This is a genomic window from Methanoculleus thermophilus (assembly GCF_001571405.1).
Lineage (GTDB): Archaea > Halobacteriota > Methanomicrobia > Methanomicrobiales > Methanoculleaceae > Methanoculleus > Methanoculleus thermophilus.
Window position 1 is genome coordinate 1 of sequence record NZ_BCNX01000012.1, and the last position, 56,115, is coordinate 56,115.

Below are 56,115 nucleotides of genomic sequence, written 5' to 3' on the forward strand. Positions count from 1 at the left end.
CGGTTTTCAAGGGGATATCGCCATGTGGGGGAGGGGCTGACGGGGAGTGCGACTGACCGGAGGTCAGGAGCTTGAGAAACTCGAAGAGTTTCGAGGAACGAAGGGCGAAACGCCCTGAGTTCGAGCACCGTTAGGTGCGAAGGGGCGATCCCCCCTCCCCTGAAACCCCTCCCCCAGACGCGATAACCACTGGAAAGCCGTGGGCAAGCAGATGTGCCGGTGAAGTCCACGAATCCTCGGGTACAAGAAAACAAAATGTGATCACTCATCTATCCCTCGCTCACGGTGCTCGCCCAGACTTGCACTTCCGCCGCCCCTCAGAACCAGATGGCCTCTCAAATACTCTTCAGCCACACCCTGGGGCGCTGTCGCTCTCACTTCCTCACCAGCGGGTAGATCATGTGGATGATATCGTAGGTGCCGCTCGGGTAAGCCCACGGGATCGCGTCCAGCGCGAGATCGTCCACCGTCAGGTTATGCTTGATAGCGAGGGCGAATATGTTGATCACCTCCTCGACGTGAGGACCGATGAGGTGCGCCCCGATGACCCGGCGGGTCTCGCGCTCGACCAGGAGTTTGTAGCCGACGTGTCTTTCGCCGATGCTCCGGTTCGTGAAGCGGCCCGAGAGGTCGCCGGCGTTGACGGTGTATGAAATCCCCTTCTCCTTCGCCCGCTTCTCCGTGAGCCCGACGGACGCGATGGGCGGGGTTGTGAAGGCGACGCTCGGGACGACCGAGTAGTCCGCGGTCCGCACGTTCCCGCCAAGGATGTTGTCGACGACGAGGTGGGCGTCCATCACAGCCACCGGCGTCAGCTGCGGGCTTAGCGGGTTTGCGTCCCCGGCGACGTAGACGGCGGGGTTTGAGACGCTCTGGAGGTAATCGTTGACCACGATGCCCCGGCGGTCGGTTGCGACGTTTCCGGCCGCCAGATCGAGGCCCTCAATCATCGGGACCCGGCCGGCCCCGTGAACGACCATATCGGCTTCGAAGGTTTTCTCCTCGCCCTCTCTTCCGGCCCGCACCCGCAGGCCCGCTCCATTCTTCTCGATCGAGCGAAGCGGCATATTCGCCTGCACGTCGATCCCGATCTCCTTTGAGGCCAGCACCAGCCGCTCGACCACATCGGGGTCGAACCCCTTCAAGAGCCGCCCGCTCCGCTGGAGGATGGTCACCTTCGAGTTGGCCCTTGCTGCAACATGCGCAAACTCAAACGAGATATAGCCCCCGCCGATGAAGACGATCCGCTCGGGAAGCGTATCGAGGTAGAGGAACTCATCGCTCGTTGTGACCAGGTCCTCTCCCGGGACGTTCAAAGGATGGGGGCGGGCACCGGTGGCGATCACGATGTAGCGGGCCGTGACCGTATCGTTGCCGACCGTTACCCGGTTCGGCCCGATAAACCGTGCGAACCCGTGGTAGGTATGGATCCCCGCCTCCCGAAAGCCCTCCTCCTTCCGTCTCGGAATGGGGCCGGGGAACGTGCGTTCGAAAGCGACGAGCTCTGGCCAGTCGATCGAGACCTCGCCCGAGACCCCCCTCCCCTGCATATTGTGAACACGGGCCACTGTCGCGGCGGCACCGGCAAGCACCCTCTTTGGGACGCACCCCCGAAGGGCGCACGTCCCGCCGTAATCCTGATGATCCGTGATCGCTACCCGCATCCCGGCATCCCTGCAGTGCCAGGCGATGTCGGAACCGGCGACCCCGGTCCCTATGACAAGAAGATCGTACTCCCGCTCCATAGCGAGCACCCGGTCGACACAGAGTGGCATAAAGGTTTACCCGGGGCTACGAGGCCCCGAATGAGGCCTGCTGGACCCGGAGAAGAGAGTCAGAAGTAGAGGAGGGATACGAGGCCGACGGCGATTGCAATGAAGATGACCGTCTGAGCACCCCCGGCAAAGAGGTAATCGCGGGTTCGGTAATTCCCGGGGCCCATCAGGAGGGCGTTGACAGGATGCGTCGGAAGGAGGAACGAGTTTGAGGTGCATATCCCGACGAGGAGCGCAAGGCCACGCGGGTCGAGCCCGAGCGGATCTGCCATCACAACCGCGAGCGGAACAAGCAGAACGGTGGCGGCGATATTCGACATAACCAGTGAGAATGCAGTCGCAAGCAGTGCAATCGCGATGAGAATGAGAAACGTCGGGTACCCGGCGACCAGGTCGACAATCCGGTCGGCGATGAACCGGGCCGTCCCGGTCGTATCCATGGCGATACCGAGCGGAAGGAGGCCGGCTATCAGCACGAGCGTCCGCCAATCGATTGCCCGGTAGACCTCATCGATCGAGATGACGCGGAGGAGGACTATCGCGACCACGCCCGAAAGAAGGCTTGTCGCGATCGAGAGGCCCGTGTAGGTGAGTCCAACAGCGGCAAGAAAGCAGAGGACAGCAGTCTTTGCACCGCGTTCGCGAACCCCCGCCCGCCCCTCGATGGGAGTCACCAGAACGAAATCCTTGCTCGTCCCGAGTGCCTGGAGGCGCTCCCAGCGGCCGAGCACGATCATCGTATCCCCCGCCTTCAGGGGCAGGTCTGCAAAGTTCGTTCTTTGCTCTTTCGTCCCCGAGAAAAAAATCAGGACCTCGGCGCCATAGGTCACCCGGAATTCAAGCTCCCGGAGGGTCTTACCGATGATCGGGGCGTAGGGGCGGACGATCACCTCAGCAAACCCCACGTTCGGATCGGTCATGATGTCTGCGGAACTCTCCCCCGGCCGGACCCACTCAAGCCCGAAATCCGCCCTGAACCGTTCAACGTCACTGTCCTGCCCGAGAATGCCGAGCTCCTGCCCGGAGGCAAATCGAGTGTACCGCCACGGCGTATAGAGGACCTCACTCTCCTCGGTAAGAGATATGAGATGGAGGTTGTAGCGCGAGATCATCCGCACATCCTCCCGCGTTTTCCCGACGAGAGGGCTTTTTTCCGGGATTCGCAGATAAAAGATGCGTGAAGGGGGTTGCCAGGTCCGGATCAGCTCCTCCTGCGGGCTCAGGTCGGTCCTCTCGCGCCTGGGGAGGAGGCGATCCCCAAATAAGTAAAAGAGTGCCACCCCGGAGAGAAGGAGCGGCAGACCGATGGGGGTGACCGCAAAGAGCCCGAAAGGCGGATATCCGGCCTGCTGAAGGAGGTCGTTGAGGACGATGAGGGTGCCGGCTCCCACCATGCTGATGGTGCCGCCGAGGGTCGCGGCGTAGCCTACGGGAAGGAGGAGGCGTGATGCCGGGATCCTCGTCAAGGATGAGACTCGCAGGAGCGAGGGAAGAAAGACGGCGGTGGCCCCAACGCTCTGCATGAAGGCCGAGAGCCCGCCGGCGACGAGGGATGCAGCGGCGGTCAGCCGGCGCTCACCGGTCCCGGCGAAACCGACGATTGCACGGGCGATCCGGATGGTCACCCCGGTCCGGTCGAGCCCCCGCCCGAGGACCATCACCGAGAGCATTGCAATGACCGCGCTGCTCGAAAAGCCGGAGAGGGCCTCTTGCGGTGTGATGAGCCCAAGCCATGTGAGCGCAAGAGTCACGAGCAGCGCGGCCACATCGACCCTGACGATACCGGTGACGAAGAGGACGGCAGAACCGATGAACACCAGCAGGGTGAGGAGGATCTCGGTCTCCATCGGGCAGACTCGGGCCTGGAGAACAGAAAAAGGTGTGGGCAGGACCAAAGAAGGCCGCAAGGGGACCTGGAGATTAGAGGGTTATAAGCCGTCGTAAATCGAGCGGGTGACCCGGTGCGGCTCGAAACGTCCCCGGTGGAAGACCCGGACCTCGACCTCGACGCCCTTCTGGAAGTCCCGCATCCCAAGATCGTAGGTCCGCTGGACATGCCGCAGTCCTTCACGGGCAAAGAGATCCCGGAGGGCTTTCCTGAACCGGATCGCCTGGTCGAGAAACGCCGCCTCGTACGCCCGGGTCTCCCGGGCAATCCGGAGGCACTCGGCATCATCGATCGGGTTGTTGTAGCAGCCGTGCTCGTTTAAGCCGCTGATCTGGCGCCAGTCCACGGTACCCGTCTCATCGGCCTCCCGGTGGAGCATGTAGGGGTAGATCCGGCATATGGCGAACCGCCGGTCGTAGATGGTGCACCTCCTCCCATCCGAGAGGAAGATGCAGGAACCGTCGGGCTTCGTCTTGAGGGCGTAGCCCATGACGTAAAAGTGTCCCTGCTGGTCGCAGGCATCGAAATCGGGTGCCGGGATGACGACATCTGGTGCAAACGAGCGGACACTATCGGTGTCCTCCTCGAGCAAAAAGACGTGCCCGTTGAAGTCACGGGTGCAGCAACGGCCGCAACATTCGCAGGAGAACCCGACATCGCGGATGATCTCGATGAACTCGTCCTCCGGAAACGCAAGAAGTCTTTCGTATTCTGCCTCAAGGGCAACGATCTGTTCGTCAAGCGTGAACGTAAACGAGCACCCTCCCATCCATCGTCCCAGACGTTCGTACCGGGACTGTTACCTGAGATCTATGACGGGGAGGGGGATATGCCCTTCGGCCCGCCAACTTAAACCTTCCTCCCCACCGTCGCAGCGTAGATCAGGAATTGCTCTTCACCGTCGAGTCCGAGGAGCCGGTTGATTGCCGCGTCGTCGAAGGCGCCGATCGCACAGACCCCGCACCCGATACCCGATGCCGCGAGGTAGAGGTTCTGGCAGACGTGGCCGGCATCGAGGTGCAGGTAGCGGTAGCCGCGCTCGCTGTAGCGCCACGTCATCCGGCCAGGGACTGCGATCCAGAGAAAGGTGACGGCGCTCTCAAGGATATGCGGCTGGTTCAGGAAGGCTGCAGTCACATGCTTCGGGAGGCCCGGGTCGCGCGACTCTTCGGCAAGGCGATGCTCGAGGGCCAGGTAGCGGTAGAGCCCGGGAGGGACGTCCTCGACTCGGTTGATCAGGAGGTAGGTCTCGAAGGCGTGCCGGGCGCCCGCGGACGGGACCGTCCGGAGGGTGAAGGCCCCGTCGACCACCCTCCGGACCCCCTGGGTGCACCAGAGGAGGAATGAGAGTTCGTGGAGTGCAAGCGGCTCCGGGGCATAATCCCTGACGCTTTCCCGCTGCTCGATCGCGTCACGGAGATCGATTGCAGGAAGAACAATATCCTCCGGTGGAGGGAGCGGGATGAATGCTCTCCCCTTCGTGTACGGGACTTCGAGCGGCGGCGGCGGACGGCCCAGCATCTGGTCCAATGGCGGCAGGTTTTCGTGCTCCGTCATCCGCATAAACTCCTTTCCCGCTTCCGAAAGGGTTCGGAGACTCCGATAGGGCATACGGGCCTTATGGCAAGAGATGACATAATATTTTGCCAATCACACGACCCCGAGTTCTAGACAGTCGTCCGCGATTCGAATCCGGAAACGTATTAGGAGAACTCCGACCAACTATTACCACCGTACCCGAGGCACTCCCATGATAGTGACCGCAATTATGCTCATCGTCGGCCTGGCCCTCCTCGTCAAGGGCGCCGATCTCTTCGTAGGGGGCGGAAGCGGCCTCGCACTCCGATACAGTATCTCTCCGGCCCTGATCGGATCCACGATCATCGCGTTCGGCACATCGCTTCCCGAGCTCGTCGTCAGCACGAACGCCGCGGCTACAGGAAACACCGGGATCGCCCTCGGGAATATCCTTGGGAGCAATATTGCGAACATTGCCCTCGTTCTCGCGCTCTGCACCCTCATCCGGCCCGGAATGATTGCCGCATCTGGAGCATCGCGATCGGAACTTTTCCGGCACACCGTGCTGATGCTCGTGGCCACCGTGGCGTTTGCGCTCCTCGCTGCGAGAGGCACGCTCGACGCCCTTGCCGGGGCAGTGTTCCTCACCCTCTTCGTGATCATCCTGTACTTCCTCATACGGGAGGGGCGTGAGGAGGAAGACATCGAGATCAAGTCTCACGGGTGGGCCGATATCCTCTACATCGGACTCGGCCTCGCCGCGGTCATCATCGGGGCACAGCTCGTCGTCGACGGTGCTGTCGCCCTCGCCGAGGCCCTCGGGGTCCCTGCGTTTGTCATAGGTCTCTCGATCGTCGCCGTCGGGACGTCGCTGCCTGAACTTGCGACATCCCTCATGGCCGCCGTACGGAATGAGGGGGCCATCTCCATCGGCAACATCCTCGGGAGCAACATCTTCAACCTCCTCTTCATCCTCGGGATAAGCCTTCTCCTCGCCCCGGTCACAATCGGGTCCGCGTTCGACATAGTCGCGGTCGTCCTCTTCTCGGTTGCGATCCTCCCCCTGATCTTTGCCCGACCGGGCATTGTCCGGGGCTGGTCGATCGTCCTGCTCATCGGCTACGCCGCCTACATCGCCTGGATCTTTGCGACCGCGCCGGTCGCATGAGGTGGTGCCAAAACTCCGAAAAAATTCGTAGGTTACACAAACCTGATACCTCCCTGCGTCTATCTTCCTTCATTGGAAGGTGGACGGTTATGGAGAACTGGAAACCGGCAATCGTCGTCGCCCTCGGCTGTCTGGTCGTCGCCGCGATCATCGGGACCGCCCTCGCGTCGGAAGAGGACGGGGCGGAGATCAGGGGCGATCTGATCAAATTTGCATCGAAAGAGGAGATCAAGGCGTTCTTAAAAGAGAACGCGCAAGGCAGCTGGCGCGATGGCGGGTACCACCGGGCCACCGGCGGCGTCGCGGACGAGGCCGGGGTGAATCCCCCGGCACCGATGGCGACGGCCGCTCCGACTTCGCAGGCCCGCGACTACTCCACGACGAACGTGCAGGTGGAGGGCGTGGACGAGGCCGACTTCCTGAAGAACGACGGGAAGTATATCTACATCATCTCGGGGGAGACGCTCACGATCGTTGAGGCGTTCCCGCCGGAGAATGCGAAGATCATCTCCGAGAGCAGGATCGACGGGAGCCCGAAAGCGCTCTTTCTTGCCGGAGACCGCCTGGTGGTCTTTGCCACCACAACAGAAGAGAGAATGACCACCGTAGAAGGGAGCGTAACCCCGGTCCCGGTCTGGCGGACGGTGACGCACGCCTATGTCTACGATATAAGCGACCGAGAAGATCCAGAACAGGTCCGGGACGTGACCTTTAGTGGCGACTACTACGATGCGCGGTTGATCGGGGACCACGTCTACGCCCTCACGCGGGAGTCCCCGGTCTGGGTGCGGGACGACATACTCCTTCCCGAGGTGAGGACAGGCACTGCGGAGCCCATCGTGCCCGACGTCTACCGGCCAAAGACCCCCCTGCAGAACTACATCTTCTACACCGCAGGCGCCTTCTCCATCCGGAACGATACCGGCACGCCGGACGCCGAGACCTTCCTGCTTGGCTACGACACCACACTCTATGCGTCGCAGAAGAACCTCTACATCGGCTACCGCAACCAGGGCCCGGTCTCCACCGCCGGCCCGGCAGGGATCGCGGTGCCGCCGGTGGAACCCGGCACCCGCGACCGGACGCTCATCCACCGGCTCTCGATTGAAGGTGGAGAGATCGATTACCGGGCGATGGGCGAGGTCCCCGGGCATCTCCTGAACCAGTTCTCGCTCGACGAGTATGCCGGCAACCTCAGGGTGGCGACGACCGTCGAGGGCTGGACGCGGGAAGGGACAACTCAGTACAACAACGTCTACGTCCTCGATTCCACAATGAAGACCATCGGGGCGCTCGAGTATATCGCGCCGGACGAGCGGATCTACGCCGCCCGGTTTGCCGGCGACCGGCTCTACCTTGTGACGTTCAAGCGGATCGATCCGCTCTTCGTCATCGATCTAACCGACCCGAAGCGCCCGGGCATCCTCGGGGAACTCAAGATCCCCGGCTACTCCGACTACCTCCACCCCTACGGCCCCGACCACATCATCGGCATCGGCAAAGAGACGAGCGAGAACGAGTGGGGCGGGGTCTCGGTCGCCGGCCTCAAGATCGCCCTCTTTGACGTCTCGGACGTGAACAGCCCGACCCAGGTCGATAGCGTCGTGATCGGAGAGGCAGGGACCGACTCCGCGGCCCTCCACGATCACAAGGCCTTCCTCTTTGTGGAGGATAGGCAACTCCTGGTCATACCGGTGAGCGAGATAAAGAAGGTCGAGAACCCCTCGTCGCGCTATCCCGGATCATATGCCCTCGAAACCTGGCAGGGTGCTTACGTCTACAGGGTAAGCCAAAAAGACGGATTCACGCTTCTCGGTAGGGTCGCCCATGCCGAGAGCGGATCCCCGTACTCCTGGTACACACCCGACGCGGTGCAACGGTCGCTCTTCATGGACGACACCCTCTATACGATCTCAATGAGGAGCATCGTCATGACCGACCTTGCCGACGGCAGCCGGATCGGCGAGGTCCTCCTCCCCTACCGCGGGGAGGTCTACCCGACCCCGTACCCGGTCTGGTGAACCGGAGAGCGGTGCTTGCGGACCGACTTGAAGATCTCCATCACGATCACGACCGAGGAGGCGAGGGCAAGCAGTACAAGCCACTCGACCGGGGAGACCGGCTGCACCTGGAGGACGTCCTGGAAGAAGGGGATGTAGAGCGCGAGGATGTGGATCCCCTGCGCCGCAATGACGCCGGCGATCAGGAGGTAGTTGTTGCTGATGGGGACGCGGAACGCCGACCGGTATTCCGACCGGCAGTTGAAGACATGGAAGTTCTCAAAGAGCACCATCAGCAGAACGAGCAGATTTCTGGCTGCAAACTCGTCCCACCCGTTTGAGATGAGCCAGTACCAGACGCCGAGCGCGACGAGCGCGATGACCGTCCCGGAGATGAGCACCTCTTCTATCATCAGGCGGTTGAAGACCCCCTCCTCGGGTCGCCGCGGCGGCTGGCTCATGACGCCGGGCTCGCCTCGCTCGAACGCCAGCGCGACATCCTGGATACCGTTCGTCACTAGGTTCAGCCAGAGGAGCTGGACGGCAAGGAGAGGGAGCGGGAGACCAATCAGGAGGGCGAGCATGAAGAGGAGAACCTCCGCAAACCCGGTCGAGATCAGGAGATAGACGACTTTACGGACGTTGTCATATGCGTAGCGCCCTTCCTCGATCCCGGCGACGATCGAGGCGAAGTCGTCGTCTGTGACAATCAGAGACGCCGTATCCTTGGCGACGTCGGTTCCGGAGCCCATAGCGACCCCTATGTTTGCGCTCCGGAGCGCCGGCGCGTCGTTGACCCCGTCCCCGGTGACCGCGACGAACGCTCCGCTCTCCCGGTAGGCCTCGACGATCTGGAGTTTCTGCAGCGGCGTCACACGGGCAAAGACCCGGGCGCCCCGGACGCGGTCGATGAACTCAGGCAGGGTCGTCACATCGGGGTCGCCGAGTTCCGCGCCGGTGACGACCTCGTCGGGGGAGTCCGCAATCTCGAGTTCCCGCGCGATGGCGAGCGCCGTTGCGGGGTGATCTCCCGTCACCATCACCACGTCGACCCCGGCGCTGCGGCACCGGCGTATGGCATCGGGGACGTCGGGCCGGATCGGGTCGATGAACCCGACGAGACCGAGGAGTTCGAGGGGAGGGATCTCCGGGTTCTCCGCGGAGATCTCTCCCTCCACCCGACCATGAGCCACGGCAAGCACCCGGTATCCCCTGGAGGTGAGGGTGTCGTGCTCCTCCTGCACACGATCCGGATCGAGCGGGATGCTGCCACCCGGTCCGGCGGCCATGGTTCGACAGAAGGGGAGGACCGTCTCGGCGGCCCCCTTGACCGCCACCCGGACCGCCTCACCCTCCCGGTACCAGACGGCGGCATACCGGCGCTCGGACTCGAAGGGGATCTCGGCGACGGCAGGCGCACCCTCCCGGATACCGGCAGGATCGAGTCCCAGTTTGTAGGTGAGCGCAAGAAACGCCACATCGATCGCATCGCCCCGGTAGGTCCAGCCCCCCTCGTCGGTCCGCTCCAGCACAGCCTCGTTGGTGATGGTCGCAGCCCGGGCCAGGCTTTCTACCCGGTCACGGACGGAGCCGGTTACCGGGGCACCGTGGATATCGAGGACCTCTCCCTCACCCGCGTACCCGGCACCCGTAACCGAGATCTCCTCGCCCGTGGGTAGAAGAACTACCCGGGCGGTCTGCTGGTTCACCGTGAGGGTGCCCGTCTTATCGCTCGCGATCAGCGTGCAGCTCCCGAGACTCTCCACAGCGGCAAGATACCGGACGATGACGTTGCGCCCCGCCATCCGTGATGCTGCAATCGAGAGCGCGACGGTCAGGGCGACCGGCAGCCCTTCGGGGATCGCCGAGACCGCGAGCGCGACGGCGAGGAAGAAGACCTCGAACGGGGGCATCCCCTGGCCGAGGACGATGATCGCAAGCAGTCCGGAGGCGACAAGAACGGCAAGGCTGATCTTTTTGGAGAAATCTTCCATACGGATGACGAGGGGGGGTTTTCCCGCCTCCGATGCCGTGACCGTCTCGGCGATCTGCCCAATCTCGGCATACTGGCCGGTCGCGACCACGACGCCCATCCCCCGGCCGGTCGTGACAGTGCTGCCGGCATAAAGCATATTTCGGCGGTCGGCCAGAGGCGCTGATGCGTTTATGGGATCAGGGTTCTTCTCGACCGCGTGGGACTCACCGGTCAGGAGCGACTCATCGACCGTGAGTGAGCGTGCCTGTATGACACGAATATCGGCGGGAACGCGGTCACCCGCTTCCAGGACAACCCGGTCGCCGGGGACCAGGTCTTCCGCCGGGACGGTCACCTCCCGCCCGTCCCGGCGCACCCGGGCATGAATCCTGAGCATCTGCTGGAGCGCCGTTGCGCTCCGTTCCGCCCTCACCTCCTGGAACGTCCCGATGGCGGCGTTGAGCAGGATTACCACGAAGATGAAGCCTGCATCCGTAACATCGGCAAAGAGGATGGAGATGATCCCCGCCGCAAGGAGCACATAGATGAGCGGGCTCATGAACTGGCGAAGGAAGACCTCCAGCACCGTCGGGGGCCGCTTCTGCGGGAGGGCATTCTCCCCAAAGATCCCCCGCCGACGGGCAACCTCTGCATCCGAAAGACCCCCTGTCGGGGATTCGAGCCGTTCGGCTACCTCGAATGCCGCAAGAGCGTGCCATGCCGTCGCGCGGGATTCGTCCGGGGTTAGAGAGGACCGATCCATTGTTGTGGTGCCATCATGTGCGATCACAATGCTGTGCGCCGGTGCTGCGGGATGAGATCGGGCGGGTGCACTGTGGCCTCGCCTGCAACCCCGCTATGCAGCTCTTCCCGGCGGATACCCGCCGGAGCAGGCCCGGGAAGCTGCCGCCCTTTCTACATGAGCGAGGGAGAGGAGACTGTTAACGCGGCCGATGGGGGTGGAGGCCGGGGGAGAGACAGGTCTCCAATCTATAAAAAATTGCAGGCAGCGATCTACGAGGGAATCAAGCGTGAATCATTGTCAGCATCATCTTGAACTGCGTGACGGCGTGGACCGCGTGGGGAATGTTTGCCGGCATGATGATCAGTTGGCCCGCCTTCATCGGGTACTCCTTCCCCGCGATGGTGATGAGGGCCTCCCCGTCGATGACCTGGAGGACAGCGTCGTAGGGAGCGGTGTGCTCCGAGAGGCCCTCGCCGGCGTCGAATGCAAAGACCGTGATGGTGCCAGCCTTGGTGTAGACAAGCATCCTGCTGACGATCGATCCGGGCTGGTAGGCGACGAGGTCGCGGGGGTCGATGACCTGCTCGGTGAGTTTCTCTTTCTTTTCTTTGGACATATGAGTCTCTTCTCCCTGCAGGGTATTCTGTCTTGCGGCCCATGAAGGGGCTGCATCCTCACCTTTTTTCCCGCCCGGCCTCCAAACAGTAAGGGACCACGAGTGTACTACCATCTCATCCTGACCGACAACTGCAACCTCTGCTGCACCTACTGCCGCGGGAAAGCCTTCACTGTCGAACCGCCAGATCTCCCCGAGATCGCCGTCGATGAAGACCTCCCGGTCGACCTCGATATCGATCTTACCGATCTCTACCGGTTCCTCGCAAAAGACCCCGAGGCCGTGCTGACCTTCTACGGCGGGGAGCCCCTGCTCGCCGTCGACCGCGTCCGCGAGATCGCCCGCGACGCCCCGGTATCTGCGCTGATCCTGCACACGAACGGCACACTCTTAGACCGTCTCGATCCCGCGACCGCAAACCGATTCGATACGATCCTGGTCTCGATCGACGGGCCCGAGGAGGTCACTGACGCCCACCGGGGAGAGGGAACGTTCCGCCGGATCATGAGAAACCTCCGCGCTCTTGCGGCGGGAGGATTCTCTGGCGAGGTGATCGCCCGGATGACCGTGACCGAGGATACGGATATCGAGGAGGCTGTCCGCTATCTATCGGCAAACGAGTATTTCTCGTTCCCTGCCGTCCACTGGCAGATGGACGCAAACTTCTGGAACGACTATGAAATGCGTGACTACGCCTCCTGGGTTGAGAAGAGTTACAACCCCGGCATCCGGTCGCTTGTCGGGTTCTGGGTCGAGACGATGCGGACCGAAGGGAAGGTGCTCCGGTGGTATCCCTTCATGGACCCGATGGAGGATATGCTTCGCGGGCGGCCAAGCATGCTCCGGTGCGGATGCGGCCACTCTAACTACAGCATCATGACCGACGGGCATATCGCCCCCTGCCCGATCATGGTCGGGATGAAGGACTACTACGTCGGGCATATCGCCACCGCAGACCCCCTCCACCTCCCGGTGATGGACGTCGGGGGGGCCTGCACGGCATGCGATATCCACGACTTCTGCGGCGGGAGGTGCCTCTACTCGAATATCACCAACCCCTGGCCCGAGGAAGGGCGACGGATCGTCTGCGGGACGGTGAGGAACCTTCACTCGGCGCTCTCGGAAGCGCTCCCGGAGATCCGGGCCCTCATCGATGCAGGAAGAATACGGATGGAAGACTTTACCCACCGCAAATACAACAGCTGCGAGATCATACCGTGAGAGGGGATCACCCAGCCAGAACCCCATCCACCGGGGCAAGATTCATCCAACCAAAAAGACGAGAACGCTAAGAAGATCATGACGACCATCGGCCTCATCCTCTGCAGAATCGGGCTCCACCGGTGGGGCAGAAAACGCGGATACGACGAGTACTCCTCAAACGTCATCGAGTGGGAGCAGCGGTGCGAGCGCTGCGGGAAGAAAAAGCGGTGGGTCGAGGTGAAACGCGACCGGCGGCGATGACGGCTCAGACGCCGGCATCCCGGACCCGCCAGCCGCCCTTTGGGACCAGGATCTCGAACCGTGCACCCTTCCCAAACTCCCCGGTCTCGCGGATGGCGATCCCGGTCGTCTCCAGGATATCTCGCACGAGGAAGAGGCCGAGACCGGTGTTCTTCCCGAAACCTCGCAGGAATATCTTCTCCTTCTCGCCTGGCGGGATCCCCGGGCCGTCATCCTCGATGATGACGGCAAGGCTGCCCTCCCGACGGGAGCAGCGGATCCTGACCGTCGGGGCCGGACCGGCATACCGGGCCGCGTTCTCAAGGAGGTTGTAAAAGACCTTCCCAAACATCGGATCGGCATAGATCTCAACCGCATCCACCTCGGTAAGAAGAGTGAGACCGGGGGTGAGGGCGGCCGCCGCTTGGATCACGCACTCGCGAAGGTCCTGGTACTCCGGGGCACGGGTTCCCAGATCCTGGTAGTCCTGGGTGAATGCAATCTGGCGCCGGATGAACTCAATAGCCTGCTCCTGCCTGTCCATGTAACCAAGGAGGTCCGGATCGGTTATCTGCTCCCTCATGAGCCCCAGGTAGCCATGGAGGATGGTCAGCTGATTGAGGATATCGTGCCGGGTGATCCCGGAGAGCAGGTGCATCTTCCGGTTCGCGGCCATCAGCGCGGCTTCCGTCTGCTTCCGTGCGGTGACGTCCCGGACGATGGCCTGCAGGCAGGGCGGGCCTTTCACGTCCAGCCGGCTCACGCTCATCTCCGTATCGTAAACTCTCCCGCTCGGTGTGGTGATCCGCCACTCGAAAAACTGCGGCTCTCCGGCATACGCCGCATCCATCTTGGCGATAGCGCTTTCCAGTGCCGGAATGCCGTCGGGCTGGGTGGGACTCGAGAGTTCCCAGGGGGTCTTCCCGATCAGGAACTCTCTGGTACAGTGAAATGTTTCAAGGGCTTTTGAGTTGCAGTCGGCGAACCGGTATCTCTCGAAGATGAATATGGGATCGTTCGCACCTTCAAAGAGAGCGCGGTAGCGTTTCTCCGAGTCCCGCAACGCCTGGACGGCCTGCCGGCGCTCTATTGCCTGCACGACCTGATGCTCGAGCTCGGCAAACTGTGATCTCGGGTCCCCCCTTTCTGAATGTAGCCGTCCGCACCGTGATTGAGCGCCTCTATGACGACTTCCTCGCGGCCGCGCCCGGTAAAAAGGATGAACGGGAGATCGTGAAATTGCTGCCGGATCTTCTTCAAGAGTTCGATGCCGTCCATCTCCGGCATCTGGTAATCGGCGATGACGGCATCAAAGGTCCCCTCACCGAGCAAGCCCAGCGCCTCCCGACCGGAGAGCACCGTCTCGACGGCCAGCGCGCCCGAACGTTCGAGGTATATCCTGCCGACATCAAGGAGCGCCGGATCGTCGTCGACATAGAGTATGGAATACCGGACCATCTATAAGGCTTCCAACGTTCAGTAGTTCCCGGGCAACCAGATAATACTTATCGGAATGAATAACGACGCTAAGGTGATATTTCCGGCGTCCATCACAGATAATGCTTCTTCTGATAACCGACGATTTCTGAAACGAACCGAGTACCTGGCATTATACGAAATCGTTCCCGGCGCAGACGGCCTACCGCCCCTACCTGCTCCCGGAAAGCCCTGAAAAGAACATCTCTGCCCTGCAGCATCCAGGCGAGCCGGAGGTATCGCTTGAGGCGAAAAAATAGTTATTTCTTGAGTTCTTTCCCCACCGAGAAGGCCTTTGCGAGCACGCTGCCGAACCCGTAATACTCCTGGCGCATCGAGTCGTAGGCAATCGGCCGGATCTTTCCGATATCAGGCTTACCGTCTTCTCCAAGGACGCTCTCATCCACCTTCACATCCAGGATCTCGCCGATGAACTGGGTATGTACGCCGATCTCGACCGTCTGGAGAAGCCGGCATTCGAGGACGACCGGGAACTCACCGACGTAGGGCGCGTTCACCAGGTCGCCCTTGATCGGGGTTAAGCCCGTGGCAGCAAACTTGTCCGTATCCCGACCGGAGGCGATGCCAAAGTAGTCCGCCTCCCGGACGTACTCCTCAGATGGTATGCTGATAGTAAACTCGCGCTGCTCCATCAGGTTCTTGTAGGTCTGCCGGACCTTCTGGACCGAGACCGCCACCGCCGGAGGGTTGGAAGAGCATATGCCACCCCATGCAGCCGCCATCGCATCGGGCCGGCCATCTGGGCCGTATGTCCCGATGATCAGATCTGGATGAGGGTAAAGGAGAGTCCGTGGACCAAATGAACGCTTCGTCATGGGAATACGGTTCGTCTCCAGACCCGGATAAACCTTTTTCTAGAACTGAATCCGGCGCACCATACCAATGTGATAAGAAAAGAGGAGGTGGATCAGGTCATGCGGCGCCTGCAGAACCCCCCTTCTGCTCTTGGACCGAACGGAGGAGGAAGAAGCCGACGATGGCGAATGTCGCTATCGGCGAGAGCCAGGTGGGAATATGGAATCCGAAACTGTCCGCGAGCATGATCGTCCCGAGCACCAGGATGGAGTACATTGCACCGTTCTTGAGGTAACAGAAACTCCGGATCCGGTCGATACCCCGGATAGTCAGCTCCCTGACCACAAAGGCCCCGATTCCGTTCCCTATCAGGATGAGGGGGACCGAGAGCGTGAAGGCAAACGCCCCGATGACGCCGTCGATCGAGAAGGTCGCATCGAGGACCTCAAGGTAGGCGAGTTTCGAGACGTCCGACATCCCCGACCCTTTCAACCGGGCTTCCTGCACCTCGGCGTTCTGCCTGAATCCGTGTACTATGAAGAAGATTGTGGACCCAAGCACCGCCGCAAAACCCATCATGGTGTTGATCTGGAGGGCGAACCAGACTACCGCAGCAAGCAGGATCGAGGCAACGGCATAGAACCAGACGGCCTGCCGGGAGAAGAACGCCTCGGTTCGGAGACAGCAGTTCTTCTCCTCCGCAAAGAGCCAGTGAAAGAAGAGGAGGACAAGGAACATTCCTCCAAATATCAGAAGGATCGGGGAAGACTCCTCAATCGCGGCCACGACATCAGGATCGCTTGAGAAGGTCGCAAGCAGCGCGCCCATGGGCCCGAGCGACGGATTGGTCGCCCAGACGATCACCCACGGCAGGAGCCCCCGGATTACGAAGACCGCAGCAATCAGGCCCCACAGAAGAAACCACCTGCGGGCCCGCTCGCTCATCGTCGCAAGGACGTCCGCATTGATGATGGCATTATCAATGCTTGAGACCGTCTCAAAGACAATGAGGCCTGCTACCGTCAGAATAATCAGTAACCAGTCCATTCTTGTGTAGTAGGATCTATTCTCGATCGTATATAAGAAGAGACCGGGCCGGCTGAGTATGGGTTACGTTCATATATCATACCCGCATGAGTCAGTCGTCGTTAAGGAGGATACAGATATGGGACTTGTAAAGTGTTGCCGTGAGCAGGTCGTCGCCGTCTCACTGGACACGCCGGCGCTGGAGGTGGCGAAGGTCATGGGTGAGAAGAATGTCGGAAGCGTCGTCGTCGTCACCGGTGATAACCGACCTGCAGGCATACTCACCGATCGCGATCTCGCAATCCGGGTTATGGCACAGGAAAAGAATCCGGGCGCGGTGCGGGCAGAAGAGATCATGACCGGGAACGTGATCGCGTTTCAGGATAACATGGGGATCTATGAGGCCATCCAGAAGATGACTGATGCAGGCATTCGGAGGATGCCAATCATCGACGATGCCGGAAAGTTAATCGGGATCGTCACCATGGACGACATTATCCGCATGCTTGGCGAGGAGATGGCGGCTATCGCAAAGAACATCGAGAAACAAAGCCCACCCCCACAGAAACTGAGCGCCCCCATACCACCCATGTGAAGGGGGATGCCACCTCCATTTTCGGAGGGGAGGCAATAGATCCTCCCCTAGCCGAAGGAGAAGACTATAGTCTCCCCGCTCTGGTTTATCGACCCCTCCATCGCGCGGATCATATCCTCCCAGGTCGCACCGGGAGAGAGCGCAAGATCGAGGTCGAGCGCATAGACCCGGAAGAGGTACGCCTCGGCCTCCCCGGCCCCGGGACAGGGCCCACGGTAACCGATGGTGCCGAAATCGTTCGTTCCCTGTACTGCAGGGAGCGGTGACTCCACCACCTCTCCTTTCGGGAACCCTTCGGGGATCCGCGGAACCGGGGGAAGGTTCCAGAGAAGCCACGCCACCTTTGACGGTCCATCCTGGGGGCTCGTCGTCGCAAGGAGTGCAAGTGATTTGATGTTCGGGAGGATCCCTTCGACCCTGATTGCGGGGGACCGGTTCCCTCCCTTACAGGTGTGAACCGCCGGGAACTCTTCAAAATCCAGTTTTACTACCAACTTCTGTTTCATACCTGGCTCCTTTAGCACCTACCTTCGAGAACCATGTTATAAATATGGTGCGTGCGGTCACCGGGAGTACATGGCGGCGGTCTCGCCGAACCCGAGGACGTGCCCCCTCATGGCATCGATGAGGTCGTGCTTGTTTGCGCCGGGCGCGAGGTCGAGCATATCATCAAGCCCGTAGACTTTGAAGAGGTAGCGATGCGTCTCACCCCGAGGCGGACAGGGGCCCCGCCACCCGACGCTCCCATAGTCGTTCGTCCCCTGGACGGCATTCACCGGAGTCGTCACGACGCCCTGCTTGGGGATGCCCTCCGGGATCAGTGGCGACGGCGAGAGGTTCCAGATGATCCAGGTTGTAAAAGAGCATCCGGGTTCGAAGGGGTTCAGCGCAAAGACCGCTATCGAGTGCATCTCATCCGTTAGACCGCGGATCCTCAGTTCAGGAGAGAGATCGGCGCCATCGCAGGTGTTCCAGATGGGAAACTCTGCCGAACGGAGAGAGACGACCAGTGTGGCAACTCTGGAGGTCATACGGGAGTCTTCCGCACAGGAGAATGAAATAGGTTGCGGAAGACCACAAACGCCTCAGACCCGGCGCCCGGCCGGGGGTCTGATGCCGGAGACGGTTTTGCGCTCGTAGATCGCCATCGCCTCACCGTACTCGGTCGCGGCCGTCGCGAGCGCCCCCACAAGTCGGGTACGATCAACGCCGGGAGGGAGATCGAGTTCCCGCTCCACGCCATAGACCCGGAAGATAAAGCGGTGCGGCGCACCCTTCGGCGGACAGGGACCGCCGTAACCGGTCCTCCGGAAGTCGTTCATACCCTGGACCACAGAGACCGGATGGGAGAGTCGGGGCTCCTGTGGGATGCCCTCCGGAATCTCATCGGTCGAAGGGATGTTCCAGGCAAGCCAGTGGGTGAACGTGCCCCGCGGAGCATCGATATCGTCCATGATGACCGCAAGGTAGGGGGCTTTCGACCCGAGAACCCTTATCCTTGGCGAGATGTCCTCCCCATCGCAGGTATGCTCCGGTGGAAACTCATCAAAATCGATCTTTATGGTCAGGTTCCGCATACTCGTTACCTTCTGGGCACCCAATGGGAAGATTCGTATATACCTGTTACGGCAGATGGGGGATCGGGTCTAGCAGCGGGGCGGCATTTCCTCGCTCGATCTCCCATAAGCCGCGGCAGCCTCGCCGTACTGCCGGATGACATCCCCCATTGCACGCCCTAGAGCGATCCGATCGGCTCCTGGAGGCAGGTTGAGGGGGGCATCAAGTCCGTATATCCGAAAGAGATAGCGGTGCGACTCTCCTTGAGGAGGGCAGGGGCCGGTGTAGCCGACCTTTCCGGAGTCGTTCGTCCCCTGGACTGCCGTAATCGGTTCCGAGAGGATGCTCTCCGTCGGCAGGCCCTCAGGGATCCTCTCCGCGGCCGGGATGTTCCAGATAATCCAGTGGGTGAACGCACCTCGCGAGGCGTCGGGGTCCTCCATGACGATTGCAAGATACGGCGTCTTCACACCGAGGATCGTGATCGCAGGGGACCTGTTGGCGCCGTCGCAGGTATGCTCCACCGGAAAGACACCGAAATTCAGTATCACCGTTAAAGGCTCCATCGCCATACTCCACATGCATCAGAAGAGCCCCATGTCCCGGGCCTGGATCAGCAACTCCTGCACCTCCTGGTCGGAGAGATCGTGCCACCGCCCGTACGCCTCCGCCACTGCAAAGGTGCGGCCGGTCCTGATATTTGGACAGACAACGAGGTCCGCCTTCCTGGCGATGAAATTGACGGCGTGCAGTGAGCCGGTAGGGACCGCCACGACGATCGTTTTGGGCGACTCGGTCCGGGCCGCCTCGATGGCCGCAAGCATAGTATATCCGGTTGCGAGACCGTCGTCGATCAGGATCGCGGTCCGGCCTTCGAGGTTCGGAGCCTCTCGGCCGCCGGAGAACCTCTCTACACGCTCTTCCACACTCTTTCTTGCCCTCGCAACAGCAGCATCCACTTCTGCTTCCGAAAGGCCGAGCCCGGCCATGAGAGCACGATTCAGGAAGACCCGCCCGTCCCAGGTCACCGCACCGAACCCCGCCTCCGGGTTCCAGGGGAACTGCACCTTCCGGACCACCGCCATGCGGAGTGGGGCCCCGAGCGCCCGCGCCACCTCAAGCCCCGGCGGCACCCCCCCGGCCGGGATAGCACAGACCACCGGTTCGACGATCATCTCGAGCGGCGAGAGGAACGCCGCAAGGCGCCTTCCGGCGTCAGTCCGATCTTCAAAGACTCCCAACCGGTCCCGCAGCGAATTATCCTCAATGATCCTGCCCATATCCAGCATACGCCCCAGTATTGCAATAGGATATTAACATCTTTTGGTGGCTGATTTCATCCGCCGGGAGAGCGATATCAATAACTCCACAAAGATCGATGATCACGGCAGATGGTGCGGAGAAGATCTGACCGGGAGGAGCATCCGTGACGACGAGAGATTCAGTGAGGCTGTACACCGATGGCGCATCGCGGGGCAACCCGGGAGATGCCGCCTGGGCATACGTGATTGTGAAAAACGGCTCGGTTGTTGCCGGTCGATCGGAGTATATCGGAACGGCCACGAACAACGTGGCCGAGTACCATGCTGTCATCAACGGTCTTTCCGCCGCACGGGAGTTCACCCGCGAGAGAGTCGTCGTCAGGTCGGACTCGGAGCTCATCGTCCGCCAGCTCACCGGGAAGTACCGCATCACCAAAGAGCATCTTGCAGCCCTTGCAGACGAGGTGCGGCGTCTGGTTCGCGAGTTTTCAGAGGTCAGGTTCGAGAGTGTTCCAAGGGAGCATCCCTGTATCCAGGTCGCGGACCGCCTCTGCAACGAGACGCTTGATGCCGAGCAGCAGAGGAGACAAAGGCAATGACGACGGTCGAGTGCGTCCCCATCGGTTTCGTCCGCTCACCCTATCGGGTCAGGGGCGACGCCCCACGCCAGGGGCGCCTTGTGGATACCGTCGCGGAGATCCACATTTATGACGCGTATCTCCCGGGACTAGAGGATATCGAGCGGAGCAGCCACCTCATCGTACTCTACTGGCTCGATCGGGCGGAGCGGGGACTGCTTCGTGCAACGCCGCCGGGCGAGACCCGGGAGAGAGGAGTCTTTTCGACCCGTTCACCCGCCCGGCCGAATCCGATCGGGCTCGGGATCGTTGACCTGGTCCGACGGAACGGTGGCGTCCTGGTCGTCAGGGGACTCGACGCCCTGGACGGCACCCCGGTCCTCGACATCAAGCCCTACTCCCCCGAGATCGACTGCATCCCCGGGGCGACCGGCGGGTGGCGGATCAAAAAGGAGGCAGGGTCCGGGGCGGCATAGGCAAGGCCGTGCCCCCTTATGATCAAAAGAAATCCCTGCTTTCGGACCGACCCCATACCCGAAACGGCTGCCCCGGGCAGAACAGGACTATTTGCCATCAACTATACATTTTTGTGACTTTTGCCGTTAACATATAGTAGCTTTAGATCCTTCTTGTGAAGGATACTATATCGCAGAGGATACTTCCTATGACTCAGACAAACGAACCCAATAAGGAAACCTGTGCCGGGAACTGTGCCGGCTGCCCGTCGGCAGCCGGATGCGGGGACCCGAGAAATGCGAACGCCCCAAGAGACCTCCCGCCGAAAGCCAAGATGAGTGTAAAGCATGTCGTTCTCGTCCTCTCAGGAAAAGGAGGGGTCGGAAAGAGCACGGTCTCGACGAACCTCGCCTACGCTCTTGCCAACCGCGGCTACAACACCGGTCTGATCGACCTCGATATCCACGGCCCGGATATCCCGAAGATGCTCGGGGCCGAGGACGCGCGCCTGCAATCTTTCGACGGGAAGATCATCGAACCGGTCAGGATCACCGGCAACCTCGCGGTCATCTCCATGGCGTTCCTGCTTCCTGAGCGCAACACCCCCGTGATCTGGCGCGGACCGATGAAGATGGCGGTCATCCGGCAGTTCCTCGAGGACGTCAACTGGGGCGACCTCGACTACTTGATCGTCGACCTCCCGCCCGGCACGGGTGACGAAGCGCTCACCGTCGCCCAGCTCGCCCCGAATATCGCCGGCGCGGTCATCGTCACCACCCCGCAGGACGTTGCGATCCTCGATTCGAGCAAGGCCGTAGAATTCATCAAGAAACTCGATCTCCGGGTGCTCGGGATCGTCGAGAACATGAGCGGATTCATCTGCCCCCACTGCAAGGAGGAGATCGACGTCTTCGGGAAGGGCGGCGGAGAGAGAGAGGCTAAGAAACTCGGCGTGCCCTTCCTCGGCGCCATCCCGCTCGACCCCGAGATGCGCAAAGCTGCGGACGAAGGAAGACCCTTCATCATCCGTCGGGCCAAGGACAACCCCACCTGGAAGAGTTTCGACGCCATCATGGAAGCCCTTGTGAAAGAGATCGAGGAATAAGATGGATTATCTGCGGATTCTCGCCGGACAGGAGGAACCCCTCCCCATATTCTCGAAGGTCACCGAGGCCCTTCTGAACTTCGAGGAGTTCCCCTTCCTGCTTGAACCCGTCTACCGTGAGGCCGCTGAACTTGGAGACGAAGACCTCGACCGTCTCCGATTCGGCCTCGTCCGCCTGCAGGTCTATGCCGACATCCACCGCTACGAGAATATGGAGGCAGCCCAGCAGATGAAGTACGTTGCCACCGTGCTCGAACGGATGATCTTCGGGAGACTCCTCCTTGAAGGGGATGAGGCGGGCAATAAGCAGTGCTGCTAGCCCGCCTGCCCCCAGGATTACTAATACCTTCTTTTTCTTGATGCCGACGCGGCGTCACGCAAAGACTCCAATGGAGACCCCAACAGTCATCCACCACATCACACGGCTTCGCGTGAGATTTGGCCACCCTCTATGTATTATAGACTCACGCGGAGAGCGATGAATAAAACTCCGGTGTTTGAGAACCCCTGGGTGTGAGAACGAGAAGGGGCTTTCAGAACGGGTCAAAAAAAGGGATCAGTATGTCGCCAGGTAGCGATCAAGCTCCCAGGGGTGGACCATCGTCCTGTAGGCATCCCACTCAGCGTTTGCGACGTTCGTGAGGGCCTCGACGACGTGCGGACCGAGAGCCCTGCAGATGAGGTCGTCGGCGAGCAGGGCCTGATGTGCCTCGGCGAGATCGCCCGGCAGGGTCTCGATCCCGGCGCGTCTCCGCTCTTCGGGGGTCATGTGATAGATGTTTTTATCGACGCCGGCCGGGGGTTCAATCTTCTGGCGGACACCCTCCATCCCTGCGGTGAGCATCGCCGCAAAGGCGAGGTAGGGGTTGCAGGTGGGGTCGGGGCTTCGGAACTCGACCCGGGTGCTGTTGCCTCGCGGTGCCGGGACCCGGACCAGGGTCGAACGGTTGCTTGCGCTCCAGCTGACGTAGCAGGGGGCCTCATATCCGGGGACGAGCCGCTTGTAGGAGTTGATCGTCGGGTTCGCGACCCGGGTGATGGCCCGGGCGTGTTTGAGCAGCCCGGCGATGAAGTGCATGCAGGTCTCCGAGAGCTGGAGGGGGGCGTCCGGGTCGAAGAAGGCATTCACTCCGTCTTTTGCAAGCGAGCAGTTGGTGTGCATCCCGCTCCCGCAGATGCCGTAGATCGGTTTTGCCATGAAGGAGGCGTGCAGGCCGCGCATCAGCGCCATCGTCTTGACCGCAAACTTGAACGTGATGACGTTGTCGGCGGTATGGAGAGCGTCGCTGTACTTGAAGTCGATCTCGTGCTGGCTCTCGGCGACTTCGTGGTGGGAGGCCTCGATCTCGAATCCCATCTCGGTGAGGGCGAGGATGATCTCACGTCGGACGTCCTCGGCAAGGTCGGTCGGCGCAAGGTCGAAGTAGCCGCCGACGTCCTGGAACTGTGTCGTCGGCCGCCCGTCGAGCATCTTGAAGAGGAAGAACTCGAGTTCCGGTCCGGTATTGAAGACGTAGCCATCCTTCGCCGCATCCTCCATCGCCCGTCGGAGGACGTAGCGTGGATCACCCTCGAACGGTCTCCCGTTAGCCAGGTAGACATCACAGACGAAACGCGCCTCTGCACACTCACGGGATCGCCAGGGCAGGAGCGTGTAGGTCGAGAGGTCGGGTTTGAGCACCATATCGGACTCCTCGATCCGGACGAACCCCTCGATCGAGGACCCATCAAAACCGATACCCCCGGTCAGGGCCTTCTCCGCCTGCTTCACCGGGATAGCGACGTTTTTAGGCATGCCGAGGAGGTCGGTGAACTGCAACCGAAGGAATTTGACATTATCCTTTTCAATACGCTCAAGCATCGCAGAAGTGGCATCGCGGGACATGTGGAAGGTTACTTCTATCCGATGAAATAAATATCTATTGACACAAATACTCCCTAGTAAGTTCAGAAAACAGCAACAGAGCATTAACTTATTGAGTGTTTACCATGTGCGGCATATTTGGTGTAATGGATAAGGGGCGCCAGATGATGGACGGTTCCGGCATCCGGGAAGCCCTCTCCATGATGAACGAGCGTGGTAGCGGCGAGGGGGCCGGGTACGTCGCCTACGGCATATACCCTGACTACCGGGACTGCTACGCGCTCCATATCCTCTTCGACAACGCGTGCGAGAGCAAGGCAGTTGTCGACGCAACGCTGGAGCAGTGGGGAACGATCGAGCACGACGAGGCGATCCCCACCTACGACCAGCCAAACCTCCGGGTAAACAGCACCCCCTGGCGCTACTTCTTCAAGCCAGACCCATCTCTTGCGGCGCCGGGCAGTGAATCGCCCGAGAAAGATGTCATTGCAAACCTTGTGATGCAGATCAACGCGAGTGCAAAAGGTGCCAAGATCGTCTCGTCCGGCAAGAATGTCGGCGTCTTCAAGGCCAGCGGCTGGCCGGAGGATGTGGCGAATTACTACCGGATCGAGGACTACGAGGGCTACATCTGGCTCGCGCATAACCGCTATGCGACGTCGAACCCGGAACTGTGGGACCGGCCCGACCCATTCAACCTGCACGACTGGAGTGTTGTGGAGAACGGTAAGATCACCTCCTACGGGACCAACCGGCACTACGTCGAGAGTTTCGGCTACACCTGCTCGATGTCCACCGACAGCGAAGTCATCGCATACATGCTCGACCTCCTTGTGCGGCGGCACGGACTTGACATCAACCTCGCAATCCGGGCGTTCGCCCCACCCTACTGGGAGGATATCGACCAGATGCCCGAGGCCGAGCAGAAACTGAACCGCGCTCTCCGGTTCGCCTACGGTTCCGCGACAATGAACGGACCGTTCACCGTCCTGGCCGCGAACCCCGAGATGATGGTCGGGTTCACCGATCGGGGCAAACTTCGCCCGATGGTCGTCGGCGAATGCGGTGACCGCCTCTATATCGCAAGCGAAGAGGTGGCGATCCGCGCCATGGAGCCTAAGGTGGAGTCAATCACGCGGCCGGCTGCAGGAGAGCCGGTGATCGGGAGGGTTGCCCAGTGAGCAGCAACTTCGGCAGTATGCCGCTGCGCTACCGGATCACGATCGACCGTGATCAGTGTATGGAGTGCGGGCGGTGTATTGAGAACTGTTCCTACGGAGTCTTCCGGCGCGACGGCGATCGGATCCTGATCAACTCCCGGAAGTGCACCGCCTGTCACCGGTGCCTCACCTACTGCCCCCGGGATGCCATCATGCTTGAGGAGCACCCGTGCGACTACCGGAGCCACCCCGTCTGGACCCGGACGGTCAGGGAGGCAATCTACAACCAGTCCCGGACGGGTAAGATCATCCTCGCCGGGATGGGCAGCGTCGTCGATCTCCCGATCATCTTCGACCACCTGATGCTGGACGCCTGCCAGGTCACCACGCCGCCGACCGACCCGCTCCGCGAGCCCGTCGAGCTCCGGACCTATCTCGGGAAGAAACCGGGGAAACTCGACTTCCAGAAGAAATCGAACGGCGACGTCGAACTCACCACGGAACTCACCCCGAACCTCATGGTTGAGACGCCGATCCTGCTCGGCCACATGAGTTTCGGTGCGATCAGCCTCAACGCCCACATCGCGATGGCCCGGGCGGCAAGGGAGACCGGCACCTACATGGGTACCGGCGAAGGAGGACTACACCCAGGTCTCTACCCCTACCAGGACAGGATGATCGTCCAGGTCGCATCCGGGCGGTTTGGTGTGAACATCGATTACCTTGAGCGCGGCGCCGCCATCGAACTCAAACTCGGCCAGGGTGCAAAGCCCGGCATCGGCGGGCACCTCACCGGCGAGAAGGTGAGCGCGGACGTCGCCCGGACGAGGATGATCCCGCAGGGCAGCGATGCGATCAGCCCTGCACCGCACCACGACATCTACGGTATCGAGGACCTCCCCCAGCTCGTCAACGCCGTCAAGGAGGCGACGGGACGGAAGAAGCCAATCTTCGCAAAGATCGCCGCCGTCAACAACAACGCCGAGAACGTGGCGGCCGTCGCCCGTTCCGGGGTTGACGCCATCGCGATCGACGGGTTCCGGGGCGGCACCGGAGCGGCACCGCGGGTCTTCCGTGACCACGTCGGCATCCCGATCGAGGTCGCCATCGCGACAGCAGATAAGGAACTTCGCCGGCAGGGGCTCAGGAACGAGGTCTCCCTCATCGCCTGCGGCAGCATCCGGGAGAGCACGGACGTCATGAAGGCGATCGCCCTCGGTGCAGATGCAGTCTACATCGGAACCGCAGCCCTTGTGGCGATGGGTTGCCGTGTCTGTGGAAACTGCTATCAGGGCCTCTGTCCATGGGGTATCGCGACCCAGCGCCAGGATCTCGTGGACCGCTTGAACCCTGACGTGGCATCGAAGCAGATCGCAAACCTGATCCACGCATGGACGCTTGAGATCACCGAACTGATGGGAGCAGCCGGCATCAACAGCATCGAGAGCCTGCGCGGCAACCGCGACCGGCTCCGGGGCTACATGCTCGACGAGGGACTCCTGAAGGTACTCGACGTGAAACCCGTGGGAGCGTGAGCAGAATGGCAAAACAAGTTGTTATTGATGCGAAGGGGATGCACTACACGCCCTTGAACCAGCAGATCAGAAAGGCCATTGAAGACGGTGCTGACGAGATCGTCATCAACAACGTCCTCGGACAGCGGTTCATCGGCGATGGTCTTCGCGGGAACGCTACCATCCGGGTCAACGGTGTCGCAGGCGGCGACCTTGCCATGTTCATGAGCGGGCCGACCGTCATCGTCCACGGCAACGCTGAGCACGCGCCCGGCAACACGATGGATAGCGGAAAGGTAGTTATCCACGGGAGTGCCGGAGATGCGGTGGCACACAGTATGCGGGGCGGCAAGGTCTTCGTCCGCGGAGACATAGGCTACCGCGGCGGAATCCACATGAAGCAGTACGAGGCGCAGCGCCCCGTTCTGGTCGTCGGAGGATCCGCTCAGACGTTCCTTGGCGAATATATGGCCGGTGGCCTTCTCATCGTTCTCGACCTCAATGGAAAGATGAAGGCACACGAGATCGGAAGCGGCATCCACGGCGGAGAGATCATCATTCGCGGCGACGTGGATGATGCCAATCTTGCCTCAGGGGCAAAGAAGGTCCCGCTCACCGAGGAAGACAGAAGACGGATCGCCCCGGTGCTCCGGGAGTTTGCCGCCGACTTCGGGCTCGAGCCGGAGCCACTCGTGAACGCTGACTATACCCGGATCGTCCCTGCGAGCGCACGGCCCTTTGCCGGGAAGTATACGTGGGAGTGATAGGCATGGAGATGAAGACATACAAAGATCTGGAGTCCGAGGTCTGGAAGACGGACCTCTGCTCCGGGTGCGGGGCGTGCGTGGCGGTCTGTCCGGCGGATGCCCTCCGGTTCGAACCGGGGAACACCGATGCACCGGTGAACATCGGCTACTGCAAGGCTGACAACGACAGCGTCCCCTGTGGGGCATGCTACGCGGCCTGCCCGAGAGTGGACCTTGCAGGGCAGGGCCAGATGCTCGGGCCGTACATGGATATCGTTGCGGCCCGGTCGGCCTTCCCGGTCGAGCGGAAACAGAGCGGTGGTGCCGTGACGGCAATCCTCGTGAACGCCCTCGAAGAGGGGCTGATCGATGCGGTCGTCACGGTGACGCGTGATCCCTGGACGATGAAGCCGTCCTCCGCGGTGATCACTTCTGCAGAAGAGCTCGTCCTGCATGCCGGAAGCCGCTACTCCTGGTGGGTGCCGCTTCTCGCATCCCTCAAGGAGGCAGTGGTCACCCGGAAGTACCGGCGGATCGCCGTGGTGGGCGTGCCCTGCGTGGCACGGGCGACACAGGCGATCAGAACCAGCGAGCATGACCTTCTTCGGCCCTATGCAAAGGCGATCCGGCTCGTGATCGGTCTCTTCTGCACGGAGACCTTCGACTACGCGAAACTGGTCGAAGGAAAACTGCAGTCGGAGAGGGAGATCGAGCCCTGGGAGATCAACCGCCTCGATATCAAGGGGAAACTGGACGTCTACCTGCAGGATGAGCGGCAGCTCTCCATCCCGCTTGCCGAACTGGAGGAAGCGGTCCGGCCCGGGTGCCATGTCTGCACCGACTTCACGGCCGTTGAGGCGGACGTTTCAGCCGGGGCCGTCGGGTCACCGGGCGGCTACACGACACTCATCATCCGGAACGATATCGGCCGGGGTTTCGTCGACCGCGCGGTCTGGCGGGGCAAACTCTCGACCGGCAGCAACGTCGACCTCGCCGTCATCGAGCGCCTGGCGGCGAAGAAGGCAGAGCGGCGACAGGAATAATCTCTTTTTTATTCGGGAATTTAGAAACGTAAAGACAGGATGCCGGAGAGGCTACCCTGTCCTTTGTGCGGCCTGTTCTGCTGCATACCCAATACCTGTGGCGATGATCGGGATATTCAGGTATCGCACCCCGACCTGCGCCATGTAGGTGCCGAAATCCATCCCTGCGAGGGGCAGGAGGATGAGGATATCGAGCACCCAGTTGATCAGCAGCCAGACGATACCAAGCAGGATACCTTCCCGGACAAAATGGGCGTGAATATTCCCAAAGTAGACCAGGATGAGGAAGACCCCGAGGGCTGTAGAGAAGACAAGGAGGATTGTCTTGATCAGGAAGACGTCGTAGAGCGGTATACCCTCCGGCGAATAGAAGAGGAGCGAGAGGAGGAAAGGAAGGAGCCAGGTGAGGATGCCGAAACCGATGAGTCTTCCGGTTTGTGTCACGTTCATAGAAGAAGGGTACCATTCCAATGGGATATCAGGCCATCGTAATCGCTCCGGGATGAGCCCGGCACCCTGCATAAAGACCGGGCAGATGTCTTCCCGGCCTGCATCTTCAGAGAAGCGCCGCAGAAGTCTCTGGAACGGCTCGGGTACCCTATCTCTCCCCCCGCGGAACCGCTCGCGGTCGGCATATATACCCGTCCGACATAAGGGAGAGACGTGAACCATCCCGGAGACAGCACCGCAGCCCCGCCCGGCGGAGACGGGGTCGAGCGGTACTCACCCCGGTTCGTGCTCGCCGCCATCCTGATCGCCGTCACGGCCGCCGGAGCGATGGTGCTCTTTCTCGAGGTACAGAGGCTCGGAGAGGCTCTTTTATGGCCAGACTCGTTCCCTGTTCCTCTCTTTCCTCTGGTCCTTTCGACCGCGGGCGGTCTTTTGGTCGGGCTCTGCCTGCACGTCTTCGGCGACCACGTGCTGCTGCTCCAGCAGAGTATTGTAGAGTTTCAGAAAACCGGCCGGTTCGAGCCGCGGCACCTTCCCGCCGGGCTGCTCGCCATCTACCTCTCGCTGATCTTCGGGGCGAGTCTCGGGCCCGAGGTGGCCGCCATCGATATGGGCGGGAGCATGGGCACCCTTGCCGGCGACCGGCTGCGGAGCCGGGTGCGGACGCTCTCAATCGCCGGTATCGCCGGTGCCCTTGCGGGGTTTGCGATCTACCTTCAGATCACCAAGACTGCAGGCGGTGCCCTCTATCCGCTTCCACCGCTTGGAGAATTCTTCCCGCTATACCTTGTCTACGCCGCGATCCTCGGGCTTGCCGGTGCGGCGGCGGGCGCCCTCTTCATCGGAGCATTCCGTCTCTTTCACCGCCTCATGACACCCCTTGCCGGGCAGCACCTGATCAGGGGTCTAGCCGGGGGTGTCGGGCTCGGTATTGCCGGGATGGTCTTTCCGCTCGTGCTCTTCTCGGGACAGAACGAGTTCAAGACCGTCCTTGAGACGGGAGCAGCTGCAGGTGCGGCCGTGCTGCTCCTGCTCGTCGCGGCAAAGATTCTCGCGAGCACATGGTGCATGGCGACGGTTTTCAAGGGCGGGCCGATCTTTCCGCTGATCTTTGCGGGCGGGACGCTCGGTCTCGCCGTCAGCCTCCTGATCCCTGCGATCCCGCCGGCCGTCGCCGTTCCCGCCGTCATGGCAGGAATGATCGTCTGCGTCCTCAAGGCCCCGGCCGCGGTGATCCCGATCGTGGCGCTCGTCTTCCTGCAATGGGAGGTCCTGATCATCGTCGCCATCGCGACCGTAACCGGGTATTACGCCACCAGAAAGATCGAGATGTTTCCTCACGATGGCAACGGAGGAGACACAGGGAGCGTGCCGTAAACGCAGGGCCGTTGGTAAGATGGTAACTGAGGTCTCCCCGATGAAACGGTCGATGATATCTGCAAAAAAGTAACGGATGGTCTGTGCCGCGCCCGCCTAACCTTTCTACCGGGACGGGCGCTACGGCATAGCCGCAATTGAGGAGTTTGTCGTGGTTCGGGCGAGCCCTCTCATTTCCCCGTCCTCCTCATGATTCTCGCAAGAGGCGACGACCGCGCGAGGAACCTCGAGATGAACTCAGCAAACTCCTCATCCCAGCACTCCACACCGACCTTCACCGTCCAGCCCTGCTTCATCGAGCGGCGGACGTGTTTGCCGAGGGCAACCTCAAAGAGGGTCCTGGACCGCAGAAGGTCTACGGCCCGGGTGAACGTGCGAGGAACCTCCACCACGTAGCGGCCCTCCTCGACGTAGGGTCCGGCAAAGACCTCTTCACGAACATACTTTGCGAGGAACTTCTCAGCGTTTCCCCGCGACCAGAGCGGCGGGCCGATGTGCCGGCGCATCACCGGGACGGTCTCGTTCATCAGCTCAAAGAGGAGCATGCACCGCTCTTCCCCCATGCAGACATCGATACGATTGACGGCAAACTCGCTCCGCTCCAGGAGTTCCCGGATCGATTCAGCGGACTTCCGAAGCTGAGGCACCACCGTATCGGGGGTGTAGTCCGGCGTCTTGAAGGTGAGCGTGAAGAGATGCGTCCCACGGGCGGCGAGGAGACGGGTGAAGACCTCCCGGGTGAGCGGGGGCGAATCCGGCCGGCAGAAGAACTCTATCGACGGCTCGGCAAGGTAGCCGCGTGCGAGTTCGGCAAACTCGAACATCCGCGAGAGTGAGAGCGCCGCCGCCACGTTCCGCTCCGGGTCGACCGGATCGATGACGACGAGCGGGTCCTCAAACTCCTTCGTCCCGTGCTTCTCGATATCGATCACTTCCCCCGGCCGCCAGCGGGCGGCGGCCTCGAGGAGCGGGTGGAACCCACCGTAATAGATCGTCAGCAGTTCGCAGAGGTAGCCCGAGAACCCCTCGGTCATATGATCCGATCCGTAAACCCCGCCTGCCTTCGCAAACTGCTTTAAGAGAAGGACGTCGTCGGCGTAGTCGCCTATGTGCGAGAGTATGTAGCGGGTATGAAACGGAGTCCGGTCCACGGCGCTCTTGATCTTGGTGGCGCTTTCGACGGCGTAACAGGGAACGAGATCGATATCGAGCGAGTTGATCGTTGCGTTGACGTAAGGGTGCTCCGCGTATTTCTCGCGCCAGGTCGCGCCGAACTCCTCGGCGACCCGGTGCGCGAGCGCTAGACCCTGCTCCTGGAGTTCTTCGCGGGAGAGAGAGGGGTCAAAGAGCATGAAGATGTCAAGGTCCCGATCGCCCCGGACGAATGTATCGCGGGCGACCGACCCTACCATCATCGCCTTCGCCATCCCCGACCGCTCCACCGCCTCGATCAGGCGTTTCCCCATCGTCCGGATGTAGGTCCGCTCTTCAGGCGTGGGGCGGATCTGTTTGAGCACCTCCTCCTCGCAAGGGTATCGGGTCACAGCGGAACCTCCGCGAGATCCTCGTATATCGATCCGCGGGGCGTGAGCGTGCTCTTCTTGAGTTTGATGCTCTCCACCCGGAATCTCCCAAGCGGTTCACGGGGAGTGCACGCCACCTGCGAGGAGAGGGAGGGGTGGTACTCTTTCACCCGCGCAAGGGTCACATGAGGCCGGAATGGGCGTTTTTCGCGGGGGAACCCGAGCGGTGCAAGGAGATCATCGATCTCCCGGGCGAGAGCGGCACTCTCGCCATTGTCTGTGACGTCGCACCAGACCACCCGGGGTCTCTGTGGTGGATTGCAGACCGCACACCCGACCGTCAACTCGAAGGGATCGGCCCTGACAGCCCGGAGCGCATCGATGATCGGCTCAATCATTGACGGGTCAACTTCACCCAGAAACTTGAGTGTAATATGAAGATTTGCGGGATCGACGATGGCGAGGCGACCGCCGGACTTCGCCAGAATCTCCTGCGACAGACGAGCCTTCTCGCGGATATCCCCCGCGAGATCGATTGCAACGAACGTCCTGACCATATTACCGTACTATCGTGCTTCACCATACAAAAGATGATTGTTCAGCGGAGGCGCGCCCGAAAAAACACGGCGAATCGGCGTTGAAAGAAGAGTTCGGTGGATATTTATCCCGGGGCTCCCCAGCGTGATACAGGGGACCGCCCCCATTATGAATCCATGCACAGCATCGAATAACAGATGATATATCGAGATGAAACCAAATCTTAACAACTGACTCCCGGGGGTATTACCATATCCGATACAGCGCAATTTATCGTTTATACACTTGAATTTTGCCCGAACTGCGAAATTCTAAAAGAATTTCTGGCCTCAAGAGGGGTTGCCTACACCGAGTGTGACATGGCATCCATCGAGGCGCTGACAGAACTTCGCATGAACGGTGTATTCGTGCAGGAAGCGCCGGTACTGCAGAAGGGCGATACGTTCTATACATCCAGTGACCTCTTCAGCGAAGGCGCACTCCGAGAGGACTTTGTTGCCAATCTGATCGCGGGGGCATGAGGTTGGCTCGTAAGTCGACGCAGGCGACCTTATTTGGGGACTTCGTCCCCACTTTTCCGAAAGTCAGGACTTCGCGGGGCTACCTCCTCGACTGGGACAGGAACAGGATCATCCGGCAGATCGTCGAGGAAAGCCGACTCGTAGAGGTCTTCTACGGCTACAAGGGAGCGGATGAGGAGACGGCAAAGGAGATCGCCCGGCTGGTTGAGAAGAAGATCCAGATGCTCGGTCTGCAGTCGCTTTCCGGTCCGCTGATCCGCGAGATCGTCAACATGACGCTTCTTGAGCGCGGCCTGGTCCCCTACCGGAATGTCTGCACGAGGGTGGGAACCCCGGTCTTTGATGCGCACCTCATCGATGTGGGGAGAGGGTTTGAGGCCCACGACAACGCCAATCTCCAGGAGAATGCCGAGACCTCGCACAAGAAGAAGGCGGACAAGATCAGCAAGGAGCAGTATCTCCTGCAGCTCCCTCCGGAGCTTGCGGACCACCACCTCCGCGGCGATCTCCACATCCACGACCTGGAATACTTTGGTACTCGCCCGTTTTGCCAGGATTGGGACCTGCGTTACTTCTTCTACTACGGCCTGATGCCCGACGGCAACGGGACGAAGGCCTCGGTGGCCGGCCCGGCGAAGAGGGCCGAGGTGGCGGTACTCCACGCGGTCAAGGCGCTCGGTTCCGCCCAGACGAACTTTGCCGGCGGTCAGGGCTACTACAACTTCCTCACATTCATGGCGCCCTACTTCGAGGGGATGGACTACGAGGAGATCAAGCAGCTGATGCAGATGTTCGTCTACGAGATGACCCAGATGATGGTCGCCCGCGGCGGCCAGGTGGTCTTCTCGTCGGTCCAGCTCTCTCCCGGCGTCCCGACCCTCTGGAAAGACAAGCCCTGCGTCTACCGCGGCAAGGTCTGGGATGGGAAGCAGGCGCCGCTCCGGACCTACGGTGAGTTCGAGCGGGAAGTCCGGCTCCTCTTCAAGGCGCTGATGGAGGTGATGCTCGAGGGGGACTACTGGGGCAAACCCTTCTCCTTCCCCAAGCCCGAGATCAGCATCGAGCCCGACTTCCTCACCGAGGACGAGGAGTTCAACCGCAAGCACCCGGATCTCCCGACCTACCATGACCTCTACCTGATGACGTTCGAGCTCGCGTCCAAGTACGGCACCCCCTACTACGACAACCAGATCCCCGCCTACCGGGGCGCCGGGGAGGGAATCTCGTGCTACCAATGTCTTTCGGGGGACGAACTGATCCCGGTGGCCGATCATGACGGTCGGATCGCCGTCAGGGCGATCCGCGACCTCTTCACCGTTGCCGCAAAGAACGGAAGACGGATCGACTCGTTCGGAACAGAGCTCGCCTACTATGATGGAAAGGCGCCGAGCGTCGATTTCACAACCCTGGAGTCATCGCTTCGCCCGTTCCGCGGCGTGATGCGCCAGAGATATACCGGCGACCTTCTCCGGATCACCCTGGAGTCGGGGCGGCAGATCACCGTCACCCCTGATCATCCGGTCTATGTCCTGAGAGGAGCGAGGTTCGAGAGAGCGGCAGCAGAAGATCTCAATGTCGGCGACTACCTGCCGGTGTTGAAGACCAGCGAGTTCTGCGAGAGGCTGACGACGGAGATCGATGTCGCAAAGACTCTTTCAAAGGCGGGCCATGCTGATGCGATCCGCATCACTGATGATCAGGTGCGGCTCCGGAGCGGCGGGCGGGCCGGTCTGCCCCGCATGCTCCCGGTCAGCCGCGAACTCGCAGCGCTCCTCGGCTACTACCTTGCGGTCGGGCAGAGGGCGCAGTCGGGGCGGCGCTACATCGTCCGGCTCGCATTCAACAAGATGGGCTCAGACCTTGCGACGGACGCCGCGGCATGCATCCGCGCCGCCCTGGGGTATGAGCCGGAGATCCGCGAGACGACGGCGGGAACCGAGGTCGCCATCAACAGCAAGCTGGTCTACCTTCTGATCGACGCTCTCGGGTGCGGCTCCACTGAGCGCGACAGATCGGTCCCCGATCTCCTCTTCAATCTCGACTATACGCTCGTGGGCGACTACCTCGGCGCGGCCTTCCGCGCGGGAGAGGAAAAGACCTCCAGACGCCCCGCACGGAGCATCAGACTGAAGACTGCCTCCCGGGATGCCGCGCAGAGACTGGTCTGGCTTGCAGGAAGGATCGGCGTTCAGATGAGTTATCTTGAGCGTGAAGAGATTATCGGGGCGCCCAAAAAAACCTACATCTGCAGGATCACGGACCAGGAGCAGATCGAGAGGTTCTACGCGGAGACCGGATGCTGTACTGAAGTGCCGCGAGGCCGGCAGACCTACGGGCCCTTCGCCCGTCTCCCGGAGAGAGCAGGGGCAACCGGGCAGGCGGCCCTTGCCTGCGCGAGCAGGTACTCCGCCGGCGGGATAGAGGGGATCCAGATATCGCTGCTTCTCCCCCCCGTCGCCTGCGGGATCGGGATGGAGAAACTCGCCCGTGGAGACGTCCACCCGCTCCGTATCCGCTCGATAGAACCGGTGGAGTCCGACGGTTACGTCTACGACATCGTCGATGTCGCCGGCACCCACACATTCGCAAACGCGCTCGGCATCGTGACCGGGAACTGCTGCGCCTACCAGTTCTCATCGCTTGCCAACGAGGACGACGAGTTCGAGGACAAACTCTACTTCCGTGAGGGAAAGCACTTCTCGATGGGCTCCTGGCAGGTGATGTCCATCAACTGCCCGCGAGCGGCGTACAAGGCGGAAGGCAACCAGGAGCGGCTCATCGCCGAACTGAAGTCCCTGATGGATATCGCGGTCGACCTCTTCCGGATCAAGCGCCGCTGGATGTCACTGATCCGGGCGAACGGCCGGATGCCGTTTGCGATGCAGCGCCCGAAGGACCCGAACACCGGCGAGCGCGGCGCGGTTGCCGTGGACCTCGAAGGGCTTGTCTACACCATCGGGGTCGTCGGTGTCAACGAGATGGTGCAGCACTTCACCGGCTACCAGCTCCACGAGTCGCGCGACGCGTTCCGCCTCGCCGTCCGGACCATGACCGAACTCGAGATGTATGCTCGTGAACTCTCGCAGAAGTACAACATGACGATCGCCCTCGCCCGCACCCCGGCGGAGACGACCGGCCAGCGGTTCGCGGTCGCCGACCTCCTCGACGAGCGGTTCAGGGACCACGCCATCCGGGTCATCAAGGGTGACGTAGACCGGGCGCTCGAGATGCTCGGGACGACGCTCGATCTCCCCATCTACTACACAAACGGGACTCATGTCACTCCGGCGGCCCCCGTCCCGCTCACGAAGCGGATCGAGATCGAGCACGTCTTCTTCCCCATCGTGGACGGCGGGAACATCTTCCATATCTGGCTCGGGGAGGCCCGCCCGGATCCACGGGGGCTGATGGAGATGGCGATGAACCTCTGCCGGACGACCCAGATCGGTTACTTCGCCTTCACCCGGGACCTGACGGTCTCCTTAAAGGAGTACCGGGAGTTGAAACCGAAGCATCCAGATCACGGGAAGGCGGCCGGCATCTTCCCGGCTGCGGACCAGGTGGATGCCTGACCGCGATCATACCTTTTTTCTGACCATACACCGAAACCCTGTTAGTGGCTGCCTGCCGTAGGGCTGTAGCGGCACGTGAGGGAATCAATGATCGATCTGATAGATCCGCTTCTTGCAATCGACGTCGGCAGAGGCACCCAGGACATCCTGGTCTACGAGCCCGGCCGGCCGATCGAGAACAGCATCAAACTGGTCCTCCCGTCCCCGAATGTGGTGGTGGCAGAGAAGATCCGGCAGGTGACGCAAGCGCGGCGCCCGGTCTTCCTGAACGGGTTCCTGATGGGCGGCGGCGCGAACACGGGTGCGATACGAGAACACCTGGCAGCGGGGCTCCCCGTCTACGCTACTCCCGATGCCGCTGCGACCATCCACGACGACCCGGAGCGGGTGCGGGCGCTTGGAGTCGAGATCAGGACCTCTCCTCCGGCGGATGCAGTGACCATCCATGCCACCGACTACATGGAGCCCGAACTTCGAGAGACGTTCTCCCTCTTTGGCATCGACTACCCCGAGAATATCGCTGTCGCGGTCCAGGACCACGGCTACTCTCCCCACCGCAGCAACCGTATCCATCGGTTCGAACTGATGCGTCAGCAGCTCGATGCCGGGGACTGGGACATCTTCTCACTCGTTTCCGACCCACCGCTCGCCGACATGACCAGGATGCAGGCGATCCGGCGGCAGGCACCTCGTGCGCTCGTCACCGATACCGGGCCGGTCGCCATTATCGGAGCGCTCTGTGACCCGCAAGTGCGGCGCATGGCGGATGCCGGGGTTATCCTCGTCAACGCCGGGAACGGGCACACCCTCTGCTTCACTCTGAAAGGGCGGGAGATCTACGGGGTCTTTGAGCACCACACCGGCTCGCTCGACCCCGAGAAGCTGCAGCACTATATCCGACGGCTCGCCGACGGTACGCTGACCTCAGAGGAGGTCTTCGATGACGGCGGCCACGGGGCGGCGATCCGTAAACCGCTCTCAACCAGGGCCATAGCCGTCACGGGGCCCAACCGGCTCCGGCTGCTCCCGGAGGCATACCAGGCAGCGCCCTTCGGGGATATGATGCTTTCAGGGTGCTTTGGGCTCGCACGGCTCTGGAAGGAGTTCAGAGAAGAATAACATGGGTTCGGGGATCTCTGGATGACACATCCCGGAGAAGAACTCACCCAACCCACCCGAGCAAGGTACGGAAGAACTCCGCAAACATCTCGAATGGGGACGACGAGGACCCGACTTGCGCCTGCCCCTCGGGCCCGGTCATCTCTTCTTCAGTATAGATGGCCGTTACCTCCTCCTTTCCCAGGTTCTTGATATGATCCAGGTGCCCGACCGCCCCGACGACGATCGTATCGTGGTCAAGACCTCGCGCCCATGCCTCCGGTATCGTCTCAGAGGGGTGGAGGGTTGAATTGGTAAGACCTGCAAGTGCGTAGATCGCAGGGAGCGATCGCTCCTCCGCCGCACCGATATCCCCATCTGGCCTGATGGAGAGCACCGGGTCGGAGACGCCGGATGAGAGCAGTCTCTGATCGCCGGCAAAGGAGTATGCCCGGAAGGCAAAGAGATCCGGGTACCGCGTCAGGTCGGTGATCAACCGCTCCTCTGGGAGCGTGAGGTTTGCAAGCGCAAGCCTCCCTGTCCGGGTGGTGACCGAGAACTCCCAAACACCGCGCTCCCCATCCTGGAGACTGGCGGGCTCACGTATCCTCGTAATCTCGTAGACCCCGGTCTCTACCGGTGGCGGCACCAGGACAACGTAACCTTCCCCCTCCTTGATGGCCGAGAGGTTTCGCGCCTCGACCGTCACGGTGACGGTGAACGTCTCTCCCTCAAAGACTGCCCGTGGGTGTCGGCCGCCAAGGGTCATGCCCGGGTCGAGCAACCAGTCAAGACTCGCGATCTGCACCCCTCTCCGGGTGAGGGGGACATCCTCCGGGGTCCGGTCGAGGATAACCCCGACACCCCTGATGATCAGGCCTTCATGCGGCATGGCGAGGGATGGGGGCGTCTCTGTCTCGTTCGTACTGCTCCCATTGAGTTTAAGTGGCGATGCGGATGTGACGATCTGGTGATCACCTTGAGGCAGCGGCCGGCCATGGGATTGATGCGCCTTCGCCATCGTCGCGCTCGGTCTCGGGGGCGCATACTTCTGCAGGGTCGGTACCGGTGGCGGAGTCGCCTCAGCCACCTCGTCGCCGGATTCATCCTCATCACCGGGCTCATCGGCGGTGGCGGTCACCGTGGCGGTAGACGCCGGGGGGGTTGTGTTCGAGGACGGCGTGAGTCTCGCCTCCTCGGTGGACATGAGCCTCAGCGCCGGTTCTTCTGTCTCGTCGTCACCGGAACCATTCGTGAGAGGGAATTGGTCTGAGGTCGATTCACGAGTGAGCGCTGCAGTCGGGGCGGGTATGGCCGTCGTTCCCGGTGCCGGTTCCGTTGTCGCCAGTGCTTTATCGGGAGGGGATGCGGTCTGCTCCGGCGTGGCCTCCCCATGTATCATGGAGAGCGGGTCCTTTCTTATCACAGCTTTCTGGTCCCCATTCTTTGGTGCGACCACTACCGGATCTGAGGATGCGTCCTGGAGAACCAACTTCTCCTCAACGTCCTCCGATAAACCTTCGGTGCTGTTTATGGGATCCGGGAGGGCGGATACGGGAAGAAGAAGACCTAAAGAGAGCACCAGGAATAAGAGTGCAAGATGGAGCCTCACCGGTGCCACCTCCAGAATTCCGAAGAACTATGCACAACCTCCGTCAGTCTGTTCCAAAAGATTGAGGGCTCCTTCACTCGCCCAGATCCCCCCTTCATGGGAATCTCATGGAACGCATAACGATATAAATAACTTCCGAAGAGGGGTGCTTGAAAGCCTCCCGGATAGAGCCGGTCCGGGAGATAAGGGAAGAGTTAGGTAATTGAGGAAAAAGAAGAGAGGAAGTTCAGGCAGTCTCGTTCTGCACCAGCTGGACATCGGCGATGTCATGCTGACGCTGTGCAAGAATCTTTGCCTTGAAGATATTCTTCCCTGCTTTGCCGATGGCAAGCCCGCGATCCTCTTCCCGCACCTCGACATGGGCGACCTGCTGGTCTTCCTCGTTGGTGTCGAAGTCGATGCCGGTGACCTGGGCAGGGAGGAAACAGTTCCGAATGAACTGGGCCGGGTCTGCGGAGTACTCCACAACCTCGATCCTCTTGCCCATTACCTCGGATGCCTTCTTGATGCTCGAACCGCTCTTGCCGATGGCAAGCCCCATGTCGCCGGGATTAATCACGAAGATGATGCGTTCGTTGCGGTTGTCAATGACGCAATCGCGGCTGCCTGCGCCGGTGAGGCTTTCGAACTGGGAGATGAGGCGCATGCACTCCTCAGTCAGCACGACCTGTGGCATTGTTTACACTCTCACGGCGTTCAGGATATCAGACTCGCCAGGCTCGATAACAGCAAGCGCACTAACGACGTAGGGCATACCGCAGGCTTTCCCGAGCTGGACACTCGATCCCTCGTAGACATAGACAGGGATATCGGTTTCTTTCACGAGATTTTTGACTGATTCGGGGCTGTTCGCAGCCACCACAACAAGTTTTGCCTTGCCTTCCTCAATGGATTCCCGGGTCTTGTTCTGACCGAGGAATACAACACCAGTCTTCACGGCTTTACGGAGTGAAGCATTAAAGTCCATGTATGGTTCTCCTAGATTTTCAGGTTGATTGGTTTTGCAATAAGTTTTACATCACCGGTGCCGAGCTGAATCGGCTGGCCCACGATCACGTTCTCGGTGACGCCGTTCAATTCGTCGACCTCGTTTGCGATTGCCGCATCCAGCAGATGGTTGACCGTTACCTCGAATGCAGCCCGGGAGAGGACACTCTCCTTCTCACCGGCAATGCCGTGCCGGCCGATCTGCTTGACCTCGCCATCCATGCACATCATATCTGCGACGAGCATGATATGGCGGACATCAACGCCGATACCCTGTTCGTTCAGGGTACTCAAGGCCTCCTGAATGATCGCGTTCCTGCCTGCCTCGATACCAAGCACATCAGCGATCTCGCTGATGTTGTTGCTCCGGGTGCGGGAGGTATCGACTCCCTCGACTTCGAAGACATCTTTTAGGTTAGAGCCTTCAGTATAAAGGATATACTCTCCACCCTCTTTTCTGACGACCACCCGCTCGATATCATCGATGCCCTGAACAATGACGTTCCTGACATGCTCTGCAAGCTGGAAGAGGTTCTGGTAACTCTCCTGGTTCTTCGGGGTGAAGACAATTGAGGCCCGTTTAGGATCCCCTTCCACCTCGAAGTCACGGAAATGCCGCTTCTCCCGGATCTTCCTCGGCGCCGTCTCGATGATCTCCTCCACCGTGATCTTACGCCGATCGCAGACCTCCTTGTTCAGCATGACAAGAACCTGCATGTTCTCCATATCGATGGTGATATCCCCGAACTCGTGGAGCGGCGCGGCCTCGATCTGCCAGCTCACCTCACGAGCGCGGTCACGGTTGAACGCCCAGTCGTCCAGCAGGTAGATCGCCATGGTGGGGGTGCTCGGCTCCCGGCGCGCATCCAGGATCTCGATGAGACGGGGAAGACCGAGGGTAACGTTGATCTCGGCCACACCCGCGTAGTGGAAGGTTCGCATCGTCATCTGGGTACCGGGCTCCCCGATCGACTGCGCCGCCACAATCCCAACCGCCTCGCAGGGCTCGATCCTGGTCTTCTCGTACTCCGAAAAGACCATCTCAAGGATCTTCTCGAACTGTTCATTGGTGATATCCTTATCCGCGAGACTCGCCTTCAGGTCTTCCCGGGTCCGGTAAGGCAGATCGAGGCTGTCGATCCGCTGCTCCATCTCACTGTTCACTTGACCTCCTCCTTCAAGACACTCTCCACGATACCCTTCACGTCCACAGGAGCACCATAACTGCTCCTTCCGGGGTCGGTTCCGTCCTCACCGTAGCAGAACTGGATGATCCGACCTCCTGTCGTCCGGACAGTGCCGTCATACGCCACCTTGAGGTCCTGGAGTGCGTTGATCATCCGCCGCTGCAGGTAACCGCTCTGCGACGTCCTGACCGCCGTGTCCACAAGACCTTCACGACCACCGATAGCGTGGAAGAAGAACTCGGTGGGCGAAAGACCGCTCTTATAACTGTTGGTGATGAACCCGTGCGCCTCCGCACCGAGATCGTTCCTCCGGAAGTGCGGGAGGGTCCGGTCCTCATATCCACGCATGATCCGCTCGCCACGAACCGACTGCTGCCCGAGACACCCGGCCATCTGCGTCAGGTTCAGCATCGACCCACGGGCACCGGAGACCGCCATCACCACGGCGCTGTTGTCCATACCAAGGTGCCGCCCGGCAATCTCACCAGTGCGGTCACGGGCCTTGCCGAGCACCTGCATGATCTGCATCTCAAGCGTCTCCTCAAGTGTCCGGCCCGGCATCGGCTCGAGCTGACCCTCGTTGAAGATCTTGATCCGGCGCTCGACATCGTTGATGGCCCCTTTGAGCACCTCATCGATCTGGCCGTACTCAGTCTTCGTCAGGTCTTCATCATCGATGCCGAACGAGAAGCCCTTGAGCATGATACCCCGGATGGAGAGTTTGGTTACGTCGTCGATGAACTGGGCAGCGCGTTTCAGACCGTGCTGCCGGATGATCCGGTGCAGGATCTGGCCGTCAAACGCACCGATCGCTTTCTTATCGATGGTCCCGGAGACCAGGTTCCCGTCGACGATCCGGACATACGCATCGTTCTCGCACATCTCGCGCTTACAGGTCTCGCAGTTCTGGCACGACGAGGCACGGAAGAGCATGTTCAAGTCCTTCGGGAGGAGGAGCGAGAAGATCTGCTTGTTGGTCCAGAGGGGGTTCCCGTCCTCATCCAGTTTCTCCGGTTTGGGCAGGTGGTCGATGGAGAGATGCTGGGTGAGATAGAGCGTCTCCGCCTTCGTAAAGTAGCGGACCGTGTGCGTCAGGATGAACATACCGGAGATGTGGTCGTGGATACCGCCGATGATCGGGCCGCCGGTCCTTGGAGAGAGGATGTTTGCCTGCACCGAGACGAGAATCTCGGCTTCCGCCCGCGCTTCCTCGGTCTGCGGGACGTGCAGGTTCATCTCGTCACCATCAAAGTCGGCGTTGTAGGGTGGACAGACAGCCGGGTTCAGCCTGAAGGTCTTTCCGTCCATCACTACAACACGGTGGGCCATGATGCTCATCCGGTGCAGAGACGGCTGCCGGTTGAAGAGGACGATATCGCCGTCTTTTAATTGCCGCTCCACGGTCCAGCCCGGCTCAAGCATCTCCGCAACCGTCTCAAGGTTCGCCTCAGAGAGGCGCATTCTGCGGTTGTCCGGCCGGATGGCGTAATTCGCACCGCAGGGGGACCTGATGGTCGCGCGCTCGGGCCCATTCAGGACGTACTGCTTCATCTCCTCGAGATTGAACGGGGTCACGCGAACCGGGATGGTCATCTCTTTTGCGATGGCAAGCGGTATCCCAACCTCGCCGATCGAGAGGTTCGGATCCGGGGAGATGACAGTACGTGCGGAGAAGTTGACACGTTTACCGGAGAGTGAGCCACGGAATCGTCCTTCTTTTCCTTTGAGCCGCTGCGAGAGGGTCTTAAGCGGCCGGCCGCTCCGGTGCCGGGCAGGCGGGCACCCCGCGACCTCGTTGTCGAGATAGGTGGTGACGTGGTACTGCAGAAGTTCCCAGAGGTCCTCGATGATGAGCTGGGGTGCACCGGCATCCTGGTTCTCCTTGAACCGCTGGTTGATCCTGATGATATCCACGAGTTTGTGAGTCAGGTCATCCTCAGAGCGCTGTCCGTTCTCGAGGATGATCGAGGGGCGCATGGTGACCGGCGGGACCGGAAGAACGGTGAGGATCGTCCACTCCGGCCGCGCGACATCCGGGTTGATCCCGAGAACCCGCAGGTCCTCGTCCGGGATCTTCTCAAGGCGCGCCCGGATATCGGCAGGGGTCAACTTGTGCTCGACCTTCCGGCCATCTTCATCAAGATAGACCTCGGAGAAGGTGGTGGGTTTCTCGAAGTTGATCTTGAGCTGCTGCTCCCCACAGTGGGGGCAGACTCGCTCCTTCTTGATGTCTTTTTCGGAGACGACATCGCCGCCGAGATCGTCCTCCGGACCGATGACTTTCTCGACCTCTTCAGCCGTCATCAGCAGCCGGGAGCATGACCTGCACGTCACCCGGAGGAGTTTCCTGATCAGCCGGGTGTACCCAACGTGAATGACGGGTTTTGCGAGCTCGATGTGTCCGAAATGGCCCGGACAATCCGCTGCTTTCTGGTCGCAGGTCTTGCACCGGAGGCCCGGGTCGATGACACCGAGACTCAGATCCATCAGACCCTGCGGATAGGGGAACCCGTCATCGTCGTAGGTGTCCGCCCAGATGATCTTTCGAACACTCATCTTGCGGATCTCTTTCGGGGAGAGAAGCCCGAACTCGATCCTTCCAACACGTTTTGGACTGGCCATAGTCTGATTTCGCCCCCTCTCTTACACCATATCGTCGAGTCTTAAGCGGGGAGCGATGCCCATGCTCTTCATCTCGTCCAGGAGGAGCTTGAAGGCATAACTCATCTCGACAGGGTAAATGTCAGTCTCGCTGCCGCAAGCAAGGCACCGCGTTACCTTTCTCTTCCGGTCAAGCATCGCTATCATACCACACTTCGCGCAGACCCACTGAGTCACCTTGTCCGACTCGTCGAGCAGGCGCTCTTTCAAAGCCATGGCCGCACCGTGGCCGATCATCACGTCCCGCTCCATCTCACCGAACCGGAGACCTCCCTCGCGAGCACGCCCTTCGGTCGGCTGGCGGGTGAGCACCTGCACCGGGCCGCGAGACCGCGCATGCATCTTGCTCGAGACCATGTGGTAGAGTTTCTGGTAGTAGATGACACCTACGTAGATGTCGGCCTCAAACTGACGGCCGGTGACGCCATCATACATGACCTCACGGCCATTGTGCGCAAATCCAAGTTTTTTGAGCGAGTTTCGGAGCTCCGTCTCACGCTCGCCGCGGAACGCAGTCGCATCGATCCTGCGCCCCTCAAGGGATCCGACTTTACCGGCCAGCATCTCGAGCATATGCCCGATGGTCATACGGCTCGGAACTGCATGCGGGTTGATGATGAGATCGGGGGTCATGCCCGACTCGGTGAACGGCATATCCTCTGCAGGCTGGATGAGTCCAATAACACCCTTCTGCCCATGCCGGGACGCGAACTTGTCTCCGACCTCCGGAACCCGGAGGTCACGGGTCCGGACCTTCACGAGGCGCGAGGAGTTCTCGCCCTCGGTGATGATGACCGTATCCACAATGCCGTGCTCGTTGCTCCGCATCGTGACCGACGTATCGCGCCGCTTCTCAACGGCAATGAGCTCGCTTGTAGGCTCCTCAAGGAAACGCGGCGGGGAAGTCTTCCCGATCAGCACGTCCTTCTCGCGGACGATGGTCTCGGGGTTGATGATGCCGTCAACGTCCAGGTTCGCGTAGTACTCGGCACCGTGCGCCCCGGAGACCTCCTCGTCCGGGATCTCGATCCGGTCCACCTGGCCGCCGGGATAGCGCCGCTCTTCGCCTTCATAGGTCCGGAAGAAGTGTGAGCGCCCAAGACCGCGATCGATCGAGGCTTTGTTGATGATCAGAGCATCTTCAATGTTGAACCCTTCATACGAGATGATGGCAACAACGAAGTTCTGGCCTGCAGGCCGATCGTCGGAGCCGATCACATCGGAGGTCTGAGTATAGGTGAGCGGCTTTTGGACGTAGTGAAGCATGTGACCCCTGGTATCGGGTCGGAGCTTCATGTTCGATGCGCCAAACCCGAGCGCCTGCTTGATCATCCCGGCACCCATGGTGACACGGGGACCGGCGTTATGCTCCGGGAACGGAACATGTGCCGCACAGATGCCCAGGATGAGCGAAGGGTCGATCTCAAGATGCGTGTGCTCGGGGGTAATCTCCTCCTCGTTGATGGCTATGAAGAGGTCTTCTTCCTCTTCGGCATCGATGAACTCGATCGCACCCTTCCGCACCAGGTCGTCAAACGTCAACTCGCCGTTCCTGACGCGTTCGATATCCTCTGCACTCACCTGCGGGACGCCGTCCTTGACCACAATCAGGGGGCGGCGCGCCCTTCCGCGGTCGGTGTGAACGATGACATCGTTGTTGAATGCTTTGTAGGAGATGTTGATCTCGTTTGAGATCTCACCGCGCCGGCGCATCTCGCGTATACGATTAACCAGATCCTGGGGGTCATCCACAAGCCCGATCAGGGCACCGTCGACAAAGACCCGTGACTGCCTCATGCTGTCTCCCTCCGGAGGGCGATGACACCCATGTCATACAGAATATTCTTCACTTCCTCTTCGTCGATGACGCCCTTGCTGATCTCGACCATCTGGGCGAAGTTCTTCACCAGTCCACAGTTCGGACCCTCAGGAGTCTCACTCGGACAGATCCGGCCCCACTGGGTTGGGTGCAGATCACGCGCCTCGAAATGGGGCTGCGAGCGAGAGAGCGGGGAGATCACACGCCGAAGGTGTGAGAGCACCGCCATATGGTCGACACGATCCAGGAGCTGTGAGACACCGGTACGCCCGCCGACCCAGTTTCCGGTAGCAAGCGGGTGGAGCAGCCGCTCGGTCAGGACATCCGCACGCACTGCGGTAGCGATTGAGAGGTCCCGGTGGCGCATGCTGGCCCGCTCGAGTTGATACTTGATATCCCGCGTCAAACGGTTGAGCGAGATCCGGAAGAGGTCCTCCATCAGGTCTCCGGCGAGTTTCAGCCTCTTGTTCGAGTAGTGGTCCTTGTCGTCGATCCGGCGCCGGTCAAGCACCAGGTCAAAGCAGGCTTCAGCCATACGGCCGAGGAAGTGCGCCTTTGCGAGCCGGACACTCTCAACTGCCGACTGATACCCGGGATCGCCCTCCTTCAGGTTCACCGGCATCAGGTAGTTTAAGTGCGGCAGGAGGTAGTTATCAAGGACGAACTCCGCACGCTTTCGCTGATAGTCGCGGGTCTGGTTGGGCGCGAGTTTCTTCCCGACGTACATGACACCCTCTTCGACCGTGTCGCATTCGCTCTCTTCCAGGTTCTGCATCATGTAGGTGAGAATCTCTTCGTCGGTCGAGACCGCCTCCACGATGTCGTGGTCGCCCTGGAGCCCCAGCGCACGCATCAGGTCGACGAAACGAAGATGTCCCGCGACCGAGGGGAACGAAACTTCAAGCAGGTTCTTTCTGTTCCGCTCAACGATAACGAGCGCCCGATAGCCCCGGAACTGTGAGAAGACCTTTGCCACATAAATGCGCTCATTGTAGCGCTCGGTGAACTCGGTCATGATCTTGTTTGAGGCAAGATCTTCAAGGGTCATCAGCACCCGCTCAGTGCCGTTGACAATGAAGTAGCCACCGGGATCGAGAGGATCCTCGCCATGCTCAACCCGCTCGGCATCACCCATGTTGTAGAGGTTGCAGGCAGCCGATCTCACCATCACCGGCAGCTGCCCGATGGTGGTGATGACCGGCTCCTGTGCTTCTTCACCCTGGACAAGCGTCATCTCAAGCTGGATCGGCGCTGCATACGTGAGGTTACGGAGGCGCGCTTCACTGGGGAAGAGCTCGGACTGCGACCCGTCTGCCTCGCGGACCCGGGGTTTCAGCACCTCGATCTTGCCCAATTCAACCCAAACGGCCTCTTTGCCTTTACTACGGGTCTCAATGTCCGTCTCGATGATGCGCTGCTCATCGACGACTTTCTGGAGGTTGTGCAGGAGGAAGTTATTGTAAGAATCTAACTGGTGACGTGCTACGTGCTCTCGCGAAAAGTATGCTCTCGACAAAACACTTCTGTCTAACAGATGGATCAGCTCCGACCTTCGAGTTATTTCTTCGGTCTCTTCACAACGAGGCGGTATGCCTCAGCTCTGCCCGCCGTACGGCTGTCGCGAATGATCCGGACTACATTCCCGACTTCGCCCCCAATAGCCTTGACTGCAGGATCGTCATGGTAGATTTTTGGTAGTTGTTCCAGAGTGATATTGTATGTCGCAAGAAGGTCCGCGACCTCTTCTTCGCTCATAATCTGATGGTCAGGAACCATCTCGTGTTTGAGTACATCAAGTGGAGTGCCCATCACCTACACCTCACTGATGAAAGAGTTGTGTATCAGATTGATCACCTTGCTAAAACCCATAGACATCGCCCATGGCAACGGGCCCAAGGGGATTTGAACCCCCGACCACCTGGTTAAAAGCCAGGCGCTCTACCTAACTGAGCTATAGGCCCCGCTTGTACTGCCATCCAGCATTATTACAATGCGAGAATAGTATAAATACTTTGCTTTTGGACGTATCATATAATTCGCACTCCAACGATATAAATCTTTCAATCAGTCAGACCGTACGGACACTTCGGAATGCTTAATGCTTACAACATGCCTCTTTTCATAATATACCTCACCTATTTCAGGTGTCCGCATGAGCCCAGCCAAAAAGAATACAGATACAGCCATATCGCTCATATCCGGCCTCACACAGATTGTATATCTGCTCATTGCGGTCTCGCTCTCCCTGCTCGCACTCGTCTCATTCTATGACGTTGCCCTGCAGGTAGCCGCGCTCATTCATGCGGAAGACCTGACGCAGGGCGTTCTTCGGGTTCTGCACGCACTCCTCCTGACCATCATCATTGTAGAGATTCTGGAGACGGTGACGTCGTACTTCAGGACCAACAGAGTCCAGGTGACGCCGATCCTGATCGCAGGCCTCACAGCAATGGTGCGGCGGGTATTGACCTTCGGCGTCGAGCATGTCGAACCCCTTGATTTCGGGATGACGCTTGTAGCAATCCTCGTCTTGACAATCGCTATTGTCTATATAGGAAGACAGGAGAGAGCCGATAGTTACTAGGAGAGAACGGAAAGTCCAGAGGAGGTGCGCCGGGCATCATTCAGGGGGAAGTTGGAACGGAGTTGATCAACGCGCTTCAAAAACCTCTGCAAACTGATCCCTAACCTGATTCAGGCGCTCTTCCTGGAGTTTGATGCTCATTGCCATACTCTTAATGGCCCTTGTAATATTCTCGCCCATCCCGGCCTGGACATCTTTTATGCTGTAGGTCGTCTCCAAGATCTTTAAGAGGCGTTTGTTGATATCGACGCTCTTTGAGAGACGTTCATACTCGTCGATGATCCGCTGGTCCACACCGGCTTCGCGCGCTCTCGCGATGTCGGCAGCAATAGAGTGTTGCCGCGCCAGCACATGCTCTATTGCTTCATAGAGCTGGTGGTGCGTGGTGGGCTTGAGGATGTAGTCCTCGATATAGGCACCATACGTATTGGCCTCCTCCGGCGTGAGGGGCTTTGCAGTCAGCATCAGAACAGGGATCTCGCGCGTCGCTGGATCTGCCTTGATCTTCTCAAGTGTCTCCCATCCATCCATCGGCTCCATCATAATGTCGAGAAGAACAAGATCTGGCGTCGTTGTCTTCAGAATCTCCAGACACTCCATCCCGCTAAAGGCGGTGATTGGCTGATATCCGCCACGTTCCAGCATGGTGACAAAGACGTCGACGATCATGGGACTATCATCGACGATCAGTATTGTATACATCACACCTCCTCTCCGATCCTGATTGCAATCTCTCTCAATCGCTCCTGCACGGTTGGGAGATCGGCAGACTTGTCTATGACCACTGTTATAAGAGCATCCTCTCCCGCACTCATGATGAGAATTGTTGTGTCGGGTGCAGTGATGGTGACCATGGACGGTGACTGCACATGAAGACTGTTGCAAGCCCCCTCGGCCGATGCAAGAACCGTCGCGCTCATTGCTGCGAAGAGAGGCGATGAGACGCCGTCTTCCCGGAAGTACTTGCTCATAACTATACCCTCGCAGGATACAAGGGCGCATGCGACGACACCAATGACGGATCGGATCTCATCGGTGTATCTCTGAGCTCTCTCTTCCATGGAGGAATGACGACTCATATAATTAACTCCAGGATGTCTTCATGCAGGTATCTGCATAGTGTCTTATATGAATATCGAATTTTTACCGCCCGGGGCTGACCCATATCGTGGTTTTAGTTGTTATTAATACTCGATTCGCTCTGCAGATGGTGGTATGGGATGGATTGCACAGGAGCGCCTCCCTCCATGCCCTGCATGATCCTATCACACCTACGGTCGCCGGGATAGGAGTCACCCAATGCATATAAAGCCAGGGCATCTCCTGAGGGACAGCCCAGGCAGCCGCCCATGATGCGTCTCTCCCGAAAGAGATTCGTCGGAATGCCCAGCATTATGAATGATACCACGTAAAAATCCAATTAGCGCTTATGGATAAGAGAAACAAAATAAATAACTTTAAATTAAAGCACTACGATCTATCCTTGAGACAGCTTCAGATGATCAGGGCCTGCACCATCGCTTCCGGGAGAGGGGGAGCCGGGAGAACGACTGTTCCCACAAATCTAGGAGCAGTACTGGCTCGATATGGCAGAGAGGCGTGTCTCATCGATACAGATATAGCCAGCCGGGATTGGTGTTGGGACTCGAAGAGACCTCGATCACCCTCCATGAGGTTCTGGCAGGAGAGGCTGCAACTCAGGATCCGATACACAAGGGCCATATGGCCCAGAGATCGTGTCGAGCGGACTCTCACTTCAGGGGTTCCAGAACGCAGACCCCGGCGGCTTGAGGATGAAGCGTGCAAAAGGCAGCAACCGTAAGGACGCCCATTGCCGTGAAGTATCCAGGATCCGGATCATCGAAAGCGTTCCAAAGAGTTGCAGGGGAACTTGCAGGTCTCCCTGTTGAAGAAGAACCAAAGAAGGTTCAGTAAGGGTTTATCGAACGACTTGCTCGAACATAATTCAGGAGAGGACGATGATGGCCGACATCAACGCAATTATGATCGTTCTGCTCTCAGTGATCATCATCTGCCTGCTGTTCATTATGTATGTGATGTACGTGCGCATCCAGCAGCTCTTAAACGAGGTCAGTGAACTGAGAGGCAGGATGGAGATCACCGGCAGCGAACTGGAACAACTGACACGGAGTGTTGAACAGTACAAGAGAATACGTGGATGAAGCCCTCCGTCCCCTATCCCAAAGCGAAGATATATGTGTGATTCGTGCACATAGTATAAGGGAGGGGCCATAGGGTAGCCTGGCCATCCTAGGAGACTGGGGGTCTTCTGACCTGCGTTCAAATCGCAGTGGCCCCATTACACCATTTTTTCGATCAACAGATCAAACCATTCTGCAACATGAGGTTTCATTCGGATTGCATAGGGTGTCTGCTCTCCCGTGTCGAGTATGAGAGCAGGCTCTGCACCGACAATCCAGAGCGCATCCAGAAGATCGTCCGAGCATGCCGGGACCTACTCCAGCGCATCGCTGCCGACCCGGTGCCCGCGCCCGTCATCGCGAGCCGGGTGCACCGCCTTGCCTATCAGATGCTTGGCGACGCTGATCCCTACCGAGCCCTGAAAAGAGCCAACAATGAGGACGCACAGGCAGTCTCCCGGGCGGTGCGCGACGATCTTACGACATTTCATGATCTTGTGCTCGCATCGGTCATCGGGAACACGCTGGACTATGGTTCACAGGCTCACACCGTCACTGATAACTTTGTTGAGTTCTTCCGTCGGGAGTTTGCGGCCGGGCTGACCGTTGATGATACCGATGCAATAGAACCCCTCACCTCCCGCGTAGTCTACCTGGCCGACAACTGCGGGGAGATCGCCTTTGACGCGCTCCTTGCAGACTATCTCAAGAGGAGGGGATCGCACGTCACATTTGCTGTCCGGGGCGCGCCGATCTTGAATGATGCAACGATTGAGGATGCAATGACCTTCGGGATCGACCGCTGCGTGGACCTGCTCACCCCCACCACCGACGGCATCGCCGAGCTGGGCCTCAACCGGGACCTCGCGCCGCCGGACCTCCTCGATGCTCTGGATCGCGCGACGCTCATCATAGCGAAGGGGATGGCAAACTACGAGTCGCTCTCTCTCGAGCGCGATCTCCCGCCCGTGGCCTACCTGATGTCGGTCAAGTGCGATGTGATCGCGACGGATATCGGCATTCCGGTTGGCTCGCGGGTAGCCCTCCTCCGCGAATGATCCGCAATGGATGCAATTGGGCTTAAGAGGATACTGCCCAGATTATCCCCGGAATGCACAGTCTATTGGCCCTAAAGAGGTTTATCCAGACGCCATCTAGCATATAATTAGATATATATGCAGATATATTTAGTGAAAATAAATATATAATAGGCATTATAGATACTGAATCGGGGTAAGACCACACCCAGCGATCATCAGTCAAGCACTCACAATCAGCAATCACCACATCTACCACAACCCACCACCAGTACACCGGTCCGGGGAAAGCCGGATTGACGGCCCCCTTCACCAGTATTCAGCGACCACAAGAGAGATTACCCAGACCATGCACCCGGGGTGTGGCTCCCCACCTCATATCATGAGGCTTGACCCCACCTCACTTTTTTAAAATCGCCAGGTCCCGTGATTGCCAAGCAGTTATAGCGGCCTTGCGGAGAGGAACGTAGAGAGTCAAGAAGAGGCGATGCGCAAAAACGTGAAAACTACACGCTGCCGACCATATGGTATTTTCGGAAAAACGGGGAGAGGCGCGGCGAGGGTGCCGCATCCATCATCCGAAGATCTTTTTCGACATCTCCAGCGCCTCAATCGCAGGCATCTTCTTCCCGGTCAGGAACTCAATTGCTGCGCCTCCACCGGTGGAGATGTGGGTGAACTGATCCTCGATACCGAGCCGTTCGATGGCCACACCGGAGTGCCCGCCGCCGGCTACCGAAAACTCAACAGTGGAAGCGGCCTTCAAGAGTTCGAAGGTGCCGATGGCAAACTGCTCCTCCTCAAAGAGACCGGCCGGGCCGTTGACAACGACCGTTCCGGAACTGGTGATCTCCTGCGAGAGGAGGGCGATCGATTCAGTGCCGATATCGAGAACCTGAGCATCCCTGGGAATCCCATCCACCGGATATTCCACCCGCTCACCATCCTTTCGGACGGCGACCGAGTGCGGCAAAGAGAATCGATCCCGGTAGGAGTCAAGCAGGGCTTTTGCCTTATCAACTTCGCCCCGGTAGCCGAGTTGATCGATCAGCTGGGCCGACGGCTGTCCGATGTCATAACCCGCCGCAAGCAGGAAGACATTTGCGACTACGCCGACCACGATCACCTTATCGGCCGTCCCCCTCTCGAGGACATTCTTTGCGACCGCGATCGAGTCATCCACCTTGGTTCCACCGAGGACGAAGGTGATTGGACGCGGGGCATCGGTAAAGACCCGAGAGAGGTTTGTGACCTCCTTCTCCATCAGGAGACCGGCCACCGATGGGAGCGCAAGAGGGAGCCCCACAATCGAAGGTTGAGACCGGTGCGCCGTGCCGAAGGCATCGTTGACGTACATATCCGCCATCGACGCCAGCCTCCGGACGAGGAGGGTCTTCTTCGCCTCTTCAGGTTTTAACGTCAGGTTCTCCTCGGCAGCAAACCGGAGGTTCTCGAGCATCAGGACGTCCCCGCGCTTTGCGTCCCTGATGGCCTCCCGAGCACAACGCCCGAAGATATCCTCGACGTACGTCACCGGGCGGCCGAGCAGCCGCTCCAGTCTCGCCGCATGCGCCTCGAGCGTCGTGTAGTCCTTCTTGCCGGGCCTGCTCTGGTGGGTGAGGATGACAAGCCGCGCATCCTCAAGTGCCCGCACCGTCGGCAGGTGCTCCCGGAACCGCTTATCGTCCAGGATCTGGTTTGACGAGGGATCGATGGGCGAGTTGAAGTCAACCCGCAACATCACCGTCCCCGTCAGATTCCCAGCGTCTTCAAGCGTACCGATCTCCACCGGGTATCACCCCTACCCTGATCAGGCACTCCGTGCCTTAATCTTTTTCAGGCGGAAGAGCTCCTCACGTTCCATCTCATCAAGTCGCATCTTGATGAAGTTCTTGGCCTCGTTGAGCTCGGGGATCACCTTAAACTCGAGCGCATTCACGCGCCGCTTGGTGCTCTCGATCTCGTCGAGGAGCCGCTTCATGGTCGTCTCGATCTCAGCAGCCTCGATGATGGCCTCGAGCAGGTCCTCAAACGCCTCTGCGGTCTCGTCAATGACGGAAGAGGTGCCGAGCATTCCGTAGCCGCGATCGAGCACGCTCTTTCGCACCGATGACGCCTGGATCTCAGGGACGACGACGCCCATGATGTTCTTGCTCTTTAAAGAGATGGCGGGGACATCGGCCGTCGAAAAGGCGGCGGCCTTGACCCCGATAGCGCCCTCGACCGTCTCGGCGAGGGCAATCATCTCCATTGCACGCTCATAGCGTTTCATCAGTGTGCCGCGGCTGTCTTTCGCCTGCTGCAGCACCTTGAAGAACTCCAGGATCAGCCCATCGCGCTTCATCTTTAAGATGTTATAGCCGCGCTCCGAGAGCTTGATCCGCCGCTTGACGTTGATCAGCTCAGACCGGGTCGGCTTGATATCTCGCAGCGCCATGGAACCTTACCCCTGTGCCTTCTTCCGGTACTTCGGGTGATACTTCTGGATCAACTCGCGGTCGATACGCACGAGCTGTTCTTCGGGCAGCGTCGCAAGGAGTTCCCAGCCGAGGTCGAGCGTCTCCTCGATCGACCGGTCTTCGTAGAGGCCCTGCCTGACGAACCGGTCCTCAAAGAGGTCCGCGAACTCAAGGAACATCCGGTCGCGCTCCGAGAGCGCGTCTTTCCCGACGATGGCGACAAGGCCCCGGAGATCGTTACCCTCTGCATACGCCGCGTAGAGCTGGTCGGAGACCTTCTTGTGGTCCTCGCGGGTGTGCCCCTTCCCGATACCGAGGTTCATCAGACGGGAGAGAGACGGCAGCACGTTGATCGGCGGGTAGATACCCTTCCGGTGCAGCTCACGGTTGACCACGATCTGGCCTTCGGTGATGTAACCGGTGAGATCCGGGATCGGGTGGGTGATATCGTCACCGGGCATCGTCAGGATCGGGATCTGCGTCACCGAGCCCTTGAGACCCTTGATGATACCAGCACGCTCGTAGATGCTTGCAAGGTCCGTGTACATGTATCCCGGGTAGCCACGCCGACCGGGCACTTCTTCACGGGCCGCGCCGATCTGACGGAGCGCCTCGCAGTAGTTGGTCATATCCGTCAGGATGACGAGCACGTGGTAGCCGAGGTCGAACGCCAGGTACTCAGCGGTCGTGAGTGCGAGACGCGGCGTGATCGTCCGCTCGACGGCCGGGTCGTCGGCGAGGTTTAAGAAGACGACCGAACGCTCGAGAGCGCCGGTCTTCTCGAAGTCGGCCATGAAGTAGTTGGCCTCTTCCCGGGTGATACCCATGGCCGCAAAGACCACGGCGAACTCTTCCGTCGAGCCGGGCACCTTCGCCTGCCGTGCGATCTGGAGTGCCACATCGTTGTGGGGCAGACCAGATGCCGAGAAGATCGGGAGTTTCTGACCACGGACGAGAGTGTTCGTCCCGTCGATCGTCGAGATACCTGTCTGGATGAAATCCGCAGGCGAGGCCCGAGCGTAGGGGTTGATGGCCGCACCGGTGATATCGAGCCGCTTTTCAGGCACGATCTCCGGGCCGCCGTCGATCGGCTTGCCGCCGCCGGAGAGGATACGCCCGAGCATGTCTCTGCCCACCGGCATCTTGATCGTCTCGCCAAGGAAGCGAATTCCAGAGTCTCTACCGATACCTGCTGTGCTCTCGAAGACCTGGACAACCACGATCTCGTCGCTCGTGTCCAGCACCTGGCCGCGCTTGATTGTGCCGTCCGCGGTCACGATGTTGACGAGTTCGTTGTAACCCACCGGCTCGGTCTTCTCAACGAAGACCAGGGGGCCGGCAATCTGTGCAACCGTTCTGTATTCCTTCATGGTCACGCCGCCCTCATCGCTTCGAATTCAGCATCCATGTCTTTCAAGATCTTCTCGAGCACCGGCTCATAGTCCTTGATGAACTTGATCTGCGGAAGCTCGTTCTTGCTTCTTGCGCCGACGATCTGCTGCGGAGTCGCTCCGCCTGCCTGGGCAGTCCGCGCGAGGTCGGCGTAGTGCTTGATCGCCTTCATCATGTCGTACTGCTTGGACATCGGGCAGAACGTGTCCACCGCGTCGTAAGCGTTCTGCTGCAGGAAGATCTCACGGATCATCCTCGCCACCTCGATGGTGATCTGCTCCTCGTCAGGGAGAGCGTCGGAACCGACCAGCTGGACAATCTCCTGGAGTTCAGCCTCCTTCTGGAGGACACCCATCGCCCACGACCGGAGCGTGTTCCACTCGGGCGAGACCTCTTTGTCGTACCACTCGCCAAGCGAGTCGAGGTAGAGCGAGTAGGAGTTCAGCCAGTTGATGGCGGGGAAGTGCCGGCGCTGGGAGAGCTTCGCATCCAGTGCCCAGAAGACCTTGACGATACGCAGGGTGTTCTGGGTGACCGGCTCGGAGAAGTCACCACCGGGCGGCGATACCGCACCAATGACCGATACGGAACCGGATGCTCCGTTCAAGGAGATGGCGCGACCCGCACGCTCATAGAACTCCGAGAGGCGTGCCGAGAGGTATGCAGGATACCCTTCCTCACCGGGCATCTCCTCAAGACGGCTCGAGATCTCACGCATCGCCTCAGCCCACCGCGAGGTGGAGTCGGCCATCAGCGAGACGTCGTAGCCCATGTCACGGAAGTACTCGGCAATCGTGATACCGGTGTATAC

At 60.1% G+C, this 56,115-nt stretch carries 55 protein-coding genes and 2 tRNA genes (1 of these 57 only partly in view); 23 read left to right on the top strand and 34 right to left on the bottom strand.

What is annotated here, in order from left to right:
* Positions 1–374: 374 nt before the first annotated feature.
* The 4 genes from MCUTH_RS10070 to MCUTH_RS10085 form a co-directional block, all read right to left on the bottom strand.
* Entirely contained in the window at positions 375–1,775 is a 1,401-nt protein-coding gene (locus tag MCUTH_RS10070; protein ID WP_224732825.1) for a dihydrolipoyl dehydrogenase family protein, read from the bottom strand.
* Between the two features lie 59 nt (positions 1,776–1,834).
* Positions 1,835–3,622, bottom strand: a complete 1,788-nt coding sequence (locus MCUTH_RS10075) for an SLC13 family permease (RefSeq protein WP_066958618.1) — start codon at positions 3,620–3,622, stop codon at positions 1,835–1,837.
* A gap of 81 nt (positions 3,623–3,703) precedes the next feature.
* Complete coding sequence (locus MCUTH_RS10080; protein WP_066958620.1) at positions 3,704–4,432, bottom strand: YkgJ family cysteine cluster protein; 729 nt, start codon at positions 4,430–4,432, stop codon at positions 3,704–3,706.
* Between the two features lie 80 nt (positions 4,433–4,512).
* Positions 4,513–5,274: a SagB/ThcOx family dehydrogenase gene (locus MCUTH_RS10085; protein ID WP_066958622.1), complete on the bottom strand. Its 762-nt coding sequence runs from the start codon at positions 5,272–5,274 to the stop codon at positions 4,513–4,515.
* Positions 5,275–5,413: 139 nt separating this feature from the next.
* On the opposite strand from MCUTH_RS10085, the gene MCUTH_RS10090 reads away from it, so the two are divergent.
* Together MCUTH_RS10090 and MCUTH_RS10095 are read left to right on the top strand one after the other, a co-directional pair.
* A complete protein-coding gene (locus MCUTH_RS10090) occupies positions 5,414–6,349 on the top strand; it encodes a calcium/sodium antiporter (RefSeq protein ID WP_066958624.1) in 936 nt (311 codons plus the stop codon).
* Positions 6,350–6,438: 89 nt separating this feature from the next.
* Positions 6,439–8,370 (top strand): beta-propeller domain-containing protein, encoded by a 1,932-nt coding sequence (locus MCUTH_RS10095; RefSeq protein ID WP_066958626.1) that lies wholly within the window; start codon positions 6,439–6,441, stop codon positions 8,368–8,370.
* Here MCUTH_RS10095 and MCUTH_RS10100 read toward each other — a convergent pair.
* Together MCUTH_RS10100 and MCUTH_RS10105 are read right to left on the bottom strand one after the other, a co-directional pair.
* The gene (locus MCUTH_RS10100; protein ID WP_066958628.1) at positions 8,343–11,087 is read right to left on the bottom strand and encodes a cation-translocating P-type ATPase; all 2,745 of its coding nucleotides are present in this window, start codon (positions 11,085–11,087) and stop codon (positions 8,343–8,345) included. The two genes, MCUTH_RS10095 and MCUTH_RS10100, sit on opposite strands and share 28 nt — an antisense overlap.
* A 262-nt stretch (positions 11,088–11,349) precedes the next feature.
* Positions 11,350–11,685, bottom strand: coding sequence for a cupin domain-containing protein (locus MCUTH_RS10105; protein ID WP_066958630.1), 336 nt, complete (start codon positions 11,683–11,685; stop codon positions 11,350–11,352).
* Positions 11,686–11,787: 102 nt separating this feature from the next.
* Here MCUTH_RS10105 and MCUTH_RS10110 point away from each other — a divergent pair, with 102 nt between their 5' ends.
* Together MCUTH_RS10110 and MCUTH_RS11860 are read left to right on the top strand one after the other, a co-directional pair.
* Positions 11,788–12,906 carry a TIGR04084 family radical SAM/SPASM domain-containing protein gene (locus MCUTH_RS10110; RefSeq protein WP_066958632.1) on the top strand — a complete coding sequence of 373 codons (1,119 nt, stop codon included), beginning with the start codon at positions 11,788–11,790 and terminating at the stop codon, positions 12,904–12,906.
* A 78-nt stretch (positions 12,907–12,984) separates the two neighbouring features.
* The gene (locus tag MCUTH_RS11860) at positions 12,985–13,149 is read left to right on the top strand and encodes a hypothetical protein (RefSeq protein WP_169795902.1); all 165 of its coding nucleotides are present in this window, start codon (positions 12,985–12,987) and stop codon (positions 13,147–13,149) included.
* A 4-nt stretch (positions 13,150–13,153) separates the two neighbouring features.
* On the opposite strand, the gene MCUTH_RS10115 is transcribed toward MCUTH_RS11860, so the two are convergent.
* The 4 genes from MCUTH_RS10115 to MCUTH_RS10130 form a co-directional block, all read right to left on the bottom strand.
* Complete coding sequence (locus MCUTH_RS10115; RefSeq protein ID WP_066958634.1) at positions 13,154–14,227, bottom strand: ATP-binding protein; 1,074 nt, start codon at positions 14,225–14,227, stop codon at positions 13,154–13,156.
* Positions 14,215–14,586 carry a response regulator gene (locus MCUTH_RS10120; RefSeq protein WP_066958636.1) on the bottom strand — a complete coding sequence of 124 codons (372 nt, stop codon included), beginning with the start codon at positions 14,584–14,586 and terminating at the stop codon, positions 14,215–14,217. The genes MCUTH_RS10115 and MCUTH_RS10120 overlap by 13 nt, the downstream gene beginning before the upstream one ends.
* Positions 14,587–14,864: 278 nt before the next feature.
* A complete protein-coding gene (locus MCUTH_RS10125; protein ID WP_066958638.1) occupies positions 14,865–15,440 on the bottom strand; it encodes a flavin reductase family protein in 576 nt (191 codons plus the stop codon).
* A 97-nt stretch (positions 15,441–15,537) separates the two neighbouring features.
* The gene (locus tag MCUTH_RS10130) at positions 15,538–16,467 is read right to left on the bottom strand and encodes a DUF475 domain-containing protein (RefSeq protein WP_066958640.1); all 930 of its coding nucleotides are present in this window, start codon (positions 16,465–16,467) and stop codon (positions 15,538–15,540) included.
* A gap of 118 nt (positions 16,468–16,585) precedes the next feature.
* On the opposite strand from MCUTH_RS10130, the gene MCUTH_RS10135 reads away from it, so the two are divergent.
* A complete protein-coding gene (locus MCUTH_RS10135) occupies positions 16,586–17,041 on the top strand; it encodes a CBS domain-containing protein (protein WP_066958748.1) in 456 nt (151 codons plus the stop codon).
* 47 nt (positions 17,042–17,088) lie between these two features.
* On the opposite strand, the gene MCUTH_RS10140 is transcribed toward MCUTH_RS10135, so the two are convergent.
* The 5 genes from MCUTH_RS10140 to MCUTH_RS10160 form a co-directional block, all read right to left on the bottom strand.
* Positions 17,089–17,547, bottom strand: coding sequence for a YbhB/YbcL family Raf kinase inhibitor-like protein (locus MCUTH_RS10140; RefSeq protein ID WP_066958642.1), 459 nt, complete (start codon positions 17,545–17,547; stop codon positions 17,089–17,091).
* Positions 17,548–17,604: 57 nt separating this feature from the next.
* The gene (locus tag MCUTH_RS10145) at positions 17,605–18,072 is read right to left on the bottom strand and encodes a YbhB/YbcL family Raf kinase inhibitor-like protein (RefSeq protein ID WP_066958643.1); all 468 of its coding nucleotides are present in this window, start codon (positions 18,070–18,072) and stop codon (positions 17,605–17,607) included.
* A 54-nt stretch (positions 18,073–18,126) separates the two neighbouring features.
* The gene (locus tag MCUTH_RS10150; RefSeq protein ID WP_066958645.1) at positions 18,127–18,618 is read right to left on the bottom strand and encodes a YbhB/YbcL family Raf kinase inhibitor-like protein; all 492 of its coding nucleotides are present in this window, start codon (positions 18,616–18,618) and stop codon (positions 18,127–18,129) included.
* Between the two features lie 69 nt (positions 18,619–18,687).
* Positions 18,688–19,164, bottom strand: a complete 477-nt coding sequence (locus MCUTH_RS10155) for a YbhB/YbcL family Raf kinase inhibitor-like protein (RefSeq protein WP_201784944.1) — start codon at positions 19,162–19,164, stop codon at positions 18,688–18,690.
* 18 nt (positions 19,165–19,182) lie between these two features.
* On the bottom strand, positions 19,183–19,887 hold the full coding sequence (locus MCUTH_RS10160) for a phosphoribosyltransferase (protein ID WP_066958649.1): 705 nt from the start codon (positions 19,885–19,887) through the stop codon (positions 19,183–19,185).
* Between the two features lie 137 nt (positions 19,888–20,024).
* Between MCUTH_RS10160 and MCUTH_RS10165 the strand changes: the two genes are divergently transcribed.
* The 4 genes from MCUTH_RS10165 to MCUTH_RS10180 all read left to right on the top strand — a co-directional run bounded on the left by MCUTH_RS10165 (position 20,025) and on the right by MCUTH_RS10180 (position 22,318).
* Positions 20,025–20,459 (top strand): ribonuclease HI family protein, encoded by a 435-nt coding sequence (locus tag MCUTH_RS10165; RefSeq protein WP_066958651.1) that lies wholly within the window; start codon positions 20,025–20,027, stop codon positions 20,457–20,459.
* Entirely contained in the window at positions 20,456–20,914 is a 459-nt protein-coding gene (gene tsaA, locus MCUTH_RS10170; RefSeq protein WP_066958653.1) for a tRNA (N6-threonylcarbamoyladenosine(37)-N6)-methyltransferase TrmO, read from the top strand. The genes MCUTH_RS10165 and tsaA overlap by 4 nt, the downstream gene beginning before the upstream one ends.
* Before the next feature lie 188 nt (positions 20,915–21,102).
* Entirely contained in the window at positions 21,103–21,999 is an 897-nt protein-coding gene (locus MCUTH_RS10175; RefSeq protein WP_066958655.1) for an Mrp/NBP35 family ATP-binding protein, read from the top strand.
* Between the two features lies 1 nt (position 22,000).
* A complete protein-coding gene (locus tag MCUTH_RS10180; RefSeq protein ID WP_066958657.1) occupies positions 22,001–22,318 on the top strand; it encodes a hypothetical protein in 318 nt (105 codons plus the stop codon).
* Positions 22,319–22,555: 237 nt separating this feature from the next.
* Here the strand turns inward: MCUTH_RS10180 and MCUTH_RS10185 are convergent, their stop codons facing one another.
* Positions 22,556–23,884, bottom strand: a complete 1,329-nt coding sequence (locus MCUTH_RS10185; protein WP_066958659.1) for a glutamine synthetase family protein — start codon at positions 23,882–23,884, stop codon at positions 22,556–22,558.
* 104 nt (positions 23,885–23,988) lie between these two features.
* Between MCUTH_RS10185 and MCUTH_RS10190 the strand changes: the two genes are divergently transcribed.
* From MCUTH_RS10190 to MCUTH_RS10205, 4 genes are read left to right on the top strand one after another with little or no spacing between them, the layout of a single operon-like run.
* Complete coding sequence (locus tag MCUTH_RS10190) at positions 23,989–25,044, top strand: class II glutamine amidotransferase (RefSeq protein ID WP_066958661.1); 1,056 nt, start codon at positions 23,989–23,991, stop codon at positions 25,042–25,044.
* A 17-nt stretch (positions 25,045–25,061) separates the two neighbouring features.
* Complete coding sequence (locus tag MCUTH_RS10195) at positions 25,062–26,558, top strand: glutamate synthase-related protein (RefSeq protein WP_066958749.1); 1,497 nt, start codon at positions 25,062–25,064, stop codon at positions 26,556–26,558.
* Between the two features lie 5 nt (positions 26,559–26,563).
* Positions 26,564–27,301, top strand: coding sequence for a GltB/FmdC/FwdC-like GXGXG domain-containing protein (locus MCUTH_RS10200; protein ID WP_066958663.1), 738 nt, complete (start codon positions 26,564–26,566; stop codon positions 27,299–27,301).
* Positions 27,302–27,306: 5 nt separating this feature from the next.
* Complete coding sequence (locus MCUTH_RS10205) at positions 27,307–28,326, top strand: Coenzyme F420 hydrogenase/dehydrogenase, beta subunit C-terminal domain (protein WP_066958665.1); 1,020 nt, start codon at positions 27,307–27,309, stop codon at positions 28,324–28,326.
* A gap of 51 nt (positions 28,327–28,377) precedes the next feature.
* Here MCUTH_RS10205 and MCUTH_RS11895 read toward each other — a convergent pair whose 3' ends face one another.
* Positions 28,378–28,998: a hypothetical protein gene (locus tag MCUTH_RS11895; protein ID WP_201784945.1), complete on the bottom strand. Its 621-nt coding sequence runs from the start codon at positions 28,996–28,998 to the stop codon at positions 28,378–28,380.
* Between MCUTH_RS11895 and MCUTH_RS10215 the strand changes: the two genes are divergently transcribed.
* A complete protein-coding gene (locus MCUTH_RS10215) occupies positions 28,990–30,153 on the top strand; it encodes a chloride channel protein (RefSeq protein ID WP_066958668.1) in 1,164 nt (387 codons plus the stop codon). The genes MCUTH_RS11895 and MCUTH_RS10215 overlap by 9 nt on opposite strands.
* A 170-nt stretch (positions 30,154–30,323) precedes the next feature.
* Here MCUTH_RS10215 and cca read toward each other — a convergent pair whose 3' ends face one another.
* Together cca and thpR are read right to left on the bottom strand one after the other, a co-directional pair.
* Entirely contained in the window at positions 30,324–31,697 is a 1,374-nt protein-coding gene (gene cca, locus MCUTH_RS10220; protein WP_066958670.1) for a CCA tRNA nucleotidyltransferase, read from the bottom strand.
* Positions 31,694–32,233: an RNA 2',3'-cyclic phosphodiesterase gene (gene thpR / locus MCUTH_RS10225; RefSeq protein WP_066958672.1), complete on the bottom strand. Its 540-nt coding sequence runs from the start codon at positions 32,231–32,233 to the stop codon at positions 31,694–31,696. The genes cca and thpR overlap by 4 nt, the downstream gene beginning before the upstream one ends.
* 339 nt (positions 32,234–32,572) lie before the next feature.
* On the opposite strand from thpR, the gene MCUTH_RS12115 reads away from it, so the two are divergent.
* The 3 genes from MCUTH_RS12115 (at position 32,573) to MCUTH_RS10240 (ending at position 37,425) form a co-directional block, all read left to right on the top strand.
* Positions 32,573–32,734, top strand: coding sequence for a hypothetical protein (locus MCUTH_RS12115; RefSeq protein ID WP_318010079.1), 162 nt, complete (start codon positions 32,573–32,575; stop codon positions 32,732–32,734).
* Entirely contained in the window at positions 32,731–36,306 is a 3,576-nt protein-coding gene (nrdD, locus tag MCUTH_RS10235) for an anaerobic ribonucleoside-triphosphate reductase (protein WP_066958676.1), read from the top strand. Before MCUTH_RS12115 ends, nrdD begins: the two co-directional genes overlap by 4 nt.
* Before the next feature lie 87 nt (positions 36,307–36,393).
* On the top strand, positions 36,394–37,425 hold the full coding sequence (locus tag MCUTH_RS10240; RefSeq protein WP_066958678.1) for a DUF1786 domain-containing protein: 1,032 nt from the start codon (positions 36,394–36,396) through the stop codon (positions 37,423–37,425).
* A gap of 43 nt (positions 37,426–37,468) precedes the next feature.
* Here the strand turns inward: MCUTH_RS10240 and MCUTH_RS10245 are convergent, their stop codons facing one another.
* The 9 genes from MCUTH_RS10245 to MCUTH_RS10285 form a co-directional block, all read right to left on the bottom strand.
* On the bottom strand, positions 37,469–39,016 hold the full coding sequence (locus MCUTH_RS10245) for an atrophin-1 family protein (protein ID WP_150468744.1): 1,548 nt from the start codon (positions 39,014–39,016) through the stop codon (positions 37,469–37,471).
* 226 nt (positions 39,017–39,242) lie between these two features.
* Positions 39,243–39,692 (bottom strand): NusA-like transcription termination signal-binding factor, encoded by a 450-nt coding sequence (locus tag MCUTH_RS10250; protein ID WP_066958682.1) that lies wholly within the window; start codon positions 39,690–39,692, stop codon positions 39,243–39,245.
* A gap of 3 nt (positions 39,693–39,695) precedes the next feature.
* Positions 39,696–39,983, bottom strand: a complete 288-nt coding sequence (locus tag MCUTH_RS10255; protein WP_066958684.1) for a 50S ribosomal protein L30e — start codon at positions 39,981–39,983, stop codon at positions 39,696–39,698.
* Between the two features lie 11 nt (positions 39,984–39,994).
* Positions 39,995–41,155, bottom strand: coding sequence for a DNA-directed RNA polymerase subunit A'' (rpoA2, locus tag MCUTH_RS10260; protein ID WP_394326388.1), 1,161 nt, complete (start codon positions 41,153–41,155; stop codon positions 39,995–39,997).
* A gap of 8 nt (positions 41,156–41,163) precedes the next feature.
* On the bottom strand, positions 41,164–43,812 hold the full coding sequence (locus MCUTH_RS10265) for a DNA-directed RNA polymerase subunit A' (RefSeq protein WP_066958688.1): 2,649 nt from the start codon (positions 43,810–43,812) through the stop codon (positions 41,164–41,166).
* 21 nt (positions 43,813–43,833) lie between these two features.
* Complete coding sequence (gene rpoB / locus MCUTH_RS10270) at positions 43,834–45,648, bottom strand: DNA-directed RNA polymerase subunit B (protein ID WP_066958689.1); 1,815 nt, start codon at positions 45,646–45,648, stop codon at positions 43,834–43,836.
* Positions 45,645–47,186: a DNA-directed RNA polymerase subunit B'' gene (locus MCUTH_RS10275; RefSeq protein ID WP_066958691.1), complete on the bottom strand. Its 1,542-nt coding sequence runs from the start codon at positions 47,184–47,186 to the stop codon at positions 45,645–45,647. Before MCUTH_RS10275 ends, rpoB begins: the two co-directional genes overlap by 4 nt.
* Before the next feature lie 41 nt (positions 47,187–47,227).
* Positions 47,228–47,479 carry a DNA-directed RNA polymerase subunit H gene (locus MCUTH_RS10280; RefSeq protein ID WP_066958693.1) on the bottom strand — a complete coding sequence of 84 codons (252 nt, stop codon included), beginning with the start codon at positions 47,477–47,479 and terminating at the stop codon, positions 47,228–47,230.
* A 78-nt stretch (positions 47,480–47,557) separates the two neighbouring features.
* Positions 47,558–47,631, bottom strand: a tRNA-Lys gene (locus MCUTH_RS10285).
* A 191-nt stretch (positions 47,632–47,822) separates the two neighbouring features.
* Here MCUTH_RS10285 and MCUTH_RS10290 point away from each other — a divergent pair.
* Positions 47,823–48,254 (top strand): phosphate-starvation-inducible PsiE family protein, encoded by a 432-nt coding sequence (locus MCUTH_RS10290; protein ID WP_066958694.1) that lies wholly within the window; start codon positions 47,823–47,825, stop codon positions 48,252–48,254.
* A 66-nt stretch (positions 48,255–48,320) separates the two neighbouring features.
* Here MCUTH_RS10290 and MCUTH_RS10295 read toward each other — a convergent pair whose 3' ends face one another.
* Both MCUTH_RS10295 and MCUTH_RS10300 read right to left on the bottom strand, forming a co-directional pair.
* Positions 48,321–48,956, bottom strand: a complete 636-nt coding sequence (locus MCUTH_RS10295) for a response regulator (protein WP_066958696.1) — start codon at positions 48,954–48,956, stop codon at positions 48,321–48,323.
* On the bottom strand, positions 48,956–49,315 hold the full coding sequence (locus MCUTH_RS10300; RefSeq protein WP_224732823.1) for a roadblock/LC7 domain-containing protein: 360 nt from the start codon (positions 49,313–49,315) through the stop codon (positions 48,956–48,958). The genes MCUTH_RS10295 and MCUTH_RS10300 overlap by 1 nt, the downstream gene beginning before the upstream one ends.
* A 437-nt stretch (positions 49,316–49,752) precedes the next feature.
* On the opposite strand from MCUTH_RS10300, the gene MCUTH_RS11450 reads away from it, so the two are divergent.
* From MCUTH_RS11450 to MCUTH_RS10315, 5 genes are all read left to right on the top strand, one after another.
* Positions 49,753–50,076: a P-loop NTPase gene (locus MCUTH_RS11450; RefSeq protein ID WP_224732828.1), complete on the top strand. Its 324-nt coding sequence runs from the start codon at positions 49,753–49,755 to the stop codon at positions 50,074–50,076.
* Positions 50,055–50,189, top strand: a complete 135-nt coding sequence (locus tag MCUTH_RS12085) for a hypothetical protein (RefSeq protein WP_269085044.1) — start codon at positions 50,055–50,057, stop codon at positions 50,187–50,189. Before MCUTH_RS11450 ends, MCUTH_RS12085 begins: the two co-directional genes overlap by 22 nt.
* 44 nt (positions 50,190–50,233) lie before the next feature.
* Complete coding sequence (locus MCUTH_RS10305; RefSeq protein ID WP_066958699.1) at positions 50,234–50,437, top strand: hypothetical protein; 204 nt, start codon at positions 50,234–50,236, stop codon at positions 50,435–50,437.
* A gap of 63 nt (positions 50,438–50,500) precedes the next feature.
* Positions 50,501–50,574, top strand: a tRNA-Pro gene (locus MCUTH_RS10310).
* 42 nt (positions 50,575–50,616) lie between these two features.
* Entirely contained in the window at positions 50,617–51,474 is an 858-nt protein-coding gene (locus MCUTH_RS10315; RefSeq protein WP_066958701.1) for a damage-control phosphatase ARMT1 family protein, read from the top strand.
* Positions 51,475–52,027: 553 nt separating this feature from the next.
* Here the strand turns inward: MCUTH_RS10315 and MCUTH_RS10320 are convergent.
* The 4 genes in view from MCUTH_RS10320 to MCUTH_RS10335 are tightly spaced (at most 21 nt apart) and all read right to left on the bottom strand, a layout consistent with a single transcriptional unit that may run on beyond the window.
* Positions 52,028–53,242, bottom strand: coding sequence for a phosphoglycerate kinase (locus MCUTH_RS10320; RefSeq protein WP_066958703.1), 1,215 nt, complete (start codon positions 53,240–53,242; stop codon positions 52,028–52,030).
* Positions 53,243–53,263: 21 nt separating this feature from the next.
* Positions 53,264–53,890, bottom strand: coding sequence for a V-type ATP synthase subunit D (locus tag MCUTH_RS10325; RefSeq protein ID WP_066958705.1), 627 nt, complete (start codon positions 53,888–53,890; stop codon positions 53,264–53,266).
* Between the two features lie 6 nt (positions 53,891–53,896).
* Entirely contained in the window at positions 53,897–55,282 is a 1,386-nt protein-coding gene (locus MCUTH_RS10330; protein ID WP_066958707.1) for an ATP synthase subunit B, read from the bottom strand.
* Between the two features lie 2 nt (positions 55,283–55,284).
* Positions 55,285–56,115, bottom strand: partial view of an ATP synthase subunit A gene (locus MCUTH_RS10335; RefSeq protein ID WP_066958709.1) — the 3' end only. Its footprint extends 924 nt past the window's final position; 831 of the gene's 1,755 nt are visible here — the last part of the coding sequence; its start codon lies beyond the right edge, outside the window — the gene reads right to left on this strand; the stop codon is at positions 55,285–55,287.

Coding starts and splice junctions, on each gene's coding strand:
- MCUTH_RS10250 (WP_066958682.1), bottom strand. CDS start 39,692: ATGCCACAGGTCGTGCTGACTGAGGAGTGCATGCGCCTCATCTCCCAG.
- MCUTH_RS10255 (WP_066958684.1), bottom strand. CDS start 39,983: ATGGACTTTAATGCTTCACTCCGTAAAGCCGTGAAGACTGGTGTTGTA.
- MCUTH_RS11860 (WP_169795902.1), top strand. CDS start 12,985: ATGACGACCATCGGCCTCATCCTCTGCAGAATCGGGCTCCACCGGTGG.
- MCUTH_RS10085 (WP_066958622.1), bottom strand. CDS start 5,274: ATGCCCTATCGGAGTCTCCGAACCCTTTCGGAAGCGGGAAAGGAGTTT.
- MCUTH_RS10070 (WP_224732825.1), bottom strand. CDS start 1,775: ATGCCACTCTGTGTCGACCGGGTGCTCGCTATGGAGCGGGAGTACGAT.
- MCUTH_RS10105 (WP_066958630.1), bottom strand. CDS start 11,685: ATGTCCAAAGAAAAGAAAGAGAAACTCACCGAGCAGGTCATCGACCCC.
- MCUTH_RS10195 (WP_066958749.1), top strand. CDS start 25,062: ATGCCGCTGCGCTACCGGATCACGATCGACCGTGATCAGTGTATGGAG.
- MCUTH_RS12115 (WP_318010079.1), top strand. CDS start 32,573: ATGGCATCCATCGAGGCGCTGACAGAACTTCGCATGAACGGTGTATTC.
- MCUTH_RS10130 (WP_066958640.1), bottom strand. CDS start 16,467: ATGGACTGGTTACTGATTATTCTGACGGTAGCAGGCCTCATTGTCTTT.
- MCUTH_RS10185 (WP_066958659.1), bottom strand. CDS start 23,884: ATGTCCCGCGATGCCACTTCTGCGATGCTTGAGCGTATTGAAAAGGAT.
- rpoB (WP_066958689.1), bottom strand. CDS start 45,648: ATGAGGCAGTCACGGGTCTTTGTCGACGGTGCCCTGATCGGGCTTGTG.
- MCUTH_RS10315 (WP_066958701.1), top strand. CDS start 50,617: ATGAGGTTTCATTCGGATTGCATAGGGTGTCTGCTCTCCCGTGTCGAG.
- MCUTH_RS10155 (WP_201784944.1), bottom strand. CDS start 19,164: ATGGAGCCTTTAACGGTGATACTGAATTTCGGTGTCTTTCCGGTGGAG.
- MCUTH_RS11450 (WP_224732828.1), top strand. CDS start 49,753: ATGATCAGGGCCTGCACCATCGCTTCCGGGAGAGGGGGAGCCGGGAGA.
- MCUTH_RS10135 (WP_066958748.1), top strand. CDS start 16,586: ATGGGACTTGTAAAGTGTTGCCGTGAGCAGGTCGTCGCCGTCTCACTG.
- MCUTH_RS10325 (WP_066958705.1), bottom strand. CDS start 53,890: ATGGCGCTGCGAGATATCAAGCCGACCCGGTCTGAGCTGATCAACGTC.
- MCUTH_RS10160 (WP_066958649.1), bottom strand. CDS start 19,887: ATGCTGGATATGGGCAGGATCATTGAGGATAATTCGCTGCGGGACCGG.
- rpoA2 (WP_394326388.1), bottom strand. CDS start 41,155: ATGGAGCAGCGGATCGACAGCCTCGATCTGCCTTACCGGACCCGGGAA.
- nrdD (WP_066958676.1), top strand. CDS start 32,731: ATGAGGTTGGCTCGTAAGTCGACGCAGGCGACCTTATTTGGGGACTTC.
- MCUTH_RS10150 (WP_066958645.1), bottom strand. CDS start 18,618: ATGCGGAACCTGACCATAAAGATCGATTTTGATGAGTTTCCACCGGAG.
- MCUTH_RS10125 (WP_066958638.1), bottom strand. CDS start 15,440: ATGACGAAGCGTTCATTTGGTCCACGGACTCTCCTTTACCCTCATCCA.
- MCUTH_RS10205 (WP_066958665.1), top strand. CDS start 27,307: ATGGAGATGAAGACATACAAAGATCTGGAGTCCGAGGTCTGGAAGACG.
- MCUTH_RS11895 (WP_201784945.1), bottom strand. CDS start 28,998: ATGGTTCACGTCTCTCCCTTATGTCGGACGGGTATATATGCCGACCGC.
- MCUTH_RS10080 (WP_066958620.1), bottom strand. CDS start 4,432: ATGGGAGGGTGCTCGTTTACGTTCACGCTTGACGAACAGATCGTTGCC.
- MCUTH_RS10200 (WP_066958663.1), top strand. CDS start 26,564: ATGGCAAAACAAGTTGTTATTGATGCGAAGGGGATGCACTACACGCCC.
- MCUTH_RS10095 (WP_066958626.1), top strand. CDS start 6,439: ATGGAGAACTGGAAACCGGCAATCGTCGTCGCCCTCGGCTGTCTGGTC.
- MCUTH_RS10090 (WP_066958624.1), top strand. CDS start 5,414: ATGATAGTGACCGCAATTATGCTCATCGTCGGCCTGGCCCTCCTCGTC.
- tsaA (WP_066958653.1), top strand. CDS start 20,456: ATGACGACGGTCGAGTGCGTCCCCATCGGTTTCGTCCGCTCACCCTAT.
- MCUTH_RS10100 (WP_066958628.1), bottom strand. CDS start 11,087: ATGGATCGGTCCTCTCTAACCCCGGACGAATCCCGCGCGACGGCATGG.
- MCUTH_RS10305 (WP_066958699.1), top strand. CDS start 50,234: ATGATGGCCGACATCAACGCAATTATGATCGTTCTGCTCTCAGTGATC.
- MCUTH_RS10145 (WP_066958643.1), bottom strand. CDS start 18,072: ATGACCTCCAGAGTTGCCACACTGGTCGTCTCTCTCCGTTCGGCAGAG.
- MCUTH_RS10140 (WP_066958642.1), bottom strand. CDS start 17,547: ATGAAACAGAAGTTGGTAGTAAAACTGGATTTTGAAGAGTTCCCGGCG.
- MCUTH_RS10120 (WP_066958636.1), bottom strand. CDS start 14,586: ATGGTCCGGTATTCCATACTCTATGTCGACGACGATCCGGCGCTCCTT.
- MCUTH_RS10280 (WP_066958693.1), bottom strand. CDS start 47,479: ATGGGCACTCCACTTGATGTACTCAAACACGAGATGGTTCCTGACCAT.
- MCUTH_RS10300 (WP_224732823.1), bottom strand. CDS start 49,315: ATGGAAGAGAGAGCTCAGAGATACACCGATGAGATCCGATCCGTCATT.
- MCUTH_RS10290 (WP_066958694.1), top strand. CDS start 47,823: ATGAGCCCAGCCAAAAAGAATACAGATACAGCCATATCGCTCATATCC.
- MCUTH_RS10240 (WP_066958678.1), top strand. CDS start 36,394: ATGATCGATCTGATAGATCCGCTTCTTGCAATCGACGTCGGCAGAGGC.
- MCUTH_RS10265 (WP_066958688.1), bottom strand. CDS start 43,812: ATGGCCAGTCCAAAACGTGTTGGAAGGATCGAGTTCGGGCTTCTCTCC.
- MCUTH_RS10175 (WP_066958655.1), top strand. CDS start 21,103: ATGACTCAGACAAACGAACCCAATAAGGAAACCTGTGCCGGGAACTGT.
- MCUTH_RS10180 (WP_066958657.1), top strand. CDS start 22,001: ATGGATTATCTGCGGATTCTCGCCGGACAGGAGGAACCCCTCCCCATA.
- MCUTH_RS10190 (WP_066958661.1), top strand. CDS start 23,989: ATGTGCGGCATATTTGGTGTAATGGATAAGGGGCGCCAGATGATGGAC.
- MCUTH_RS10075 (WP_066958618.1), bottom strand. CDS start 3,622: ATGGAGACCGAGATCCTCCTCACCCTGCTGGTGTTCATCGGTTCTGCC.
- MCUTH_RS10295 (WP_066958696.1), bottom strand. CDS start 48,956: ATGTATACAATACTGATCGTCGATGATAGTCCCATGATCGTCGACGTC.
- MCUTH_RS10330 (WP_066958707.1), bottom strand. CDS start 55,282: ATGAAGGAATACAGAACGGTTGCACAGATTGCCGGCCCCCTGGTCTTC.
- thpR (WP_066958672.1), bottom strand. CDS start 32,233: ATGGTCAGGACGTTCGTTGCAATCGATCTCGCGGGGGATATCCGCGAG.